General features: G+C 53.2%; 60 protein-coding genes. 9 read left to right on the forward strand and 51 right to left on the reverse strand.

Annotation, left to right across the window (positions count from 1 at the left end; genetic code table 11):
- Positions 1-302 precede the first annotated feature (302 nt).
- The 3 genes from ENGE1_RS21205 to ENGE1_RS21215 form a co-directional block, all read right to left on the reverse strand.
- Complete coding sequence (locus tag ENGE1_RS21205) at positions 303-1,064, reverse strand: BRO-N domain-containing protein (RefSeq protein ID WP_048272946.1); 762 nt, start codon at positions 1,062-1,064, stop codon at positions 303-305.
- Between the two features lie 197 nt (positions 1,065-1,261).
- Complete coding sequence (locus ENGE1_RS21210; protein ID WP_048272945.1) at positions 1,262-2,527, reverse strand: Y-family DNA polymerase; 1,266 nt, start codon at positions 2,525-2,527, stop codon at positions 1,262-1,264.
- 1 nt (position 2,528) lies between these two features.
- Positions 2,529-2,948, reverse strand: a complete 420-nt coding sequence (locus ENGE1_RS21215) for a translesion error-prone DNA polymerase V autoproteolytic subunit (protein WP_048272990.1) — start codon at positions 2,946-2,948, stop codon at positions 2,529-2,531.
- A gap of 239 nt (positions 2,949-3,187) precedes the next feature.
- On the opposite strand from ENGE1_RS21215, the gene ENGE1_RS28595 reads away from it, so the two are divergent.
- Together ENGE1_RS28595 and ENGE1_RS21220 are read left to right on the forward strand one after the other, a co-directional pair.
- Positions 3,188-3,361: a hypothetical protein gene (locus ENGE1_RS28595; RefSeq protein ID WP_155409054.1), complete on the forward strand. Its 174-nt coding sequence runs from the start codon at positions 3,188-3,190 to the stop codon at positions 3,359-3,361.
- A 37-nt stretch (positions 3,362-3,398) separates the two neighbouring features.
- The gene (locus ENGE1_RS21220) at positions 3,399-3,659 is read left to right on the forward strand and encodes a hypothetical protein (RefSeq protein WP_048272944.1); all 261 of its coding nucleotides are present in this window, start codon (positions 3,399-3,401) and stop codon (positions 3,657-3,659) included.
- Here ENGE1_RS21220 and ENGE1_RS27235 read toward each other — a convergent pair.
- Together ENGE1_RS27235 and gpJ are read right to left on the reverse strand one after the other, a co-directional pair.
- On the reverse strand, positions 3,654-4,739 hold the full coding sequence (locus tag ENGE1_RS27235) for a tail fiber domain-containing protein (RefSeq protein ID WP_048272943.1): 1,086 nt from the start codon (positions 4,737-4,739) through the stop codon (positions 3,654-3,656). The two genes, ENGE1_RS21220 and ENGE1_RS27235, sit on opposite strands and share 6 nt — an antisense overlap.
- A gap of 57 nt (positions 4,740-4,796) precedes the next feature.
- A complete protein-coding gene (gene gpJ / locus ENGE1_RS21230) occupies positions 4,797-13,442 on the reverse strand; it encodes a TipJ family phage tail tip protein (RefSeq protein WP_064360683.1) in 8,646 nt (2,881 codons plus the stop codon).
- 119 nt (positions 13,443-13,561) lie between these two features.
- On the opposite strand from gpJ, the gene ENGE1_RS28600 reads away from it, so the two are divergent.
- Complete coding sequence (locus ENGE1_RS28600) at positions 13,562-14,038, forward strand: pepsin/retropepsin-like aspartic protease family protein (RefSeq protein ID WP_151206567.1); 477 nt, start codon at positions 13,562-13,564, stop codon at positions 14,036-14,038.
- Here ENGE1_RS28600 and ENGE1_RS28605 read toward each other — a convergent pair.
- The 45 genes from ENGE1_RS28605 to ENGE1_RS27250 form a co-directional block, all read right to left on the reverse strand.
- The gene (locus tag ENGE1_RS28605; protein ID WP_155409053.1) at positions 14,021-14,245 is read right to left on the reverse strand and encodes a hypothetical protein; all 225 of its coding nucleotides are present in this window, start codon (positions 14,243-14,245) and stop codon (positions 14,021-14,023) included. The genes ENGE1_RS28600 and ENGE1_RS28605 overlap by 18 nt on opposite strands.
- A gap of 20 nt (positions 14,246-14,265) precedes the next feature.
- Entirely contained in the window at positions 14,266-14,883 is a 618-nt protein-coding gene (locus ENGE1_RS21235) for a tail assembly protein (protein ID WP_048272942.1), read from the reverse strand.
- A complete protein-coding gene (locus ENGE1_RS21240; protein WP_064360684.1) occupies positions 14,880-15,605 on the reverse strand; it encodes a C40 family peptidase in 726 nt (241 codons plus the stop codon). The genes ENGE1_RS21235 and ENGE1_RS21240 overlap by 4 nt, the downstream gene beginning before the upstream one ends.
- Before the next feature lies 1 nt (position 15,606).
- A complete protein-coding gene (locus ENGE1_RS21245) occupies positions 15,607-16,362 on the reverse strand; it encodes a phage minor tail protein L (RefSeq protein ID WP_048272940.1) in 756 nt (251 codons plus the stop codon).
- The gene (locus ENGE1_RS21250; protein WP_048272939.1) at positions 16,359-16,706 is read right to left on the reverse strand and encodes a phage tail protein; all 348 of its coding nucleotides are present in this window, start codon (positions 16,704-16,706) and stop codon (positions 16,359-16,361) included. The genes ENGE1_RS21245 and ENGE1_RS21250 overlap by 4 nt, the downstream gene beginning before the upstream one ends.
- Before the next feature lie 18 nt (positions 16,707-16,724).
- Entirely contained in the window at positions 16,725-19,790 is a 3,066-nt protein-coding gene (locus ENGE1_RS21255; RefSeq protein ID WP_048272938.1) for a phage tail tape measure protein, read from the reverse strand.
- The gene (locus ENGE1_RS21260; protein ID WP_048272937.1) at positions 19,774-20,043 is read right to left on the reverse strand and encodes a phage tail assembly protein T; all 270 of its coding nucleotides are present in this window, start codon (positions 20,041-20,043) and stop codon (positions 19,774-19,776) included. The genes ENGE1_RS21255 and ENGE1_RS21260 overlap by 17 nt, the downstream gene beginning before the upstream one ends.
- A gap of 62 nt (positions 20,044-20,105) precedes the next feature.
- Positions 20,106-20,528 (reverse strand): phage tail assembly chaperone G, encoded by a 423-nt coding sequence (gene gpG / locus ENGE1_RS21265; RefSeq protein WP_048272936.1) that lies wholly within the window; start codon positions 20,526-20,528, stop codon positions 20,106-20,108.
- A gap of 10 nt (positions 20,529-20,538) precedes the next feature.
- A complete protein-coding gene (locus ENGE1_RS21270) occupies positions 20,539-21,282 on the reverse strand; it encodes a phage tail protein (RefSeq protein WP_048272935.1) in 744 nt (247 codons plus the stop codon).
- Positions 21,283-21,289: 7 nt separating this feature from the next.
- Complete coding sequence (locus ENGE1_RS21275; protein ID WP_048272934.1) at positions 21,290-21,688, reverse strand: phage minor tail U family protein; 399 nt, start codon at positions 21,686-21,688, stop codon at positions 21,290-21,292.
- A complete protein-coding gene (locus tag ENGE1_RS21280; protein ID WP_048272988.1) occupies positions 21,685-22,260 on the reverse strand; it encodes a phage tail protein in 576 nt (191 codons plus the stop codon). Before ENGE1_RS21280 ends, ENGE1_RS21275 begins: the two co-directional genes overlap by 4 nt.
- Positions 22,261-22,274: 14 nt before the next feature.
- A complete protein-coding gene (locus tag ENGE1_RS21285) occupies positions 22,275-22,628 on the reverse strand; it encodes a head-tail joining protein (protein ID WP_048272933.1) in 354 nt (117 codons plus the stop codon).
- Between the two features lie 11 nt (positions 22,629-22,639).
- On the reverse strand, positions 22,640-22,996 hold the full coding sequence (gene gpFI / locus ENGE1_RS21290) for a DNA-packaging protein FI (RefSeq protein WP_048272932.1): 357 nt from the start codon (positions 22,994-22,996) through the stop codon (positions 22,640-22,642).
- 50 nt (positions 22,997-23,046) lie between these two features.
- On the reverse strand, positions 23,047-24,072 hold the full coding sequence (locus tag ENGE1_RS21295) for a major capsid protein (RefSeq protein WP_048272931.1): 1,026 nt from the start codon (positions 24,070-24,072) through the stop codon (positions 23,047-23,049).
- Between the two features lie 76 nt (positions 24,073-24,148).
- The gene (locus ENGE1_RS21300; RefSeq protein ID WP_048272930.1) at positions 24,149-24,481 is read right to left on the reverse strand and encodes a head decoration protein; all 333 of its coding nucleotides are present in this window, start codon (positions 24,479-24,481) and stop codon (positions 24,149-24,151) included.
- 9 nt (positions 24,482-24,490) lie between these two features.
- Positions 24,491-25,831, reverse strand: a complete 1,341-nt coding sequence (locus ENGE1_RS21305; protein WP_048272928.1) for a S49 family peptidase — start codon at positions 25,829-25,831, stop codon at positions 24,491-24,493.
- Positions 25,812-27,404, reverse strand: a complete 1,593-nt coding sequence (locus tag ENGE1_RS21310) for a phage portal protein (protein ID WP_048272926.1) — start codon at positions 27,402-27,404, stop codon at positions 25,812-25,814. The genes ENGE1_RS21305 and ENGE1_RS21310 overlap by 20 nt, the downstream gene beginning before the upstream one ends.
- A complete protein-coding gene (locus tag ENGE1_RS21315) occupies positions 27,401-27,607 on the reverse strand; it encodes a phage head-tail joining protein (protein WP_048272924.1) in 207 nt (68 codons plus the stop codon). Before ENGE1_RS21315 ends, ENGE1_RS21310 begins: the two co-directional genes overlap by 4 nt.
- Positions 27,607-29,529: a phage terminase large subunit family protein gene (locus ENGE1_RS21320; RefSeq protein WP_048272922.1), complete on the reverse strand. Its 1,923-nt coding sequence runs from the start codon at positions 29,527-29,529 to the stop codon at positions 27,607-27,609. The genes ENGE1_RS21315 and ENGE1_RS21320 overlap by 1 nt, the downstream gene beginning before the upstream one ends.
- Positions 29,501-30,007 (reverse strand): terminase small subunit, encoded by a 507-nt coding sequence (locus ENGE1_RS21325; protein WP_048272920.1) that lies wholly within the window; start codon positions 30,005-30,007, stop codon positions 29,501-29,503. The genes ENGE1_RS21320 and ENGE1_RS21325 overlap by 29 nt, the downstream gene beginning before the upstream one ends.
- 252 nt (positions 30,008-30,259) lie before the next feature.
- A complete protein-coding gene (locus tag ENGE1_RS21330) occupies positions 30,260-30,679 on the reverse strand; it encodes a hypothetical protein (protein ID WP_064360685.1) in 420 nt (139 codons plus the stop codon).
- Complete coding sequence (locus ENGE1_RS21335) at positions 30,672-31,004, reverse strand: hypothetical protein (protein ID WP_064360686.1); 333 nt, start codon at positions 31,002-31,004, stop codon at positions 30,672-30,674. Before ENGE1_RS21335 ends, ENGE1_RS21330 begins: the two co-directional genes overlap by 8 nt.
- Before the next feature lie 63 nt (positions 31,005-31,067).
- Complete coding sequence (locus tag ENGE1_RS28610; protein WP_151206569.1) at positions 31,068-31,298, reverse strand: hypothetical protein; 231 nt, start codon at positions 31,296-31,298, stop codon at positions 31,068-31,070.
- 86 nt (positions 31,299-31,384) lie between these two features.
- On the reverse strand, positions 31,385-31,615 hold the full coding sequence (locus ENGE1_RS21340) for a hypothetical protein (protein WP_073971325.1): 231 nt from the start codon (positions 31,613-31,615) through the stop codon (positions 31,385-31,387).
- Entirely contained in the window at positions 31,566-31,841 is a 276-nt protein-coding gene (locus ENGE1_RS21345; protein WP_064360688.1) for a hypothetical protein, read from the reverse strand. The genes ENGE1_RS21340 and ENGE1_RS21345 overlap by 50 nt, the downstream gene beginning before the upstream one ends.
- Positions 31,842-31,848: 7 nt before the next feature.
- The gene (locus ENGE1_RS21350; RefSeq protein WP_064360689.1) at positions 31,849-32,463 is read right to left on the reverse strand and encodes a glycoside hydrolase family 19 protein; all 615 of its coding nucleotides are present in this window, start codon (positions 32,461-32,463) and stop codon (positions 31,849-31,851) included.
- On the reverse strand, positions 32,463-32,744 hold the full coding sequence (locus tag ENGE1_RS21355; protein ID WP_064360690.1) for a phage holin family protein: 282 nt from the start codon (positions 32,742-32,744) through the stop codon (positions 32,463-32,465). The genes ENGE1_RS21350 and ENGE1_RS21355 overlap by 1 nt, the downstream gene beginning before the upstream one ends.
- A complete protein-coding gene (locus ENGE1_RS21360) occupies positions 32,731-33,117 on the reverse strand; it encodes a phage holin family protein (protein ID WP_064360691.1) in 387 nt (128 codons plus the stop codon). The genes ENGE1_RS21355 and ENGE1_RS21360 overlap by 14 nt, the downstream gene beginning before the upstream one ends.
- A gap of 313 nt (positions 33,118-33,430) precedes the next feature.
- On the reverse strand, positions 33,431-34,030 hold the full coding sequence (locus ENGE1_RS21365; protein WP_064360692.1) for a hypothetical protein: 600 nt from the start codon (positions 34,028-34,030) through the stop codon (positions 33,431-33,433).
- Positions 34,031-34,042: 12 nt separating this feature from the next.
- Positions 34,043-35,080 carry a DUF968 domain-containing protein gene (locus tag ENGE1_RS21370; protein ID WP_064360698.1) on the reverse strand — a complete coding sequence of 346 codons (1,038 nt, stop codon included), beginning with the start codon at positions 35,078-35,080 and terminating at the stop codon, positions 34,043-34,045.
- A complete protein-coding gene (locus ENGE1_RS21375) occupies positions 35,080-35,466 on the reverse strand; it encodes a RusA family crossover junction endodeoxyribonuclease (protein ID WP_064360697.1) in 387 nt (128 codons plus the stop codon). The genes ENGE1_RS21370 and ENGE1_RS21375 overlap by 1 nt, the downstream gene beginning before the upstream one ends.
- A 333-nt stretch (positions 35,467-35,799) precedes the next feature.
- Entirely contained in the window at positions 35,800-36,042 is a 243-nt protein-coding gene (locus ENGE1_RS21380) for a hypothetical protein (protein ID WP_048272908.1), read from the reverse strand.
- A gap of 43 nt (positions 36,043-36,085) precedes the next feature.
- Positions 36,086-36,319, reverse strand: a complete 234-nt coding sequence (locus ENGE1_RS21385) for a DinI-like family protein (protein ID WP_043086671.1) — start codon at positions 36,317-36,319, stop codon at positions 36,086-36,088.
- Between the two features lie 152 nt (positions 36,320-36,471).
- Positions 36,472-38,547 carry a DNA cytosine methyltransferase gene (locus tag ENGE1_RS21390; RefSeq protein ID WP_048272905.1) on the reverse strand — a complete coding sequence of 692 codons (2,076 nt, stop codon included), beginning with the start codon at positions 38,545-38,547 and terminating at the stop codon, positions 36,472-36,474.
- Entirely contained in the window at positions 38,544-38,801 is a 258-nt protein-coding gene (locus ENGE1_RS21395; RefSeq protein WP_048272903.1) for a hypothetical protein, read from the reverse strand. The genes ENGE1_RS21390 and ENGE1_RS21395 overlap by 4 nt, the downstream gene beginning before the upstream one ends.
- Complete coding sequence (locus ENGE1_RS28090; RefSeq protein WP_080964484.1) at positions 38,802-39,404, reverse strand: hypothetical protein; 603 nt, start codon at positions 39,402-39,404, stop codon at positions 38,802-38,804.
- On the reverse strand, positions 39,394-39,723 hold the full coding sequence (locus tag ENGE1_RS21405; protein WP_048272902.1) for a hypothetical protein: 330 nt from the start codon (positions 39,721-39,723) through the stop codon (positions 39,394-39,396). Before ENGE1_RS21405 ends, ENGE1_RS28090 begins: the two co-directional genes overlap by 11 nt.
- On the reverse strand, positions 39,720-39,929 hold the full coding sequence (locus tag ENGE1_RS21410; protein ID WP_048272900.1) for a hypothetical protein: 210 nt from the start codon (positions 39,927-39,929) through the stop codon (positions 39,720-39,722). The genes ENGE1_RS21405 and ENGE1_RS21410 overlap by 4 nt, the downstream gene beginning before the upstream one ends.
- Positions 39,926-40,585 (reverse strand): ASCH domain-containing protein, encoded by a 660-nt coding sequence (locus tag ENGE1_RS21415; protein WP_048272898.1) that lies wholly within the window; start codon positions 40,583-40,585, stop codon positions 39,926-39,928. Before ENGE1_RS21415 ends, ENGE1_RS21410 begins: the two co-directional genes overlap by 4 nt.
- Positions 40,582-40,911 (reverse strand): hypothetical protein, encoded by a 330-nt coding sequence (locus tag ENGE1_RS21420; RefSeq protein ID WP_053075638.1) that lies wholly within the window; start codon positions 40,909-40,911, stop codon positions 40,582-40,584. Before ENGE1_RS21420 ends, ENGE1_RS21415 begins: the two co-directional genes overlap by 4 nt.
- A 2-nt stretch (positions 40,912-40,913) precedes the next feature.
- Positions 40,914-41,345, reverse strand: a complete 432-nt coding sequence (locus ENGE1_RS21425; protein WP_048272897.1) for a winged helix-turn-helix domain-containing protein — start codon at positions 41,343-41,345, stop codon at positions 40,914-40,916.
- A 13-nt stretch (positions 41,346-41,358) separates the two neighbouring features.
- On the reverse strand, positions 41,359-41,904 hold the full coding sequence (locus ENGE1_RS21430) for a replication protein P (RefSeq protein WP_151206597.1): 546 nt from the start codon (positions 41,902-41,904) through the stop codon (positions 41,359-41,361).
- Positions 41,816-42,730 (reverse strand): DnaT-like ssDNA-binding domain-containing protein, encoded by a 915-nt coding sequence (locus ENGE1_RS28615; protein WP_064360699.1) that lies wholly within the window; start codon positions 42,728-42,730, stop codon positions 41,816-41,818. The genes ENGE1_RS21430 and ENGE1_RS28615 overlap by 89 nt, the downstream gene beginning before the upstream one ends.
- A gap of 253 nt (positions 42,731-42,983) precedes the next feature.
- Positions 42,984-43,544: a toxin YdaT family protein gene (locus ENGE1_RS21440; RefSeq protein WP_064360693.1), complete on the reverse strand. Its 561-nt coding sequence runs from the start codon at positions 43,542-43,544 to the stop codon at positions 42,984-42,986.
- Positions 43,532-43,771 carry a transcriptional regulator gene (locus ENGE1_RS27250; RefSeq protein WP_043084718.1) on the reverse strand — a complete coding sequence of 80 codons (240 nt, stop codon included), beginning with the start codon at positions 43,769-43,771 and terminating at the stop codon, positions 43,532-43,534. The genes ENGE1_RS21440 and ENGE1_RS27250 overlap by 13 nt, the downstream gene beginning before the upstream one ends.
- Positions 43,772-43,874: 103 nt before the next feature.
- On the opposite strand from ENGE1_RS27250, the gene ENGE1_RS21445 reads away from it, so the two are divergent.
- Positions 43,875-44,264: a helix-turn-helix domain-containing protein gene (locus ENGE1_RS21445; RefSeq protein ID WP_043084720.1), complete on the forward strand. Its 390-nt coding sequence runs from the start codon at positions 43,875-43,877 to the stop codon at positions 44,262-44,264.
- Positions 44,265-44,594: 330 nt separating this feature from the next.
- On the opposite strand, the gene ENGE1_RS21450 is transcribed toward ENGE1_RS21445, so the two are convergent.
- Entirely contained in the window at positions 44,595-44,909 is a 315-nt protein-coding gene (locus ENGE1_RS21450) for a hypothetical protein (protein WP_064360694.1), read from the reverse strand.
- A gap of 138 nt (positions 44,910-45,047) precedes the next feature.
- On the opposite strand from ENGE1_RS21450, the gene ENGE1_RS28975 reads away from it, so the two are divergent.
- From ENGE1_RS28975 to ENGE1_RS21465, 5 genes are all read left to right on the forward strand, one after another.
- Positions 45,048-45,188: a hypothetical protein gene (locus tag ENGE1_RS28975; protein ID WP_169804723.1), complete on the forward strand. Its 141-nt coding sequence runs from the start codon at positions 45,048-45,050 to the stop codon at positions 45,186-45,188.
- Between the two features lie 164 nt (positions 45,189-45,352).
- Positions 45,353-45,685, forward strand: coding sequence for a hypothetical protein (locus ENGE1_RS21455; RefSeq protein ID WP_064360695.1), 333 nt, complete (start codon positions 45,353-45,355; stop codon positions 45,683-45,685).
- Positions 45,686-45,824: 139 nt separating this feature from the next.
- Positions 45,825-47,888 (forward strand): 3'-5' exonuclease, encoded by a 2,064-nt coding sequence (locus tag ENGE1_RS21460; RefSeq protein WP_064360696.1) that lies wholly within the window; start codon positions 45,825-45,827, stop codon positions 47,886-47,888.
- Positions 47,889-47,957: 69 nt separating this feature from the next.
- On the forward strand, positions 47,958-48,191 hold the full coding sequence (locus tag ENGE1_RS27255; RefSeq protein ID WP_072064808.1) for a DUF4224 domain-containing protein: 234 nt from the start codon (positions 47,958-47,960) through the stop codon (positions 48,189-48,191).
- On the forward strand, positions 48,175-49,203 hold the full coding sequence (locus ENGE1_RS21465) for a tyrosine-type recombinase/integrase (RefSeq protein WP_072065393.1): 1,029 nt from the start codon (positions 48,175-48,177) through the stop codon (positions 49,201-49,203). Before ENGE1_RS27255 ends, ENGE1_RS21465 begins: the two co-directional genes overlap by 17 nt.
- Positions 49,204-49,365: the final 162 nt, after the last annotated feature.

The raw sequence follows: 49,365 nt of genomic DNA on the forward strand, positions 1-49,365 counted from the left end.
AGAAATCATCCGGATTATCAGATAGTTAGATTTCTAATGTGGTATACTCATCAAATTTAACCACTATTAAAATCAATAAGTTAACCACTTCACATCACTTAATATACCAACAATTCTGGCCGCGGCTTCAGCGTCCGCAGACCACTAGCCATGATTAAATAATGCATGAAAATCACAAGTTAATCAGGAGGCTAGTCGTCTGCAAGACGTCCAACAGACGTTAATATCAAGAAAAAAGATACTTGAAAGAGGCGTAGTCCCTATGCGAAAAAAAGCCCGCTTACACGGGCATTTTATATGCTTCAGCCTCTAGATCTTGCTTCAACATTTTTCTGGTAGATTGCAATCGCTTCATCAACCAGCGCTAAGGGATATAAGGTGTTTACAGCGATCCCTGATGGACATTTAATCTTTTCCACCCCTCTTTCACTGCGTAACTTTTCGCACCAATGCCAAAGCTCATCAACTGACATTACTTCAAGACTCAACTCCAGTAATCTCTGTGGAACGCTTCGAAATTGAGACAGATCTCTTAAGCTTTCTAATGCGTTGACTTTAAGCTCGACATCATTGACCCTGCTTTCTAGCTCCTCTCGTTTTGCAATTTCCATTACCAAAGCATTAACTGTCTGCTGAAGACTTGTGGCAAGAGCACCTATTTCAGACTGCTCCCTTTTCGCTGGAGGGGGGAATTGCCCAAATTCACGTATAGAAGGCAACACCTTATGAAACAACCATCGCTGGAATTTCTTGCCGGCAGAGGATGTATCCTGAGCTAAAACTCTGTACAGACCCGGTTCAGTTAAGAAAGCTTCACTCGCGGACTGGCCATTCTCGATCACAGGAATATTCTTGATCTCATCGGGATCTAAGGTTTGGATGACCGCTTTAATTACCGGTAGCATGCTTTTTGGCGACTTACCATCTATCTTTCTGTTTTCAATGGAAAGAGTCTTTAAGACATCGGCCAAAGAAACGTAAAACTGACCTTTCTCATTGATACTTCTTATGTAGCTTTCGCCACCTTCACCTTCATAGCAAAGCTCCAACAGATTCACATTCATCAGGATCCCCCTTTTTTCCCAAGATTATACCGCGGAAGCTAGCGCTGTCATGGGGTGTCGGGGGTCGGAGGTTCAAATCCTCTCGTGCCGACCAACTTATTATGAGAAACCAGCCACTTACGGCTGGTTTTTTTATGGGTAAAATTTGATGGGGTGAAACTGGGGAGAAATCGGGGTAAAACCACCGTCTAACGTGCCTATCTCACGATGGGCAGATCCTGCCATCGCGTGGTATAACGAGGTGAGAGCATCTCCCTTTTCATTTGCCATTGCTGCTGAATACCCTGCCCCGCAAAATAGAGTGTTCCGCGTCCATCCTTCGCGTTTAGTGCGTCCAGTACTTCCATCAGCTTCTCACTACCTGCGCGAGGTGCGTTGTCGTCGAACAGGTTGAGCTGGGCAACGCTTTTACTAAAAAAATCTCCCAGCATCACTCCGGCTTTCTGGTATTTCCGGCCCTCCAACCAAACAGCATCAAGACAGCGCGTAGCCGCACCGATAATGTCACGCGTGTCACAGGTTGGTGTGAGCAATTTTACAGATGCACTATTTCCATAATATGGCGCTCTGGTATCGAATGGGCTGGTTTTTATAAACGCTGAGACAAATCTGCAATGCTGATGCTCACCCCGCAATTTCTCAGCAGCACGGAACGCATGGCTGCAGATTGCCTGGCGCATGTCATCATAGCCGCTGACGCGTTCACCAAACGATCTACTGCTAATGATTTCTTGTTTAGTAGGAGCGAACTCTTCAAGCTCAAGACAGGGTTCTCCATTTAACTCGCGAACAGTTCGCTCTAACACTACGTTGAAATGTTTCCTGATAACCCATGCCGGAGTGTCTGCGAGTTGCAGAACTGTATTGATGCCCATCGCCTGCAGTTTTTTTGTCAGCCGGCGACCAACTCCCCAAACTTCATCGACGGAGTAATACGCCATTAATTTCCGCTGCCGATCGACATTAGACAGATCTACGACCCCACCGGTTTGGCCTTGCCATTTTTTCGCCGCATGGTTCGCTAATTTCGCCAGCGTCTTGGTCTGCGCAATACCAACGCCAACGGTGAGATGCGTCCTCTGCAAAACAGTTGCGCGGATTTCCCGACCAAAATCCGTTAAATCTCGGCAGTTCCGCACGCCTGTAAGATCACAAAACGCTTCATCTATCGAGTAAATTTCTACCCGCGGGCTCATCTCCTCCAGAGTAGTCATGACCCGGTTCGACATGTCGGCATAAAGTTCATAATTGCTGCTGAATGCGATAATTCCGTGCCGTCTAAACTGCTCCCGTTGTTTGAAAAATGGCTCCCCCATCGTCACAAATTTTTTGGCTTCAGCTGATCTGGCGATCACGCAGCCGTCGTTATTACTGAGAACGACGACAGGGCGACCTCTTAGGTCAGGACGAAAGACAGTTTCGCAGGAAGCATAAAACGAGTTGACGTCAACGAGCGCAAACACGTTAGCCTGCCGATTTAACGATGAATGTAACGACGCCGAAAATCTCCAGACTGTCCTCAGATCCAATCTTAATAGGCTGGTATGCTGGATTTTCAGGCACCAGCATGACGACAGGATGTAGCTGTAGCCGTTTGACAGTAAATTCTCCATCTACGGCAGCGATGACTATATCTCCATGCTCAGCTGATTTGGCGCTATCAACCACCAGCAGGTCTCCTTCCCCAATCCCTGCGTCCCGCATCGAATCGCCCGCGGCCTTTACAAAGTAGGTTGCGCTGGGGTGTCTTATCATCAGCTCATTGAGATCAAGGCGTTGCTCGACGTAGTCCTGCGCCGGAGATGGGAATCCACACGGCACAAAATCGGAAAAAAGAGGGAGCGTGACAACTTCACGCAAATCTGCTGGTTTAATGAACTGCATATCAATCACCGCATAAACACTGAATGCATATACAGTAGTTTTATTGTTTTCAAAGATCAATATCCCTTCCCTGGTAAGGCCATTTATCATCCTCAACCTACTACCAGACTTTGATTTTTTTCCTTTGTAAATTTCTAAATTTTGAGGGCGGATCTCTTTGACAAGTAGCACCACGGGGGCTAATATTAATTACATGAGGTAGCGGAAAGGCCGCAGCCCAAGCCCGAAAGGATGAACAAATGAGCAACGAAATGACCCAGGCAGAATTAGCGAAAGTTAACGCAGAAATTGCAAAGCTGATTGCCGAGACCTCAAAACTCAATAGGGAATCAGCCTGGTATCCGATAGTTGTGGCATCCGGCCTTATCGGCGCGGTCGCTACCATCACAACGGTACTGCTCAAATTCATTTAACAGGAAGCCCCGGAAGGGGCTTTTTGACAGGTACTCTATGCGACTCATCAATGATTACACTCCCCCGTCACCGGAAGATTTGGAAAAACTGAAGGAACGGCTGGGCTTTACAGGAAACCAAATGGCGGATTTGGCTGGCGTGGCCAGTAACAGTCAGTGGAGAAAATATACCGGTGGCGCGGAACCACGAGCTATGTCACCGCACATTCTGTTTTTCATGGCTGCGCAGTTGGCACTCGATGACAGCGAATTGACTCGTGTGCTGGCTAAAATGAAAGAATTAGGTGCATCGCTATAAGTTGCGCTTTTCAAGCTCTTCTACTCGCCGGGCCAACACCTGAATAGCGGAGATTGCGTCCATCAGCAGTACGTTGTTGTCAAGCGTCAGGCGCGAAGTAGTTTTCACATTCTCGGCAGGGGTTTCCGGGCCGCTGCCAGTCGTCATAATGACCTCTTTCACATACTGTGGATCAATCTCCTGCACCTGCTGCGCTATGACGCCGCGTCGCAACCGCTCCTGCTCATCGTCGTTATATATGAAAGTAACAAGCTCCATTTGGCATATGTTGTCCAATGATTGTTGGCCATCCGTTGGTTGTATATCGCGCTTATAATTTTTATCAGATGTGCCGGACCACTGTACTTGTCCCCGACTTCCTTGTATCTGTCCATCTCCACCCATGAACTGGAAATATTGGACTTGAGCGCTATAGCCCTGCACAGCTAAAACGGCTTTGTGATTATAGCCGGTATATTCTTCAAACCACAAAGAGCATCCCGCTTGACCATTTCCGTCGGAACCCCTAGATACAAAACGGGAAGACAGGCTCGGAGCTCCTAATATCGAACCGTTACCACCTTGAGGGTCGTTTAAAGGCATTCCAACAAAGGCCGGGGTATTCATCGCTCGGATTGATTTTGATGTGTTGACGTTACCGCTGATCCACAGATCCCTGTCTATTGTAAAGTTGCTAGTGACGGTTAAAGTGTCTGCGTTATACGCAATGATACGGTGAGTGAAATCAGATGTAGAACTACCATAGTGAAAATCTATGAAAGGTGTAGTAAAAGATAATTCTATGGATTGTGCAGAAAGCTGACGGGCATTAATATCTGACTTTGTATTTATGCTCCCAGTTACAGTTAACTGTTTATTAAAAGTAGTGTCCTGGTCTGTACGAGCTGCATTCTGTATAACAGGATCAACCTGTGAAATTAACTTATTCCAGGATCGAATAGTTCCCTTCGTACCATCCGGCTTGGTTAGCGTTACATCTCCACTCCCAAAGAAAATACTTTGCTGATTTGCAAGGTCAGTGTAAGTTTGGTTAAAACATTTCTGAATACTTGTGGCTAACTCATCGCTAATTGTTGCCATAGCCTCTCCTGTTATTAAAAAGGGCCCCGCAGGGCCCTTATCACTCTCAATGCAATATTAAGATGACCATCCCCCGGAGCCTCGCGTCATGGTTGCGCTAGCCGAAATTATCTGGCAGCGTTCATCCACCCTGATCTCACAGGTAACATCTCGTTCATAGACGCCACTGAGCGTTGCCTGAATGGGTATATAGCGAGACGATGAATTCAAAACATTTGTCTCGATCCTCACTGTCATATGAGAAACCTCTATATTGTTTATCCAGATACCTATCTCGACGGTTCCTCCGCCATTCCATCTAAACAACAGGCCGTTTACTGTATATGTCTTTCCCTGCGATGAGTCGCCTGAATCATGATGTACTATGCGGGAGACGCCGTTATCTCTGTTATCAAAGGTAAAATCCGGGAAGCGTCCGGAGTTCGATATATCACCAATAAAGTTCCTGGCCTCAACAGTCCCGGAAAACTTTCCGTCTCTGGCATTTATTGTTCCGTTAAATACTCCATCATTAGCATATACAGTCCCTCTGTAAACACCTCCGCTAAACTCTGACCATCCTCCTTTATTTATACGCCAGCCTTGTTGACCCGATATGTAATTTGTTGATTGAATTGAGTCAGATATTTTCGCAAAGTCAATACTCGCATCTTTAATCATCGCGCTGCGCAAATATGCGTTTGCACCCTCAACGGCAAATGCCATTACGGCATTGCCTCCCGCGCCTGGTGTGTATACCCCAAACATATCAGCGGACACCAGAAACTGACTCTGGCCACTACCGTTAATGCCCAGCTGAATGCCGGCGACCACTGGCGTACCACCGTTCCCCGTTGCTACTTTAACGCCCCACTGCGCCCCAAGCTTGCCGTTGATATCAGCAACCGTTGATGCCGTCTGCTGTACCGTCGCCGACATGTCGCCATATTTCGAGTTCAGCGTATTGACCTGCTCTGCCGTGGATTTCTCCAGATCCGTGACCGTTTTATTGGTCTGCGTGATGGAGGCGCTGTTATCGCCGATCATGCTGCGCATCTGGTTAAACCCGTTGGCCATCGCCAGCCCATTCTGAGCTACGGTTTCATTCAATCCGGTGATTGACGACTCGGCATCGTTGACGCGCGATGTCAGTTTCGTCAGCGCGGTTGAGTTGGCCGTTACCTGGCCATCAATACTTGTGACCTTCGTCGACAGACTGGTCAGCGCCGAAGAAGCTGCGTCAGCAGTTTTCTGCGCGCCGGCGGCATCTGTTACGTCTGTTATTACCAGCTCATCAATGAACAGGTTATAGCCCGCGCCACCGCTGGTTCCGCGCGTAGAGATCCACAGTACACCACGCGTTTTTCCACCGCCCAGCGCTGCGGTCCCAGAGAATTTAACCCATTTATCACGGCCACCGAGTCGGACCTCAGAAACAACTGCTGCCTCAACCCACTGATTTGCCCCGTTTGTATCCTGCACATGAATACCGACCACAGTGACCCATCCCGACGGCGGCGACTCACTCGCAGGCATCATTGCGTAGAACTCGATGCGGAAAACCCCCTGGTCGCGAACGGTAGTGCGGGTTCCAAACGTTTTATCGCTGTTGCCTTTGTCGCCGCCATCACGACGAACTCGCAAGCATTGGCCACCCGAATATCTATACGCCTTGGTCACCATCGCCGTGGCGCCGCTGAACGTTGTTCCCTCAGCGTAAGACTCAAAGGAGCCGTCGACCCACAGATTGCCGTTTGCCTGGTTAACAGTGTTCAGGGAGTTAGACAGACTGGTTACCGCGCTACTTTGCGACGTGATGTCGTTACCCAACTTGGTGACGCTGGATTGCAGAGAGGAAATCGCCCCGGCGTTGGCCTGGATGTTCTTCTCGTCAGTGACATCGAGCACGTAGAAGTCGTCGAAATACATCGCTCCGTCGGACAGGTACGCCGTTATTTGTATATCAACGACATCATCAGCTGGGGATGTCCAGTCAAAGGAGATATTTTGCCATGTCCGCGTAAAGCCGCCGTAATTAAACCCTCCGATTAATCCAGACGCGTTAGCGACCCGGAATTTGGTATTCGACGCATTGGCAATCGTCGTGCCGGCATCCTGTTTCGCATATGCGCCTATCCGGTAAATCCTCCCCTTGCTGACCGGAAACTTCTGGCCGATGCCGGCCGCAGCGCCAGGAGAGAATTTGACGCACTTACTGCCAAAATTCCCGCCTGTCACAATGGATGCCTTTTCGTGCCACGTTGTGTAGCCGCCCTTATCACGCTCAAATGAAGCATTGGCAACCATGTTGCCCGGGATATTCCCGTCAGCATCGACGCTGGCATCGGAGCTGCTCAGGGAGTTTTGCAGACTGGTCAGGCTCTGGCTCTGGGATGAAATCTGCCCTTCTGCTGATGACACGCGCGTCGTCAGGCTGGTGATTGCTGATGCATTAGCCTCGGCCTGGCGAACGGCACCTGTCGAGCCACCCAGCCCCTGCATAATACCGTTCACAAACTCGACTGATGTCGAAATGACTGCGCTGCCATTCCCACCTGCTGGTGCGATTAGCTCGATGGCACTGCCGGCACTACCATTCTTCTGACCCAGCAGGATATACGCGCCGCGGTACGGCAGAGCGTTAATGACGTCCGGCGTACCTCCCAGGAGTCTGATCCCATCAATAATTGACGCTCTGTTACCGCTGGGCTCATCGAACGTAACTACGCATGCATAAACACCATTAGCAAGCGCTGCGATGGCATCGTTCAGCGCTTTACCATTGGCTACACTGCTGAACACATCATACGTTCTGGATGTGTCAATTGACGTGGACCCGTCTCCATTTTTCCTGAACGTAATCAGCGCATAGCTTCTGGTTTGCAAAAATAATCGGGCGCCTGATTCGCTGAAAATCCCCGGAGCGCCGGCCCCACCCATTCCGAGGGAGCAGACGGTAAACACCGTCCGGCGATTCAGTGAGGATGAGAGAGCTGTGACGCTCTGCGACTGGCTCGTTATCGCACCCTCAGCGGCTGTAACGCGCGTGGTAAGGCTATTGATTGCGGCCGCGTTTGCCGTTGTTCCTGCTGTTCTGCGGGTGACCACAGGGTTGTAAAGCGAAACGGTCACCGTTGTGTGCCCGTTCGTTTGCAGGAACGCCGTCGTACACCCCGCCGGGACCACTATTCCGGGTTTCTCAAACCGGTATTTTTCACCGGCAGTGAAGGCGTGGTCGCCGGTATAAGCGGTGACGTTGCTGACGCTGGGACCATCGAAGCGCACCCCTACAGCCAGGCTGACAGCTGCGCTAACCTGGATGCTGACGGCCAGATCGAGAATATCCCCGGCGGTTACCTGGAATTTCCCGGATGACGGTTGCCAGCCTGCAGTAGAATTTAGCGCCGGATAACCATCAATCGTCGATACGCTACCCTGCTTTAACCAGCCCTGCCCGTCATTCAGCATGTTCGGGTTAGGCACCAGGTTCTCGCCGGCGGTGATGCTGTTGCTCAGCGACGTGATGCTCTCACCCTGCGATGCCAGTTTACCTTCAGCGTTCGATACCCGGGTTGTCAGCGAGTTCAGAGCAGAGGCGTCAGCCTTGTTGCCCAGCGTCTTATTGACGTCGCCCAAGCTGTTGTTCAACTGAGTGATTGACTGGCCCTGGGACGTAATGCTGCCTTCCGCGGCCTCAACCCGCGAGTTCAGTACCTGCGAAGCGCTGGCGGCAGCGAGCTGACCAGCGCCGGAGAACATCTGGTCAACGTTGTCAGAGAGCTTCAGGCCCAGCCGGAAATATGCGTTTCCTGACCACTGCTGGGTCACTACCTCGATAGTGTTCCAGCCTTTTTTAAACGACAGCGTGACCGTATCCTGTGTCGAGCTTAGTTTCGCCACGCTGATGCTGTTGATGTAGATCTGACCCGTATCATCCATGACTCGCGAGCCGGGCTTGCAGATCACCTCTTTATCGGCACTGACGTAAACCAGGGCCTTGAAATAGGCGAACACGTTCGAGCCTGCGGACGTAAAATCCAGGCTGGCGGCATCGGCCACCTCGGAAATCGACGCCGGCTGCACGCCGGCCAGATCTGAAAGCGACGGGATATAGGTCGAGCTGGGCGCCCGGATGTAGAACAGCTGCTGTACCCAGTAGTTCTTTTTCCCGTTTGTGGCGCTGTTCTGCAACTCAGTTATGGCGCTGCCCTGAGTTGACAGCGCGTTACCCTGCTGCGTAACTGTGGTCTGAAGCTGCTGCAGGGCGCTTGCATCGGCCTTTTTGGCAAGATCTCCCTGCACAGACGACACGTCGCCGCGCAACTGCGTAATTGCCTGACTGGCCGTTTCGATCTTACCTTCAGCTGCGTCAACCCTGGTAGTCAGTCCTTGCAGCGCCGTTGCGCTGGCGTTATCTGCCGGCGCCTCGCTCCACTCTGTAGGAACCGTGCCTATTTCCATTTTCGGCGATGAGATGAACACCTCACGTGCCACGCTTACTTTGTAGACCCGCCCAAAAATAACCTTAGTGCCGCCAGTCTGCCCGGGTTTACGCTTCCATTTAACCCAGTAACGAACCCAGTCCAGCGACAGCGTAAGGTCGGTCTTACCGTCTGTACCAGACTCACTGACAGTGACTACACCCTGACTGTTTTCACTTCGAATGGTTGCGTTCGGACTGTAAAGAAAGCAGCTGATCGGAGTTTTATCGGTACTTGCCTTCGCATAGAACGATATGACGCAATCCTCTGCATCAAACGGAGCGGGCAGATCGAAGTTGAAATCGGTATAGCTACCGGCCGCGTTACCCGCGATGGCCAGCCGCTTTATCGCGTTCCCCTTATAAAGCTGGCCAGAAACGACATCCCCAAAGCCGGCGAGCGCTCCGGAATTCGGGATGAGGTTGGTCCCACCCACGCGCATGTTATTCAGCGTGCTGGTCAGCCCGGTAATCGCCTGGCTATTCGAGCTGACTCGCCCATCAATCGCTGTAACGCTGGTTTTCAGGTTCTGAATTGCAGAGCTGTTGGCCCCGATCTTACCGTTGGCGTCCTTGAGGCCTGAGTCCAGCTGCGTCAGTGAGTTGGCCTGTGCCTGATTTTCGCTGGTCAACGTATCGAGCCGCTGAGTCACCGATGCTTTGTTCGCATTGTAATCAGTGCGCAGAGTATTCACATCCGACGCTATCGCCTGCTCCGCGGTCACGCGCGCCTTGCGCTCGTTGTACAGCAGGCCACTGACCAGCTTGTTCGGATCGGTGCCGGTTTCATTTCCGCGCAGCTGGACCGCCAGCGTGTTGCGTGCAGCGGCCTCGGCTGCATCGGCTGAAGTCATCGCCGATCGCAAGTCCTGGATCTGCGCCTGACTCGCGCCTGGCGTTGGTCGCCCTATAGCTACCCAGTCAATTTCGACATAGTTGCTGTCGTCGGTGCTGGTCGTCATGTCGAGGCGGATCTGATAGATGGTACCTGCATCTGCCCAGGGGATATCCTGAACCGAAAGCATGGCCACGCCGTTCAAATACTCCGGCTCAGCAAAATAGAAGGCTTTCGTGTTATTAAAAGCCTCACCACTTTTCGATATCCAGCGGACGGTGCCCTCCCAGGCAGGTGTCCCGACTTTGCGGATACGCATTTTGAGATAGCGATAAGAGTCACTGCTTACGCGTAAATCAACAGGGGATCGCAGGTATGAGTCAAACCCATTACCGCTTCTGATCCAGCCATCAGTCAGGACGATACCGTTGTTACCAGTCCACCCCTCGGTGGTCTTGTTATCGAAGTAGAAGATTTTCAAGCTGTCGAACTGCTCGCCGGTGCCTGCGGAAACAGACGCGATCTGCTGCGCCAGGCTGTCAAACCCGTCCTGCATCGTTGTGTTGGTGCTGGAGATCTGCGACTCGACATCATTTTTTGCAGAGAGTAGGTTATCCGCGGCTTCTTTAGCGCGAGCAGCATCATCGGTCTCGGCCTTCCTGACTGCAGCCGCAACATCGTCAGCCGATTTTTTCGCGTTGGCGAGATCGCCGGCGGCGCGGTCGCGCACCTCTTTAGCAAGGTTGTCGGCATTGGCTTTACCTTGCTGGGCCGCCTGGGTGATGTCAGATGCATTTTTGGCTACATCATTAGACATCCCATCAACTGAGCGCTGTGCCGCATCGGCAGCATCCTGTGCATGCTGCGCTGCATCAGTGCTGTCTTTGATACCGTCGTTCAGCTCTCCCCAGGTGTCGGTATCGCGGATCGCATCATCGAGGTTGCGGTAGTAGTCATCCATGTTGTCGCTGGCCATGCCGAAGACCCAGCCTGTCCAGGGTGATTTATTCCCGAGTCGGTCGACCAGGCGGGCGCGATACCAGAACTGCTGGGCGAACTGCAGGCCCATCTGCTGGTAGCGATTCCCCGGGTAGGCAACGTCAGTCAGCGGCAGCGCGCCGGCGCCGTTCTGATCCTTGCTGTACTGTACTTCGGTACGCTGAGTGTCTCCAGAGTTAGCCGGGAACCCCCAAGAGATTTCAATGCCGGCCGTGAGCGAGGAGGTGGCCAGCCCCACCGGTGCCAGCGGTTCGCCGATTTTTCCTGTCAGCGTCTTCTCTTCAGAGTACGCCCATCCGCTGGACACTTCTGCAGCGTTGATTGCCCGGACGCGCACCAGATAGCGACCGGCATAAATACCGCTGACATCAAAGGAGGTGGTAGAACTGCGCGGAACGTTGACCCAGTTACCGTCGTTACGGCGCCACTGAGCCTCATACGAGATGGCATTTTTAACGGCAGCCCAACTGGCTTGCATGGTTTCAACGCTGATGCCCTGGTTCACTACTGAATATGACGTGATGGACACGCCCTCCGGCGCAGCCTGATGTCCCGGTGGAACTACGCTCACTGGACGCTCGTCAATGATGGCGCCGGTGTCGATACGGGAGAACTTATCCGGATCGTGGGCAGCTCCAGATACAGTAAATGTGCCATCGCTGTTATCGGACACGCTTACCACACGATACTGCTGCAGATACAGCTCATCCCACTCAATAGCCCACACGGACTCCGTCTGAGGGGCTTCGCTGAATGGGGTGGTGATGGTGACCTGGCGGGCGCCGTTAACGGACTGAATAGTCCTGCTCTGGGAGGTTCCTGACGGCAGGTTAACCTGCAGGCGCGCACCGGGTTTGGCATCAACGCTGCGGTCAAAGGTAATGACTCGTCCGCTGACAGCGCTAATGCGACCGCCGTTGGAACGACCTGCCAACATTTCATCTGCTACGGCGATAATGTAACCCGGCTGCGGGATATTACCATCGAGGCCAACGCCAAACGTAACGACACGGTCTTTATTATTGGTAAGGATACCCCAGCGGCCCTTCCTGTTCGCCTCCGACTGACGGGTACATCCGATGGCCGTCATTTCCAGCTGATTGAAGCCATAGCGCGCTACCAGTGGCTGCTCGAAAACAGGCTCCATGGCGTCAGAATAGGCGTTGGCCGGGTCTGACCATGACACCAGTGCAGTGGTGTAACGCGTTTTTGCGGAACTGCTGGAGTAAGTAAACTTACCGTCAATCACATTTGCCCGGGTATACGTGTAATCCACATCGCGAGGCATATCAGCCAGGGCAACAATCTGGTCACCTCCCCAGTAGACCATACCCCGAAAAATGGCCGCGAAGTCACGCAGGACGGTATAGGCGTCATTGCGATCCTGCACGTAAACGTTACAGGTATAACGAGGCTCTACACCATCGCCTCCCTTTCCATCCGGGACCAGTTGGTCGCAATACTGAGCCACCTCGTAGAGCGTCCACTTGCTGATGTTTTCAGCGGTCAGGCGGTTACCCAGGCCAAATCGACCGCTCACCACCAGGTCATAAAAAATCCAGGCTGGGTTATCGGTCCACGCCCACTTGAATGCACCGGTCCAGACGCCAGAATATTCCCGGGTCTCAGGGTTATAGGTATCCGGCACCCGGATTACGCGCATTCTAGGCTCACAGGCAATCTGCGGAATAGAGCCATTAAACTGACTGGAATCAAATTCGATATACAGCAATGCGGTGTTCGGGTAGCGTAATTTTGCGTCGATGACCTCTGTGTAGCTTTCCAGAGTCATTTTATCGCCGATTTTAGCGCTATTAGCATCAGCAGTAATTTTGCGCAGACGTACAGTCCAGGTACTTCCCGCCTGAGGGAGTTCAATACGATGGCTACGCTCATAGCCCGACGTCGTTTTCCCGGTTGCGGCCGTATCAACCACCGTCTGCCAACTGCCACCATCAGTTTGCAGATCGATGGCATATTTCACCGTATTACCGACCAGATCCCCATCGTCTTCCTGAGTGAACAGTGACGGCCATTTCAGGCGCAGACGGATCGCAGACATCTGAGCATTCGTGAAGGTGTGAGTCCAAGCCGTAGCGCTCTTTATCTCAGTGCCCACACTAATCTCATTCTCAGAACCCGGAATACCCTGGATATAATTCTGCGCCTGAGTGCCTGGACGGAATTCCCATGCCACGCCGCTGAAATTCTGGGAGCCGTCGACATTCTCCAGCGGAGTGCCATCCAGATAAATATCCTTTGCCGTCAGGCCACCAGCGAACTCCCCTTCACCCAGCGCCAACAGAATTTTAGCCTTTGCGACAGACTGAAGATCATCAGGCTGCTCAGTGGGTGTGCGAGCCTTTGAACTGCCGCCTTTGCGGCCTTTAATTTCGGTTGCAGTTGACATATTACGCCCATAAAAAAACCGCACATGGCGGCCACTGGTTAAATATCAGGATGTTGTTACTTGATAATCGGGGTTATTTTATGTGTTGCTTTTTACAAGAATGAGGCAACAACCATCCAATGGAAGAAAGAAAACCAATAACCATAAAAATATTGTTTATGTCGCAGGAGGGTGAAACTTCATCAGAGATGACAGAACAACATACTATCCCTGTGATACCGATAAAAGTCTGGCCTAGCTATCCGCATAATCTTTTAGAATATAATCCATCCCAGCCGGGAGTGGAGGCATACGCCTTGCTGGATACTGGTGCCGATATATGCTATGTAGATTCAACTTTCGCAGTAGACGTAGGTCTTCCTGCCGTTAGAAATACGGAAGTTTCCGGTGCCACTTCGACAATTAAAACAACTGTAATGAACTCTACCATTGAATTTAGCAGAGTTGATGAAAGATTTGGGGTTGAGCTATCATCTATCCCTCTTAGGGATAACGGGCGTGTTTATCACATAGTGTTTGGCATGAGTCTCATAAAAATGGGAATTCTAACGCTCGACTTTAAAAATAAGATCTACACACTAACTTTTAGAAACTAACCCACCAGCCATATCATGATAAGACGAGGTATTTCCAGATAAGGACGAAAGCGGACTGGAAAAGGACGCATTAGCTGTGTTATCGGAACCACCTACTAGCTGCCGCGTATCCTCCACCAGGGGGTGCCCGCCTTCAAGATAATCCAACCTAGCAATCAGATTGAGAATAGTACACTCAAGGATTTTAACTTTATTTTCAATATTCATACCATCCTCCCATTTTTATCCTACTGTTTATCTTCAACATAGATGCCTGCTGATATAATTGCACCACCTATGCGCCGCCGCCCATATCCCAGCGGTACAGGATTACCCTGGGCAGTGGTGTTAGTCACACTACCAAAAGCATAGGATGCTTTGTTTTCACTATCCTGTTTACTGGCAAGCCCTTTGGGCTGGGGAGAAAGCATCTGGACTATACCGCCAAGTGCCATTGACGCTCCAACTGCTGCAGCCATCCCCCAGCCACCTGCAAAAGCAGTTCCCCCAGCAAAGCCGAGAGCCATTCCTCCGGAAGCAAAGGCAGCTACACTTATCAAAGCGGCACCAAGAATAGTCTGAAAAAGCCCTGCCTTTTTACTGCCTATAATCACAGGTACTATGCGAATCACTTCCCCCGTAATTGGCAATCCAAGCTCATCTTCACCGATATTTTGCCGCCCCTGAAACACGGCGTAGGTCAGGCCACGCGCCTGACTGGAGATCATAAACCTTTCAAAACCGGGGAGCGTTTTTGCCAGTGCCTGCGCGGCCTCTCCCGTCTTGCCAATCAGACGCCGGTGCGTTTTGCCAAACTTCTTTCCCAGCGTGCTGCCCAGCTCAATGCTGACCATAATTTCCTTCATCGTTCAGTCTCCTTTAACAGTTTGATATGCCGGACGATTTTCATCGTCCGCTCCTGCCAGTAGCCGCCATAAGGCACTCTCTGGCTGAGGTGGCCGTACAGGTGGTGGAGCAGCATGTTGCCCTCCAGCAGGATCCCGGCATGGTTCCACTTATTAGCCTGCACCTGCATGATGGCCATATCGCCTGGTTGCAGAGGGCCAGATAACTCCCGGAATCCGCACTCGTACCAGTGGTCCCGGTATAAATTCTCAGGGTAGCCATCTTCCCACCAGGGATAGTCCAGGCGCAGATCGGGGATCTCAATGCTGTGCGTCTGACGGAAATAACTCATGATGAGCCCGTAGCAGTCTGTATGGCCCAGCACAAACGGGCGCTCCAGCAGCGGCAGCTCTCCCCGGGGTTGAATGGTCCGGAGATCTCCCTCCGGCCAGCTGACAATATGCCACGGCAGCAGAGTCGCATCGCACTGCGCCTTATCCAGCTCGCTCGGTTGCGTTGTTGCGTCCGGGTGACTGTGGACAATGGCAATAACCGTGCCCCAGTCCTCGGCGGCGGCGTAATCCTCCGGCGACAGGTGGAAATGCTCCTCCGGAGCCACAGCCAGATTCCGGCACGGGAAATAACGCTCAACCCGGCTTTTCTGACAGACTATCCCGCAGCACTCCCGCGGGTACTCTACCGCCGCATGCGACATAATGGCATCAATCGTTTTCTGTCGCATGTCAGCTCCTGATTAGCGAGGTTCCAGGGAAACCACCAAACGGCAGCTCGTTATTTTCCCCGAACCGCAACTTGCAGGCCCGTAGCGTGCCATTGCAGACGTCCAGTGACGGATCATCGACCGGGTTGTTATTTTTGTCGAAATAGCGGCTACCAGCGTAATCGCAGCCATCACCGGAGCGATACTGGTTGCGGATGCACCAGGTGCAGAGCGAGTGAAGCTGGCGCGTCGGGATCATCAGCCCCTGCAGATCCATAGGACTTGAGAGAGTGAACTCCACGACTTCATTTGTTTCACTGTCTTTCGCGTCAATATAAAAGACCTTCAGCTTCTCCTGCGTAGGATCTGCTGTTGGGTTTCCTGCCGGGAAATTGCTGGCGTCCAGATACTGCGCCAGCGTGTCGTGGATGCTAACCTTCGCCTGCAGTAAATCGTCATAGGCCAGGCACAGCGCAGTAATAGAGCTATCGAGGTTAGCGACCGATAGCTTTGGCTGCGCGCTGCTGCCGCTGGTTGATGCCTCTATGCCCTCTGTCTGACACGGCCACGCGGAATACTCCTGCCCCTGCCACCAGATCGACTTAGCCGGGAGCTTAGCCTCATCGCCACCCGCAGCGCTGATTTCCTCCGGCGTATGGGCGATATTATGCGAATGAAAACGCAGAACATCGTCAACGCCAAACGCTGTGCCGTCGACCTCATACAGCCGGATTTCATTTCCCGGTTCCAGTTTTTGATAGTCACTATTCAAGCTCATGGTGCAAACGCCTGTTCAAAAGTTGCGGAAATATTGATGATTTTTTTATTCAATGGAGTTTTCTGTAATGTATTGGCACCCACGCGCCATAACGCCAGTTCGCCAAAGGGGGGCTGAAACGAAAATGACTTTGTTTTGTGCCTCCGCAGGAAAGCATAAATATCTAACGCTGTTTGCGGATCGCCAGAAAATGAAAATTCGTAGCTCAGAGCCTCTTCATTTATTCCATTACCGGAAACCTGAGAATAACCATCGCCAAACTGAACTTTTCGGATGTTATCAGTGCTTTTAGTTGCCGACTGGCTGGCGGCCTGAATACGCCACGCGAACGTCTCTATTGCCATAAATAACCTCTGGCGCCTCTATCTTGAGCCTTTGATTGCATTCCACAGAGGAGTACCGGGTCTTGATGCCTGCTCACTCACCACGCTGACGATTGCAGGTTTCAACTGCCTGATAATCGCCCCCTCGTCCACCCGCAAACCCTGTTCGCCATGGGTGTTGTTGCTTTGCGTGATAGAAATCCCGCCCATATTTACCGTCACTCCAGCAGCGGATGTGCTCGCAGGCACACCTCCGCCGACATATCCACCGGTAGCGTAACCCCTCATCATCCGGTAGAGGTTGCCGATCCCGATTCGACTGGTCGCCTCTTTGGTAAAAACAAATTCACCGCGGTGAACAACACCGGCAGGTTCATACTTACCACCGTGGCCGGTGAATCCGCCGCCGTCAAACCCCGACACATACCCGCCTTTCCAGTGCAGGGGTAATGCCCCGGCTGCAGAGTTATATGCGCCGGAGGGCGTACTTCCTCCACCCGACGCGCCCCCGGATACCCATCCCATGGCAGCCTGAACGGTGTAGGCGACAATCAACTGATTAATGACCTGCGCGATCATCTTCAGAATGGAGGACGTGAACTCTTTAAAACTGGCTTTTCCGGTTGTATTCAGCGCTGTCAGCTGGTTTGCCAGCCCGCCAAACGCTGCCTGAGAGACCTGTTGAACGGATGAGAATACGTTGGTGGCAGACTCCTGATATTCGGCCCACCCTTGCTTTGCGCCAGCGAGCCAGTTCGAGCGGAGGGCATCCTCGGCCTCATAGGTAGCCTGCTGTTCGGCAAGCACCTTCTGCTGAGCCTGAGGATTAAATGAATAGGTTTCTCTCAGGCGTTGCAGCGTTGCTTCCCGGGTGGCATCACGCCCTGATACACCATTAGCCTGAGCCTGTAACCCAGCACGCACGGCGCTCTGCTGCTGCGAAAACTTATTGGCCTGGTCGGTGAGGTCATTCAGCTTTTGCTGGCGAGCGATTTTATCTCCGAGATCCGCCAGCTGACGCTTATACTCCAGCGTCTCTACCTTGTGGGCGAGAAGCGATTTTTCCTGCGTAGAAAGCTTCCGGCGCCCTGCTGCCTCCTGTAGAACTGCATACTGATTTTCCGTCTGCCACAGTTCACGTCGCTGCTTGCTGATGACATCATTAACGCTGGTATGCTGCTGCAGGGTTTTAAGCTGTGCTTGCAGGGAAAGAAGCTCAGACTGCGCCCCCTCAGAAGCCTTGTCACCTGCAGAGGTGCGGACAACAGGCTTCTTATTCTTGTTTTCAAGGGCCTTTTTGTAACGTTCGTTCTCCCGTCCTACCGCAGCCTCACGGACATCCGCATCGGCATACTCCATTGCATTAATGCGCGCCAGTTCACGCTTGTGCCTGGAGGCTTCAGTCTCATTCAGTCGATTAAGTTCAGCGTTCTGCCGATTGCGCCGCTTCAGCCTTTCCTGTTCGTTCTGGTCGGCCTTATCCCGGGCATTCTTTAAATCATTCTGGAACTTCTCCTCTTCCAGTTCCGCGAGTTGGTCCCGATCCTCCTGGCTAACCGGAATATAAATCCGGCCAATCTGCTGCCCGGCATTCGCAATTTTCTGGCGCAGGGCGGCAATTTTTTCCTCAATGGTATCTTCGCGACCGATATCCAGCATCCGATCCCAGGACCATGCGGCAGCATTACCCAAAGCCCGCCATGCCGTTTCCAGCCAGCCCAGGTTGTTATGCACGTCTGTCAGACGCTCATTCATCGCATCCGCATAGGCTGACATCGCGATTTTTGCTGCATCCGCGCTGCGGCCCTGTTCACCGAGGACGCGTATTTGTTCCAGCTGCGCTGCCGTAAGGAAGTGGATAGCCTGATCCAGCTCCTGTGCGGCACTGACAGGGTCTTCCTGCAGTCGCTTAAACTGTCGGACAGTCTCATCCACCGCCTGGCCGACGGTCTCCTTCATGCGGGCGGCGGTTTTTGCCACCATATCGACAGCGCCACCGGAGAATGAACCGGATCCGACAACCTGAGCCAGTGCATCAGCCGCAGCATGCTGCGTTACGCCACTCCCGGAGATCGCCCGGGATAACTGCTGAAGTTGCGCCGCATTTTTACCTGCATAATTCCCGGTAAGAATGAGCTGCTTGTTGAACTCCTCGGCCTCCTTGCCGCCGTCATACCAGGCCTTTCCCAGCAAAATGACGGATGCAGCGATACCCCCGACCACTCCGGCAATGCCCAGTCCGCGCAGAGTCATCAGTTGGTCAATCCACCCCGCCCGGTTAGCCAGCGTGATTCCTGATCCGCGCAGCGCGCCAAAGTTACCGCGTAATAGTTCTCCGGCCAATATGCCAAGCTCGCGACGGGCACCGGCACTATCAATCCCCAGGCCGTGCGTGGCTTCTTTCGCCGCTTCCAGTTTGCGGATATAGACCTCAGCGGCATCGCCAGCACCTAACTGCGCCGCTTTCATCCTCAGAAGCTCTGCGTCAGACAGCTTTTGCTCAACAACCTGAGCCTTCAGCTGGCGCAGGAATTTTTCACGCGCCTGGCTCGCCTTCTCTTCAACCTGCTGCAGCTCTTTTTGCCGTGCCGTGGTGCGGGAAAGCAGAGAGAGATAATCGCCCTGGGTAATATTTCCCTGCGCGCGCGCCTGGCGGAGTCGCTCCTGAACGCTGGCAAGCGATCGGGTTTCACCGGAGAGCGAGCGAACACCATCAATCTGGCGAAAAAAAGACTCAGCCAGCGCATCCTGCCTGCGCGCCAGTGCCTCAGCCTGAGCCCCGTTCTCCTGATATTGCTGTCGTAATCCGGCAACGCGCTGATGCGTCTCCTCCACTGACCTAGCAACCTGCTGCAGTTCGGTGTTCAGCTGCGCTGAGGCAGTAGCCTGACGTTTTTGCATGTCAGATACAGCACTTGCGCCGGCATCACCCACGACCTTAAGTGCGTTTACCTGGGCGGCCTGCGCGTTCCGCATGCGCGCCTGCACCTTTTCTGTCTCACTCGCCAGACCGGTGAACTGGTTCCTGATCCTGGCAACCTGCTCACTGAATGAGGCGTTGTCGATATCAAGGTTAATAACCAGATCGCTAATCTGCTGGGCCATATCGTGTGCCTCCTGTAATGCCCTCTGCGGCCAGCATCATGGCGTCATCGTCCTGCACCTGCCCGACTGCCTCAGCAGTTGGCGACAGCAGACTGAAGTGTGCAGGGGTTATGTCCGGATCCCGGTAAAGAAAAGTGGAAATGGTGTAAAGCAGCCCGGAGAAATGTGCGTCGAGCTGCGCGTCCTGGAAATAACGCTCCCGATAAAAATGATGCCAGTCGCCCAGCTCGGAGGACGTCATGCCAGCCAGCATGGCGCGCCAGTCGGGTCGACCAAACTCGCGCGCCAGTTTCAGGACAAACTCACGCTCACTGGCTAAGGCTTTTCCGCGGTCACGGGCTCATCAACCGGTACAGTGTTATCAATACTCTCCGTCTCTATCACTTCATCTAAGACCGGTGGCAACATGCCGGACAGTAGCTGGATTTGCATTTGCGCCTTGCCAATGGCTTCCGGTGGCCACGAGCGGAGTACCTGTTGCTGCAGCTCTTCTTCTGAAGGCCCTGACGGATCGTTATGCCAAAGCGACAGCGCAATGAGCAGCGCGCCGGTGCGAATATCCATATTGATGAGTCGGGCATTGACCTCCTGCTCACTCAGCTCATCCACGTCAACGTTAAGGTCCTTCTCTTCACGAGCCAGGTATTCGAGATAGCTGATGCGCTGTAACGCAGACAGCTCGCTAATCTGCGTCCTGACGCCGTTGTGCTCAAACTCTTCTTTTTTGAGAAAATCCATCTGATTATCCTTACGCCGCCGTTACGGTAACTTTGCAGGTTGCGATAAAGCTGCCGTCATTGCTCATGACAACGACATCAACCGTACCTGCTGCCACGCCGGTGACAATGAGCGATTTTCCACTCACCACCACCGTCGCTTTCGAGCTATCAGAGGCCGCGGCCCGGAACGACTGGTCCGAGGCGCTTGCTGGCGTGACGCTGATATTGAGAGTCGTGGTGGCGCCGACGGCCACGCTTGCGGTAGCCTTATCCAGCTTGATACCGGTGACGGCGATAGCCGGGGAGTCGCTCTCTTCCGCCAACTCAGGCTTACCGGTGTTGGTAATTTTGGCTGTGCGGGTGATAACTTCCTTCGCAGGAACGGCTTTACCCAGACTGCTGCACCATCCTTTAAAAACGTCCACGGTGCCGTTGGGGTACTTGATTTTGTAAGCCTTCACGGTGCCATCAACAAACCAGGCTACCAGCGATTTTTGCCCGTCCTCACCGGGCTTCCATGCCAGCGTCAGCGACGTATCGCCTGCTGATTTTGCCCCCTGGGCCGTCGCCGTCCAGTCAGCATCATCGTCGTCCAGGTAGGTGTCGTCATACGACTCGGCCGTCATTTCGCCCGGTGTCAGCTCCTTAATCTTCGCCAGGCGCTGCCAGTCGGCATCGGACAACGGATTTGCATACGGGTTGCCCGTGCCGGTATACAGCCAGAGCGTTGTGCCGGCGCCCTTTACGGGAGCCATAGGATTCGGTGTAGGCATTTTGTCCTCACATTTCGTAATTAATTGAGTACTTCAGATCGGCTGAGCTCCACAGCGCCAGGCTGTCGTCCCGTTGATATTCATAGCCCTGCGGGACCATTACAGTAATAAGGTTGCTTAGTGCCGGAATATCCGATATTGCGGGGTAGATGCGTGTTTCCACCCACTTATCAAGTTCAGAGTCAGGAACCTGAGCAGGCAGAAATATTTCTATATGAAGCGTCGCCTGCCAGGTATCGCCGTCCAACTCCTCTCCGGTATATTCCGCATCAGATAAGTAAACTGCGATGGCCGGGAAATCCTCCTCCTCAATAACAGCAGGACGGCCATCGAAATAAATGACGCTATTCCCTACAGCGCCCTCCAGCGCATCGATAACAGCAGAGCGTATTTCGGTATGTTTCATCGCTTTAAATACAGCCTCAGTTGCTGCCGCAGCGCGGCAGTGAGTTGTTTCGGCATGTCTTCTTTCAGCATGCGCTGCTTCTCCTGTTCAAAAGCCGCTGTTAACGGTTCGACCAGGGGGACCTTCACAACATCGATGGGGTAACGACTTTTGCCATTGACTCGCCGCATTATTTGCCAGCGGCCGTTGGCTAATTGCTGCAGGAAGGCGTCTCTGAAAAGATATTTCCCGACCTTCAGGACGCTGCCCTTCTTCAAGAGCCTCCCTTTCTTCCTTGTTAGCCTGACCTGTACCGCCCCCAGTTTCTTGGCGGGCAGATTTCCGCGATTAACCCGGATCCTGCATTTTTTCCCGGAGGTCGACGCTTTGCTGAGCCTGACGCGCTGTCTGATGATCCGGACAGGTAATCCCTTGGCCCGGTTATCTCCTGCAACTGCCTCGCGGGCTACCACCCGGACAGCGCGCGATACTGCTGATGCCGCAACCCTGTTAATAGCCCAGACGCTGGCATTGGGAACCATATTGCGATCGAGGGTGTTCAGGTTATCGATCACCCGCTCCAGACCTTTGATACCCATAAAACCTCCTACCGGCGGCGGGCGCTGGCTGGCGGCTCGCCACGCCCGAGCCATACGTAGCAGGAGCCGCAGTCATCCGGGGTTATTCGATCCACCCAGAATGGTTCATTTGCGATCGTTATCGTGTCCATGCGTCGCAGATTTCTGATGCTGGACGTTTCAACGAATAAAGAGGGGCTGGCGCCCTCTATCCGCACGCCGCCGTCGGCATAACCAATATTCTCCGGATCGTCGAAGACACCCGTCACTACCATGCCAGCCAGCAAACCCGATTTAATATGCGCCTCAGCCCCCATCACTCTGCGGATAGTGCTATCTGCGCGGGAAATCGCCGCATCAAAAATATTGTCGAATTCAGCCACGGCACCTCCCGTTACAGGCGAAGGGCAAGCTTACGCGTAAACAGCTCCTGGGCGTCTGCCGGTGAAACCCGAACAACGACGCCAGGTTCAACCAGTGAAATCGGCTCATCTCGAAGTTCGTGCCAGGCTTCAACATGCAGAGAGAAAAGGGTCTTAATCCTGATCAGGCCGCCCTGAGCATCGTCTTTCGGCACTGAGCCGGTGGCCTGCGCGGTAGTTTCGCCACCAGCCTGTTCTTCATCACCAATTTCTTCCTCCAGCTCAGCAACGCGCATCGCCAGATCTTCCTTCGAGCCCGTCAGATTGACCTCACGACCCAGCTTTTCCGCCAGCGCTTTCAGTCTGGCGATCAGTTCGTCTTTGGACATAAAAATTTCCTCACAGAAATAAAAATGGCCCCGGAGGGCCACTGTCGTGATTACGCCAGTTTGACCGTAACGAACTCATCCGGATCGGCGAGCAGCATCAACGGTGCGGACTGGATCATTGTGAACTCGCGTGCCGGGTCACCGGTTTGCACCCAGTTCTTGGGATAGCGGGTGGAGGCGTTAATACCCTCGCGCTGGGCATCCACGTCCTGAATACAGCCATAGGTACGAAGGCCGCGAGCCTGAGTGTTGCCCAGTACCATGGTCAGGTCGGGCATGTAGTTTTTCTTCGCGCCGTCATCAACGTACTGACCCGAATAAACCACGATCGCCACATCGCCATACATCCCTTTATAGGAGACGGCTTTACCCAAATCCTTCAGCGCCGTTTCCAGCTCGGAATTTGAGCCGCGACGGGTGTCCAGCTTTTCTTTTACCGCCTTAAACGAACGGAATAACGCCCAGCCCTTAGCATCGAAAACGATAATGTTGACCACGCCGCTGGCATTGATCGAATAGGCTTCAATGTCATCGGTTGGGTCATACGTTTCCTTGTCACGGCTCGACCAACCGGCAGCCCCCGCCTGAATGATGTTGTTGCCGGCGCTGCGGCCCATATCCACTTCTACAGGCTCGAAGGCTTCGCCGGTCATCGTGTACTTCCCGTTGAGAACCGCCTCCACCGCCTGCATTTCTTCAACCTGGGCGATCGCCAGCTCTTCATCTTTCATGTTCTGAAGGATGATGCGGCGGCGGCGGTAAGCGGGATCGGCAAGGTTCTGCGGGTCCTCATCTGGCAGGCGGCGCAGGGTCATCTGCGGGTTGACCTCGTGTTTCGGTTTGACGTAGCCCGGGGTAAATTCGGAGGTTGCGCCGCCACGGGTGCGGAGGACCTTACCGGAGACAATCGGCGAAACATAAAGCGCCATATTGACCAGGCCGGGGATCTGCGACAGGTAAACCTTCTCGGTGGTGAATGGGTAGCTCTCACGGAAGAAGATCCGCAGGAACAGCGGGTCAAACTTGAATTTCTTCTCATTAACCGCCAGCAGCTGAGCAGTGGTGTAAATTGACATAGATTTTTCCCGTAAAAAAAGCCGCTGCAGCGGCTCGGATGAGTAGTGATGGCTTTACTGTGAAGTCAGGAGTGACTTAAACGATGCTGATGACCGTTCCGGCAAAAGCGTTGCGCTTAATACCCTCATCAGTGACAGCTTCCGGCCAGACAACATCGTCAATACGAAAGGATCCGGACTTGAAGAACGTCAGCTCCTGACTGTTCTGGTCGGCGCTGACGGCCAGAATGCCGCACGCAGCGCCAGCATGCTCGCCATCCCAGACCACCAGCTTGCCTGACGTGGCATCCAGCATTAGCGGCGTCATGACTGGTGTTGCAGCCGCCAGAGCGCCGGCGCCGTATGCGGTATGTGCCGGGTCGCTATTACCCAGCGGTTGATGGTGAGTGAAAGTTTCTACGTTAGCCATGTAAGCCTCTTAAACCGGAGTGTTCAACAGATCGTCGGCTTCATCAGACGACGGAGTATTTGCGGACAGCGCACCAGGCGCAGATTCCATCTGCCTGTCCAGCGCCGTTTCGCTGCGCGCCTGGGCGCTTTGAGGAGCAGCCGCAAGAATGCGCTGAGCAGTTTCAACGGTCATCCCGGGCGTTTCGGCCAGCGCGCGGGCCTGGGCCTCGCGACCCTGGGCCTCCTCGCAATTGAGGATCCCCATAATTCGGCCGTTCTCTGCCGCCACCGCAGCGTTAATCTGCTCAGCAACGTCGGGCGCCTGCTGCGTAAGAGGCGCGGTGGTGTGTGTGGCAACAATCTCGTTGTTAGCCGGAGAGGAATCACTGGTAGCCACAACGGGTTGATTAATTGCCGCAGACGCAGCGTTAGGTTTATTCATGCTTCCTCCATAATGGATAGTATTTTTCATATCCAACGCCTCACGCATTACGTCGATCGCGTCAGTATTGTTTACAAGTTCGTCTGCCAGCCCACTGTCGACAGATTCCTGACCAGAGAAAACGGCCGCTTCGGTATCAAGCACCGCCTGAACGGACATCCCGGTGTAACCCGCGACTTTTTCAGCAAACATCTGCCGGGTAGCGTCGATACGCTCCTGGAATGCCCCGCGTACATCCTTCGGCAATTTCTCGTAAGGGTTGCCATCAACCTTGTGCTCACCGCTATAAATCAGCGTGACTTCCACACCTTGCGATTTCAGTACCTGCCCGTAGTTGCTATGCGCCATCATGACGCCAATTGATCCGGTTCTGGCGGTCTGCGTCACCAGCCTGCGGGATGCGGCACTGGCAATGAGCTGCCCGGCGCTGCAGTTCATGTCATTCGCCAGTGCCCAGACGGGTTTGATGTCGCGAGCCCTGGCGATTATGTCAGCGCAGTCGAATGCCCCCGCCACCATGCCCCCAGGCGTATCCATATCCAGCAGAATGCCGTCAACTTCCGGGTCACTGATGGCCTGCTGCAGGCGGGCAATCACCCCGTTGTATCCGGTCATACCACAATAAGGCTGCAGCGAGCGGGTTTTACTGACCAGCGTGCCGGAGACAGGAAGCACAGCAATGCCTTTTTCCACCTGGTAGCCTCGTACCGGACGCGGCCCCGCCTCATCATTACCGAACAGCATCAGCGGCTCCGCCATTTGCTCAGCATCCAGCATGGTACCCGATACAGTGTCAGTCAGCCGGGTGATGCCAAGCTGCCCGGCCAGCGCGCAAAAGAAAACCCGCGCGTAGGCGGGTTCCAGCAGCAGTGGTTCGTTGAATGCCATACTGGCAATGTGCGGGAGATTACGCAGCTCGGGCGTCATCGTTATCCTCCTGAGTTGATTTATTCAGCCCTGACTCGAAGGCAGCAGCCGCCCATGCAGGTGGTGTGAGTCCGGCTTCACGCCGCTCCATGTTCTCCCGCACCTGCTGCGCGAAGATTTCCTGATAATCATCCCCCCGCTTGGCGCACTCCTTCTCATAGGTGCTGAGTCCGGCTTCGATCAGCATGACCGCTTCCTGCACCTCTTTCAGACCATCTATCGCCATTCGCCCGGCACCGATCCAGTCACAGTTCCCCCAGGCACTTTTGGCCTCCTGAAAAGAGAACCGCGCCTTAGAGGGGAGCGTAACAACCCGCCGGACTATCGCCTCCTCCAGCCAACAGAGAAACATCTGGCAGGCCTGGCGGGAAGCCACCAGCTTCCGGCGGCCCATGAAGTACGCCCAGGATTCATTGGCGCTGGCGCGCGCCGTGGAATAGCTCATCTGGGAGTAGTTTCGCGACAACTGCTCGTAGGAAACCCCGAGCCCTGCAGCGATGTAGCGCAGGAGGGATTGCTCGAAGGTCGAATACCCGTTGTCCGTATCCTGCGCAGACTGAAGATTGAGGGAGTCACCCGGCATAAGGTGAGGAACTTTGGCCCCACCCAGGCGCACCGGCGCCGCCGAGTAGTAAGAGGCTATTTCCCCTATCCATCCGGTCAGCTTGCCTGTCTGCTCCTTATTATCGGACCCGAGAATGAAATCCATCGCCGTCTGGGTATCCATCTCACTTTCGATGGTGGCTGCGTACATCGCTTTAACGATCGCACTCTGTAGCTGCGTATTTTGCAGGGTATCGAGCATTTTCATCTGCTCCATCACGCTGTAAAACACGTTGGCGCCCCGGGTCTGCCCGTCCTCCAGCGGCTCGAAGACGTGGATAAACGATGGCCGCCCTCCGGGAAGTTCGCGCGGTATGTAAGTCCAGGACTGCGGCATCCAGCCGGGGTACCCATCCTCACTGACGTAATACCCCAGGGCAGCACCGGCATCATTCACCTTCACGCCAGCCCGGCAGTTGCGGGAGTCACCGATGTTACCGGGGTTGCTGACCCGTTTAGGGCTGACCATCTTGAACTGGGTCCGAAACAGCCGGGAGGGGCTGGTGTCCCACGTTGCCTGAACGCAAAGCTCGCCGTTAAAGGCGTGCATCGCCACGCCTTCCCGGACCATCATTGTAAAAGTGCGCTTTCGCTCAACGTCTATACAGCAGCAGTCATCTTCAGCAAACTCTTTCCAGGCTGCTTCTACCTCACGTGAGAATGCGCGGGCCTCCTCTTCAGTAATGCCAAGAAAGCGCCAGCTCGGCCGGTGGCTCAACCGAAAGAATGAGCCGACGATATGATCCTGATGGAGCTGAACGGCGTTGGCGGCATAGCCATTGTTTCTCACCAAATCATCAGCGCGGGCATTTCCCCGGGCATAGTTAGGCAACAGCGCAGCATCCGCGCTTTCGCTTGGTGGATTCCACGCCCGCAGCTGGCCGCCGAAGCCACCAGCACCACCGTGATAGCCGGCATACTCACGCAGGCCAGTTTTACCGTCGGGCCCCAATAATTCTGGTGTTTTCATGCATAGAACCCCGCCGGTCCCCGGCGCCGCGAAATGGTTCCAACCTGAGATTCCAGGTCGGAGATGTATTTTTTCAGGTCGCTGACGGAAGTGGCGGTAAACTCCACCCGGCGACCATCTTTCTGCACTGTCGCTACGCGCTTACCCGTCATCAACTCATGTAACGCAGCGCGGGCAGCGTCGAGATCGGTCTGAGTCGCCATTATTCATCTCCTGCTAATTCCCTGGCGTAATCCGCCAGCGTCTTGTTATTTTTTCGGGTGACCTCCTCCTCCAGCAGGCTTGCCAGAAGAGACTCAAGATTCAGCTGCCAGCGAGAGATGCTGATCCGCAGCGCCGCCAGGGCATAAACAAAGCAGTCGAGCGCCTCATTGCGCCGCTTTTTACTGTCCCAGACGATTTTCCGCTTACCATCAGTCCACTTTTCCACCTGCTCTTCAGCGGTGAGCTGCTGAGCCTCTGCCAGATCGTAAACCTCAGGGTTGTTGGGAAAATGCACCGCGCCGGGCAAAGGTTCGTCCCCCTCGGCGACCAGTGAAAATCGGTTGTAAATCTGCTCTTTCGCGGTATCAGTACCCACTTCAGTCAGATAAACACCGTTCTTATTACGCTTACGCGGCATGTTTGCCACCGGCTTACCGTAAATGGATGCTCCCTTAATCGGGATCACGCGGAACAGCCCGTGCTTTTTTGAGCGGTTGTAAACGATGGTGGGATCAATACCGCCGATATCCCAGCAAATGCGGGAAACGGACATTTCAGCGCCATTACGGCGGGCGTAAACCTTATTTATAGCCTCATCAACCCTGAGCAGAGTCTCTTCGTCGTCATGGCGGCCCATAATGATCTGCCTGTCTATCAGCCAGCTTTCCTCACCGGGTCCCCAGCCCCAAACGCGCATTTCATAGCGGTCAAGCTGGGAGTCAATTCCGGCAGTGAGGTAGGCGACACGCTCAGGGACCGCAGCGGAGAAATGCTCTTTACGCTCCGCCATCACTTCAGCGTCGGGCCGTTCACCCAGCTTAGGCTCCCAGGTTTCTCCGAGCGTAGTATTAACGAAGGTCTTACGCTTCCCGGTGTCCCCTTTGGTTTTGAGCCAGTCTTTTACGATCTGCACCCAGGTGGTGAAGGGGCTATACGCAGTCCAGACATGGAACGTGACGCTTTCAGGCGGGTCTATTTCCGCCCCGGTCGATGAATACCAGTCCAGACCATCGCAGGTCCATATCCCGGTTTTCTCGCAGATGTACCTTGCTTCGCTGAAATCAAGTTCCTGCTGCCTGATAACACAACCGTTATGCTCACAGAGATAAAAAACACTGCCCGGGTCGTCAGGCTGCCACTTAAGGCCAAACGGCGTTTCTTTATCTCCAAACTTCAGATACTGCTCTTCACCGCAGTGCGGGCAACGAACGTGAAAACGCATGAAGTGAGGGGACTCACTCGCTGCCCGCTCAATCTGGCAGGTTCCTTTTACCTTCGGCGTTGATCCGCGAATCGACTTGGGCCAGACAGAGCCTTCAATACGTTTATCACCGAGAAAGGTTGGAGACCCTTCCTTTTCGATGTCCGCATCAAACGCGGCCAGCTCATCATAACCGGCGACATCTACTGACTTTTCACGGTAGTTTTTTGCCGCCTTACCGCCCAGACACCAGAATCCGCGACCGTTAGAAAAGCGCTTCATGCTGAGGGTATTATCTCGATGCTTTTTGCCGTACCAGGGAGCCAGCGAAAGCAGTGAGGGAACATCCCTTATTGTCGGTTCGACGTGCGACTTCATGAAGTTTTCCGCATCGCCATCTGTTGGCAGCCAGATCAGGGAGTTTCTCTGCTTGTGCTCAATGAAATAGGCATATACGCCGAGCAGCATTTTGGAGTAGCCAACGCGGGCCGACTTAACGACATTCACCTCGCGAATATAGTCGCTTCCCATGGCATTCATGATCGCGCGCTGAAAAGGTAGCGTTTCCCACCGCCCCTCCTGGTAGGCAGACTCTTTTGGGAGGTAATAAAATTTATCGGCCCACTCTACTGGTGTCATGGGCAAGGGCCGCCGCAGAACTAAGAGTCCTTCAGACACCGCCCTGATCAGGTTACTCATCTGCGCTTCGGTAATATTCATCAGCAAACTCCGGCATTTTTTCTGCCGACTCAACGCATTTATTGGCACCCTTCGCCACCAGCTCTTTGAGGTACATGAGCTGTCTGTCATTAAAATCGGGAAACCGCCGCTGCATTGACAGTGGGATGCTATCGAGAACCGACGCCAGCTCACCGGCGAGGCGGGATAGCGCAAAAATGCAGAATTCAGTGTTTATTACCCGATGATCGGCAATCTGGTTTTTAAATCGCTGTGCAATTGCCTGCTCCTCGGTTAATTCAATCCGCGCCTGCAACAGCTTTGTTTCGAGATCATCACCGTCATCAGTTGATTTATGACTTTGCAGCTGCCGCTCACGATCTATCTTCAGGACAGATTTAACATCATAAAAAACCTCCCTGCCTCTGCGCTCAACCGGAGGTACGCCCCATTTGTCAAAAGCCTGGACGGAGATACCAATAGAGGAGGCCATATCACCTTTATTGAGTAAGTGGGCCACCCTGCTTCCCTCCTCAGCAAAAGTCAGCGGCTACGCAAGTCTTATGTAAATTTGTGTAAGCAAGCACCCAATCTGGAGCCCTCGGACGGCAGGTTGTTATATCAAATCACAAAAAACCTTTAAAAACAGTAGGTTGCAAACAACAAAACAACAACTACCCCCCTGAAAAATCTCGTAAATAGCGGAATCCTGCGCGGACGTCGCCCCGTAACGAGTCAGATCCCCGGAAAGGACCCGAGACGATAATAATTATCATTCGCTTTTTACTCCGCCGTCAGCATTCAAAACGCTTTCGGGAATTCGGTTCTCAAGCGGTTCATTTTCAAACACCTTCAGTCCGTTGAACCCCAGCCAGGTGGTGCCCTGACTGACGTTGCCTGCGATAAACTCCAGCACGTCATTCATCAGTTGCCCAACGACCGCCTGGGTGTTCAGACGCCAGTAGTTTTCTATGGCTACCAGCAGCGGGTCCGAGCCGTCTTTGATGCTCTGCTCGCCAACGACATAGGTCTTCACCTTTGCCTTATCAGTGACGCAGAGCAGCTGCGAGGTCTGCACAGCGGTGGCAGCAGGGCCATTAACCTGCACCGTGATAGCTGCAGTTTTGCTGCCGTCATCATTGGTACTGGAGGCATAGAACATCGAGATGGTCAGGTCATTACGATTAAACATTGCTGTTACTCCGGTTGCGGTTGTGGCGATGACGGCGCGGCTTGCGAGGCGGCTGAACGGCGGGAGGCATTAACTCCCCCTCTTTCACCGCCGCCTCCTCTGTCACTGGCGGCATTTGTTCCGGTGCCGAGGGAAGCTCGGGGGATACTTCTTTCAGGCGCTCATGCTTTTCACCGCCTTCCTCAACCTCAATCTTGAAAAATGGGTTGTGGTTCTTTTCGTGACGAAAGTGAACGGCTGAAAGAGGAAGGTCCATATATGACCTGCCATTATGTTCAACAGACACCAGCACTCCATTAACATACTCAATCTTTAAACTGTTCATTATTCATTCCCAGTAAAAAAACCACCCTCAGGTGGTTTCTTTTTAAATTAGAAATATTGATGGTTACATATTAATATCAATCCATCCATCAAAACCATTTGGCTGATGCTCAGATATTAACTGTTCGTTATCAACATCATATAAAAGTATTTTATCGTAAGGCATAAAATCATTGTCTTTCAGCTTTAATATTATTGCATTAGCTTCATCAATGCTTTTTGCCACTCCTTTTATTTCTTGCTCGATGCTTACTCGTTTACCTTCATGATATCCGAAAACTATAAAGCGATTCATTATCACTCCGAAGCCACTTATTAAATAAGCCTCACATTATCACAGGCACTCAGTGAATGCCTGTTGTAATGCATGGCAATGCTATCTCAGCGCAGCCCCTTACCGCGTGCCGGTACGCTTTTACCACGATCCGGCGATGAGATTTGATTTTCGCAGTTATCTTGCCATGCAATGTTGTGCGCCAGAATGTCGCGCTTCGTCTGACGGTCGAGAACGTCAATATCGTGGTCAGTCAGATAGATGATCCGCACCCAACTACATGCGGTATCAACCACCACTGGAGCGGGTGAAGTGCTCGCGCAACTCACGATTAACATCGTCATCAGGCATATGGCTAACAGTCTGCTGTACATCACTGGTACTCCTCGTTACCTCTACCCGGCGCTCTGCCGCCGCCACGCTTGCCGCGGCGTTCTCTTCAATACGACGCTTATCCGCCTTGTCCTCTGCTTTACTGCTACCGCGCACATGCCCAAGACCAAACGCGCCCACAATCATTGCCAAAAGAGCGACAACAGCTCCGGCTATAGTCTCAATACTCATAAGCACCTCACGCTAAAGCGGCGCGGGCAGCGGCATAACGACTTCGCCTGTCCTCCAGCCCATTAAGTCCGCCATTGATTATTTTGGTCACCCGGGCAATATCACCGGAATACAGCATGCAACCGCGGGTGGTGTAGAACCATGCAGCCGACCTGGCGGCATAACGCTCCTGTTCCAGCAACTCAGGGGCGTCGAGCAATTCGATACCCATCGCCCCACCGCATTTTGCGTAATTTTCGCGCCCAGTAATTTGCAGCAGACCGCGGCCACGATATCGCCAACCATCCCCCGGGGCTTTATTGCCATTGCGGCCACCGTAAACGATGTTCGCAATCTGCGGCTGATGCGCTACCTGCTTGCCCGGCACGCGGCCCAGCATTTCACACTGGTAGTCAGTCAGCCGGTGACCGAACGTCTTTTTCAAGCCGTCTACACTGTAGTTGAAGCTCTCCACCAGCAACGTAAAACCACTGGATTCATGCCCTGCCTGAGCAATAAACATCGCGGTATCTTCAACAGCACTGATACCAAACTGGCTCATCGCGGCATCAATATGCGGAAACCAGCGCGCAGCCAAGCCGGCGCTAATGCCTGCCGCCTTCTGAAATTGTTGTTGATTCATTAGTGCCTCAGAACGTCTACGATCCGTGCCACGTTGCCCCGGACAACCATCAGCACAGACAGAAAAATGATATTGGCCCCGATAGTGGCCCATGATGAGTGGGGATAAATGCCGCATAAATACGCCAGCGGCACCGCGCTATAGATGACCGTTAACAACCATGCCAAGCGGGATACCCAAGGCCTGTGCCGGGCATCCCCTCGGCGATAGAACATCAGTGAAACAACAACGCCAGCGCAGAGCAGCGCGTTTATTGTCGCAGTAGGGTCATTTAGGACCATCAGAACCTCCTCGACGCGTGACGATCGCCACCAGCGATGAAATGTCCTGGTTGTTGAGGAATGTCAGCACCTTTACAGCAAGTGCGGAAACAAACACGGCGCCCAGCGCGTCGAGAGGTTTATCGTTATAACCAGTCCAGTCAGCCAGCTTTGCTCCCACGAGCCCTGCGCAGAGTACTCCGGCGATAAACGAGACGACAAAGTAGCCTAGCCGTCTTAACGCGCTCAAATCTGCCGCTGTGGCTATGTAGAAAACGGCACCGGCGAAAGCTCCGAACACCACGCCATAATCCGTGCCAGTCAGCAGACCGTAGACACTTGCGCCAGTTAGCGCGCCACCAGCAACACCCGTGCTGGATAAAGGATCGGACATCAGTCCCCCTCAGTTGCTGTGAATCCTCTCAGAATGAGGGGAAATAAAAAGGCCCGCCTAAGCGAGCCTCAATGATTAATTTTTGGTTTATCTGACGACGATATGACAGGGGTACTGATGCAATGCACCTCGCGAATACCCCTGTCGTATCGCCGGAAAGCAAAAACCCCGCGGTAGCGGGGTTCTCGTTATGTTCAAATTGTCGCTTTTGGTCGCTGCCGAGTGGCGCAGCTCTGCTAAGCATGCCTTAATTATCAGAAGTTTTAGCGCGAATTCAATATCAACAATTCAAAATAGCACTTTTTGTTCACTTTCATTTTCTCAGCTCATGTCTTGCTACTAAAAAAACTTTTGCCTGAAATATCTCAAGACACCATTTAACGCGTCTCCTTGCCTCATCAGAGGACAGCCATGGCGCCATTTGCTGCAGCTCTCGGCTAATGTCAGAGATTTTCTTACGCGTCGTGTAAAACCCAACTCCCACGACATAAACCGGGTCCGTCGTTTCGAATGACTCCAGCACGCACTGCTCGACGAAATCAGCATCATCATCATTGAGCGCACTGTCGATCAGATTAGTGGCTGGCTTCGGCCATAAAATAGAGTGCGCCCGACTCAGCGCCTGCTGCCCTCGATACCCTTCCTCCCGTGCCTGAGAAAGTGCAGCGGTAAAACGCTCCAGAGCCTTATCTGACCATGAGGCCCCTTTAATGCCTCGCCAGCAAGCATGACCTTTTGGTATTCGCGGTGCCGTCCCGCCCCTGACATTATCGCCCCAGATCGTCAGCAAAGATTTAATCCATCCTGACTGAATACCTGTCAGTAACACGGATTTCCCCAGATAGCGCTTATGAGTTGCCTTCGCTACTTCATTAAGAGCTGCTACATGTTTGCGGCGTTGCTGCGGTGTCATTTTTTCTCCTTATTACGCGAGAACGCCAAGCGCAAAGGCTCGGTCCAGTACGTTCTTTAACATTTCGAGTTGCGAGCCGTATTTACGCTCAAATTTAACTGGGTCGTTGTGCAGTTCGTTGTGGTGACGGCGGCAGAGTGGGATAGCAAACGCATCGTGTGCCTTCGTCCCCATGCCACCCTGCCCGTGACCTATCAGATGATGAGGATCATCAGCTGGCTGCCGGCAGCATTCGCATGGCTGCGATTTAACCCACGCCAAATAACTTTGGTTTTCCCAGCGGATACGCTTGGGTTTTCTGAAAAATGATGCTGGCGGCTCTGAATCGACAGTAAGTGGTGTTATGGGCGCATCCAGCACAGGCTCCTGAAGAGCGGGATGAGGGGAATAGCTGTCGGTGTTCCGCTTCAGAATGCTGGTGGCCAGTTCTGTTGGAAGAATGTCACTTTCACGCCAGACTGAAGGGATTGGCTCATTGGCTAAGCGTAGCGCCTTCCGTGCCAGAGACTCGGTAATAGCCTCTGATGCTCCGTGAGTTAACGCCCACCAGCACAGCTCCGCGACAGATAGCACACGCTCCCGGCTATATCCCAGATCGCGCAGAACTATTTCAATAATCCACTCGATTAAGTTTTCCCTGGCAATTCTGGCGAGAAGCTCAGTCGCCTGGTCGCGCAGCTTGTTGTCGCAGTGCCAGCAAACACATATCGCGCCAGGCGGGTACCGCATCGTGGCCAGCTCATCGTGATGGTACTCAGAGTGTGGGTACTGACATTCGCGATGCCGATTTTCCAGCCAGTATTCAAGACCGGAAATACCACCAGCGGCAAGAATGACTCGCTCGTCAATAAAGAAACCAGCAATTTCAGGATCGTTTGCCAGCGGTTGGCGGGCGTCCGGAATTCGGCCCGGCGCCAGGGAAGCCATGTTCTGGGGAACTGACTCAACCAGAATGCGTCCATGGGAAAACAGAGGCATCAGTTCACGCCCCGGCTTCAGAAGCACAATCCCCAGGGTGCGGACGACCTCTGCCGTCAGTATTGCGCGCATCATGACCCCGCTCCAAAGGTTGAGATGGCGACGACTACCTGCCCTTTTGGAATGATCGGGCCCCATTCGAGTAGCAGCCGTTTTATCTGGCTGTCATCCTGCCAGATTCCGGCCCGTGTCAGGGCGTCAAACAGCGCCTTGTTGAAGTTATCCAGGTCACGACGTCGGCGGTCAGGAGGGTATAGAGTGACGATTACTGAAACCGGCCCCACCAGAGTATGTGGCCGCTGACGTAACTGCTCAAAGACGGCTGCACAGGTCTCCGCCTGATAAGCGCGCCCTTTGGCACTAACCATATGCCGGCCTTTCAACGGGCCGCGGCTTGGCGCGCGCCAGTAAGCGTTTACGCTTGGCGGAAATGGCAGTGAAAGCATTAACGTTTCCATCATCACCCCCAGAACCGCTGCTCAAAACGGCGATCCGGGCGGGGAGCTTTTTCTGACTCAGGCAGATATGCGCTCAGCGTCCAGTGAATGAAGTCGTTACTAAGCGATCGCTCTGTCTTGACGTTATTGTTGCGGTACCGTCTCTCGAGATCATCAATCTGCTCGGATGTAAGGTCGGTATGCTGAAACCAGGTTCGCCTCATGCATCACCCCGCGGGGATTTCAGCATGAAGAAACCGCTGGCGCCGGACGGCGTCAGGGGTGGGGTGTTTTGAATGTGGTTTTGCGCCATGGTGTCTCTCCAGTGGCGCAGCAGGTATAGGGTGTTCAGGCCTATGACGGGATAATACCAGAGTTCTCAGCAACGCGGTAACCAGCCCGCTCCAGCATCTGTGTGAACAAGGTGGGCGTGCCAATAATTTCATCCTCGGCCAACGGCATAAACGACACCATACCGCCACGGCGATACATCAGCGCACGCTGGCATTCCGGAAATGAATGCAGTTTGGCAACGATAACCCCATCGTGGCATCTGATAACTGCGTAACCCTTTTTTGGTAAATCTTTTACTTCCACCCCGAGTCCCCTCTTATAAACCTGAAATTAAATCCACAGTTGATTAATAAAACCACTCATCTGCGCTTTCCCAGGTCTCCTGCAGGATCTCCTCGATGCGTTTTTTGTCCGCCTTTTCTCCTCCAACGATACTCAGGCCGTCAGAGCCGGCACGCCGGACCGTAAGCTTGCAATCAGCATAGCTTTTATCGATACGCTTCTTAAGCTCCAGCTCAAGCGCAGGAACCGCCCCATCCGGCAATTTTTTGGTGCGATCAATTGTGACCTCAACTTTCATAAATCCTCCCTCAAACATTCACTGTACAAATATACAGTATACCTACAACCAGTAAGATTCAAGTTTTTTGAGGGCACGTTTTGTGAATACCATACTGCTGTTTATAAAGATGTTTTCGCTGTGAAACTAAAAACCCGCCGAGGCGGGCTTAGTTATGCTGCCAGTTCTTTTGCCCTACACATTTCTGGTAAATTCGCACGCACCAGCGCTTCGGCGAACGGCGGCGGCACCGCGTTGCCGCAGCGCGCGACCTGCTTGTCCTTCGCATACTTCACGCCGCGATAGTCCTGGTCGATGATGTACCAATCCGGGAACCCCTGCGCGCGGTACAACTCATGCGGCTGAAGCATGCGCATACCAATATCAACGATGCGATACGTCACCCCACCGATTTCCACCAATCCTGTCGAATCCGCGCCGCAGTATTCCTGCATGAACGCCAGCACCTGCTGCGCGCGTTGCTCGTCGCACTCCTCGACCGCCAGCGTGGTTTTTACCTCCCCGACATGCTTGCCGCCGGCGGTTACTGTTGGCATTGGCTCATCAGTACGCTGCCCGTCACGGCAGGTGCCGCGTAGCTTAATCAGATGCGACGTGACGGCAGCGTGATGATTTCCTGTTGTCACCGTATGCAGCGGCTCTTCTGCACGACCGCCCGGGTGCCCGGTGTTGTTCACCAACAGACTGGCTGCGACCACTGCATGATGATCAACCGTCGTCACCGAGTGCGTTGGCTCGTCCAGGCTGACGCCCGCCCCCTGGTAGTTCCTGCCATAGTGTTTTGCCAGGAAAGCGCTGGTAACGGCAAATTTATTACCGCCGGCAGTGACTGTGCCGATCGGTTTCTGCATGTCGAGCACTCGCGGGGCCTGCCCTGGACGCTCGCCATACCCCATCTGAATCAGTGTCGGGCAAACCAGCTGCGATTTACCGCCGCCGCCAGCTGTAATTGTCGCGCTCGGTTCATCAGCGCGATGACCGATACTGGCGCCGAACTGCCGCGCTATCACCGGCGCGATGACGCACGCGTGGTTCGTGTTGCAGAGTGTGTGCATCGGCTGTTCAGCACTGCGTGGCTTCGCAGAATATTTCGGCCCACCAGCGCCAGCGATAAACGGGGTCAGAACGGCCTCGGCCAGTCCCAGCGCGTGACCGTTCCCACCGGGCCGCGATGATGTTCCAGCCGTCACTGTCGGTACAGGTTCGGTGACCGGCTGCCCGGTGGCGCCCGTACGGAATTTTGTCAGGTGTGGGACGGCTATTGAAAACCCGTGTTTTTTGGTGATGGTCTGCAGCGGATCCGCCAGCGCTTGCCCCCGGAAACAGTCGTACGCTCCGCGCGTCGTCGTGTGGTTGCATTTCACGATAAACGGCTGAGCGCTGTCGATAACGAACCGCTGAATGCCGCGTGCGATACGTTTAAGCGTATTTTCCGCCAGCGGGCGTATGCGGTCGAATATTGACGGAGCAGGAATGGACCAGTCGATGCACTCTGCCGCTGTGCGCCACGGCGCCAGCCGCCCTGCCTGCACCGCAGGTGATTTCGGATCGCCGTGGGTAACCTCCGGCCAGACTATCGGCTGCCCATCCCGGCGCATTACCATAAAAAAACGTTTCCGGATCGTCGGCGCACCGTAATCACATGCGCGCAGCTCACGAAAATCGACATCGTAGCCCAGCCCTGCGACCAGCCGCTGCGCCTGCTCACTTCCCGGTGAAAGATCCAGGAACTCGCAACACTCCGCCAGCGCCGGGTGATCCTCCGGCACGCCGGTGGTCAGCATGCCAACGAATGCCAGGAACGTCTCTCCCGTGCGCGCCGGGTCAGGGCGCATTTCTGGCGCCAGCAGCGGACCCCATGTTTTGAACTCCTCGACATTTTCCAGCATCATCACACGCGGCCCCACGTCCAGCGCCCACCGGATTACGATCCACGCCAGGCCCCTGATGGATTTCTCTACCGGCTTGGCCCCTTTCGCTTTTGAAAAATGGCGGCAGTCCGGCGAGAACCACGCCAGCCCCACAGGACGGCCGGCGGTAGCCGCGCGCGGATGAATATCGAATACCGATTCGCAGTAATGCAGCGTATCAGGGTGGTTCGTCGTATGCATCGCCACGGCATTAGGGTCATGGTTAATCGCTATATCGACACTGCGGCCGATCGCCATTTCAATACCGGTGCTGGCCCCGCCGCCTCCGGCAAAATTATCAACGATGATTTCTCTCACGCGTATTTCTCCATAGCAGCAGCCAGCGAACGGGCCGCGGCGATAATTGACGGTACCGGCATTTTTTCCAGCCACATGCGGTTAATGTGATGCTGTAGTCGGCGCTGATGGTGCGCCGGTAGATCGCCGGCGTTCTCCACCTGAGCGAATACCATCTCCACCTCAGCAGGCCAGACAGTTTCCGGAACATTGGGCAGTAGCAGGCGCTCCAGTTCGGTAATGCGCTTGCAAGCGTACTCCATCGATGGCTCCATCTATTCTGCCTCCCTGGTCTGGGTGCCTGCGGTGGTTAGAGAGTTTTGTTCGAGTAGGTCGTCAGCCGCCTGGATTTCGGGATGCTCGTCGTAGTCAGGAAGATATCTGCGAGATACAGCAGCCAAGTTTGAAAGGCATTTTTCAGCGGCCTCTGCGCGGGATTGCAACTCAACGGCCCGGCGGTCTGCCATTTCAGCCCTCTCAATGGCTGCAAGAGCTGTGCTCTCATGGATTTCAATATAGGTCTCCAGCTCAGCTATGCGCGCGTCTTTGGCCTCCAGCTCCCTGGAAAACTCCCGAGCGTCGATTTTCATTAGTGTTACCAATGCTGTGGCACCACGCAGCTCGTCAGACAGTCGATGACATTCGGCGTCTTTGGCCTCCAGCGCCTCTATCAACGCACCAATAACTCTTGCAGCCTGCCCGCACTCATCAACGATAGAAACATTTGTTCCGGTATTTCTGCCATCAACCTCAAACCGCAAATCAACGTCATCGGCGTCAATATCCGCCGGTTCGAATTGCGAGATATATTCCAGAGTGAATAGAGATGCCTTGGCTTTACTAACCAGTAGCGGAAGCTCTTTGATATCAGTTGTCATGCTGCACGCTCCTCAGCTCGTCATGTGCCTCGGACATCAGACGCATGGCCTTCAGTTTCATTTCCTCAAGCTCACCGGCGATTCGATTGGATTCCGCTGCAATATACTCAAGCGCAGAGCCATAGCTCTCAAAAAATGAATAATGCTCGTCGAGATACATAACCCCTTTTTCTTTGCAGTAACTGAGTTTGAGTCGATAGCCCTTATTTGTTCTTTTAATAACCTCCCTCTTATTTATAAGAGGCGCGGCACTATTAAGCTCAGGAATATAGGATTTACTAACAGGCTCTTTGCTGACGACATAAATTAAGGTGCTCACTTGGATTCCTCCTCGGTAGCGTGAATGCGAATCTGCTCAATCAGTTCTGCCGCATTGACTTCAAACACTTTAAGCGGCTCACATCCGCCAACTTTTGCCCCTGAGACACGGTAGCCGCTACTGTCATTGCTGACGCAAAGGGATAGGCCACCTGCTTGGTTATGTGAAACCTCGATGTAGACGTTCCCTGGTTGTAACTGGCTCATTTGGATGCCTCCCCCTCAACGCGACGAAACTCAATAACCCAAACCCAGGGATTGGCCCGCCAACTTTCTTCGCCGTAGATTGACGCCCACAGGCGCGCGAACACATCAGCTACACAGTCGCCACTCTTCGTGTCGGTGGTACTGCACCCTTCGCGTATCGCATCGCCGTCACTGATACTCTTCAGTCGTTCAACCCGCACGCCGGTAATTTCAAGCGTGATGCGGCTGGCCCAACGCGGCATGTGGATTGATGGTCGCCACCCATGACGCAAATTGTCGTCGGCGTCTTGATATTCAGGTCTATGTCCGCCGTCAGCGGCATACTGGCAGAATTCTGGCTTTTCGAATTTCGAGCTATCTTCGAGGTATTCATCCATCTGTTCGTAATTGAATAACGGCCCCTGAAATGTTTCCCGCACCCATATGCGGTCACCAGGCCGGCCGAAAGGACAGGAAATAGCAGTTAGCACCGGATTAATTCCGGAATGGTCTTTTTCTCCCAGTGCGACAAATATCTGCTGCCCGTTAATATCCCACCCCGGGATAAACTTAACTGCTTTCTGAAGGGCTTTTAATGGTCTGCGCGTCTGCGTCTTACGGCCGTCGAGAATAGCCCTCACCATCTCAGCGTTAAAAATCATGCCGCGCTCTTTCATTTAGATACCCCCGCACTACCGAATATTTTATGGATCTCATACCCCTGCCAGCTCTGGCGGCACTGCTCTGTGATACTCATGCGCTGACGCTTTGGCTTTTCTGCTGCTGGCTTAATCGGCTTGAGATTGATATCGCCGTGGCGCAGCCGGTAAACAGGGTGATAGAACCGACCAACATTGGACACGACCCCGGCATGCACAAGGTGCTCCAGCAGGCGGTTGGCTTTTTTGCAGTCGCAGTCCACCAGCGCTTTAACTTCCCGTGGAGTTATCTCTCCTCGCTCCCGCATCGCGTTCACGATTTTCCAGAGGTTATTACTGGCCATGTTCACGCCCTCCTAGCCGCGCGCCGGTAACAGGCATCCCGCCGCTGGCACAGGCGAGACATCTCATTGGAGTTGCAGGCCATATTCATAGCACTGGTGTACTGTGTGGCCGCCCGACGCCAGAAACCTTTCAACTCAAGCTCCTGCGCCAGCGCCTCCACTGCCTGCAGCTTCTCAGGATCTTTTGGCTTTTCCAGCATGAAGGGCAGCACCACGTCCGGTATGTTGGCGCCTTCTGCTGCGGTGTAGACATACTGCGTGCCGTTGTGCTTGCGGGTAATAATGCCCTTGCGTGTCAGCGACCTGAGAAAGTTACTGGCCGTGCTGGCGGAAACATCCAAGGCTTCACAGATGTCGCGAATGACGCAGCCAGGCATATGGCGTACGGCGATCGCCACCCGGTCTATTTGATTGATTTTTACTGTATTGGTCATTGGTCAAAACTCGTTAGTTGCTTAATCCAGCCGCTTTACGACGCTTGTACTCTTCCATCAAAATCTGCGCAGGCGTTGGCCCGGCAGGATGGTGTGGTGCAGCAAGCTGGCGGCGTATAGGCGGCACGGTGAAACCATTGCCTACGTGCTTGGTCCACTTCGTCAGTAATTTTTCTGCCAGTTTTTTTAGCTCCCCTTCAGTCATCTGGCGCTCGACGCCAGTTCTGCGCATCTCGATGCAGATGTGGTACAGCACCGGCTGCGGCCACGGATATTTATCACTCCCGGAGTAGCGGTATGACTCATTGCGCCACTTCCGGTACGCGTCCATCACTCCTTCAGACGTCAGTCCGAACGGGTTAGCCCCGCTTTCGGATACCAGAGAGACAAACTCTGCCAGGTCTGGCGGCCAGGTATTTCCCATAGCGCAGCGCTCCATGCACTGCTGGCAAACCAGCTTGATCTCGCTATCAGTCATCGAACCGATCTGGGCTATCCACAGGGCCGAGGGCTCTGCGCCATTCTTCTGGGTCCAGCGGTTCGAGAACACCTCGCCCATCACCCTCCACAGCTGCCATGCCGTTTTCACCGCCATCAATCCCGTTTCTGCGACACCAACTCTCGTAGGCTGCGTCGATCTGCTGAACAGCTCGGGATGCTGTTGGCTCTGGTCGAACTCCTGCATGCGTCACTCCTCCGGTTTCAGGTTTCTTCTTCGCTCTTACGTGCACGATGTGCCGTGCAAATTTCTGCTCCCACTGGATTTGGGTAAAAACTTTCTGCTCGGCATTCCAGTAGGCGATGAACTCTGCCAGCTCAGTTGGCAGATAATCCGGCTCTGGCAAGTTAATCCCCCACTGCGCCGCCCGCTGCCGGAAATCCCCGGATGGCAGCCAGCCGTCAGCCATGCTGAATTTTCCGATCGGTTCGTCCAGCCCATCCAGGTACCGCGGAGCAACAGGCTCTGCTGGCGGAAATATTTGGCCAGCGTTTTCATTCGCGCCCGCGCTAAGAGAGGGGTTTAAGATCTGTTTACTGTTTACTGCTTTCTGGATACCTCTTGGCAAAGGATTAGGCTTATCCTTAGACAAAGGGCGAGACAAAGCGAAAGCCTTATCGAAAGCCAAACCCATAGCGGGTGAAACCCCATGCGACGCGGCTTTCAAGGATTCCAACGCCTCATATTTGAGGTCACATTCGGGCAGCAATTCGAACGCCCGCACCCACGATTTGATGACGTTTACTGACGTTGGCGGGTTATGTTTGGCAGCGTTGGGCAGCCAAAAAACTCGGGCTTGGATGTCGGCTTTGACCATCCCAAGTGATTTGGCTTCTCCTAAGGCTAAGTCGAAGGCTTCGACTTCCCAGCCCAGCTCTTCGGCCAAAGCCGCGCGACCGGCCTTGAATAGCCCAGGAATAATCCCCGTGAACGGCCCTGTCAGCAGGTAAATAAATAAGCTCTGCCCGCCAGGCTGCAAAGGCGACAGAGCGCGAAATTTGGGGTCATCCCACATCGTGATCTTCACCTTACGGTAAGGCTCATTGCTTGCCTTACTCTTTGGATTCGCCTTAGGCAAAGGAGTTGTCATGATTCACCCCTTGGCGCTGTTGTTCTATTGGTCATTGGTCAAAACTCGATTAAAAAATTTGTGGGGCAATCGCGCTAAGCGTCGCGAGCAGCGGCCCGGCAATATCTGATGGAAGCATTGCTGTTTTGGCTGAAATGGACTCCAGCAGCTCCTTAACCTGAACAGCTATTGGCAAACCCAGCAGAACGGCCTGATGTGCTTCAACGTCCTCTTTCATTGAGGAGGCCACCAGCTCAGGGCTGGTCTTTTCGTCCCGGCGCCAGCCGTAGCGCTTGGCGATCGCCAGGGGCATCGCGGTGATAATCGCTTCAGACAACTGCATCACGTAGCCGGTGTACTTCTCTGAGCCGCCCTCATTTCGAAGGTAGCGGAAGAGATTCTGTTTATTGACGGTTATGCCGCGGCCGCCAACGGCAAGCCAGCTCTCAGCCACCAGCCGGGCGATGTCATCTTGCTGCGTTTTTCCTGGCAGAGTGCCCTCCCAGTCACGAACCGCGTCGAGCAGACGGCGGCATTTCATGCTATTCCGGCGCCGAGGTTGAAACTGATTTTGCGGTTTCAGTGCAACCCCGCTGCGCTGGTTATTATGTTCACATGTCAGCGATTGCATGGCTTGGTCTCCACAGGAAGTCCGTCAGTTGGGTTCGGGTATAGATCGGGGCGGAGTTCATGAGGTGTCACACCAGTTGCTTTAAAAACTGGCAATACCCGTGAAGCAGGGACCATCCCGTTGCACTTCTTTTTCCACTGGCTGATTGCCATGCCACTGACGCCAATTGCAGTTGCTAGTTTGTTGGCGGAGCCAGCTGCTTTAATCGCGCTATCAAGAGCTGTCATGCGTTGTTCTCCTCGTTTTGATGATGTAAATAAAGCATAACTTTACATTGAATGCAAATTTTTAATTTATTGGAAGAGTAAACCAAACGTTTACAATGTGCCCATGAAACAAAAAAATGAACGTAGCGAACAGCTGGTATCTCGTCTTGAGGAACTGACAAAACGCGGCATCAGCAAAGCAGATATGGCTAGGTTTGCAGGGGTTACCCCGCAAGCGGTCAACGGCTGGTTCAAAAACGGTGCGATCAGCAAAAAATCAGCAATATCGATTGCTGAGGCTGCTGGGGTGTCGGTTACCTGGTTGCTAGGTGAAGAGGTTTCTGAAAGCGCAGGGCTCAAGCCCAATGAAGCAAAGATGCTGCAACTCTTCAGGCAGCTGCCCGAGTCTGAACAAGAGAAAATGGTCGATCTGTTCCAGATGAGACTAAAAGAACTTGATGATTATGTTGAAAAATATCTGCGTGGTAGATTCAAAAGTGCTGAAGACGTTTAACAGCTTTTGAGCTATCTGCAATCAACCGGCGAAAGCCGGTTTTTTTATGTCCAAAATTCCCCTTCAGTAAATACCCACCCCATAAAGTAAAAATTTATCTCATATTAAATTTATAATTGACAAAAATTATAAAGTGATGCTTTAATCAGTTCACACCAAGTCATCAAGGCAGGAAGCCCACGCAGTAGCTGCCGGCGGCATACGAAGCACCGGATGAGATGGCAATGACAATGCGCAGCAGGTTTCAACGTTCCGCTGGCCGGCGACAAGGCTCAAACACAGGAAATCGCTATGAGAATAGAAGTGTCCAGAATTGGGAAAATTTACTTTTTACTCGTCTCCCCAATCAAACTCTCTGTCGCGCAGGATTTGGAGGCCCGATTCGGCGACCGCGTAGTCATTGCAGCTTTTGGTACTGACATCTCGTGCCTCGATTTCGCACCAGGAGATGAACTCGTAAGTGCTGGCTATCACCTTCACAACCTGGATACCGCTGTTTTCGTAGCGCTCCACCATGCTATCGGCGCGGATACGCCAGTCGTGATATTCAAAGGGTAAGACATAAGCATCCGAAAGGATTTTTTGGAATTCGTCATAGTGTTCGGGATTTTTATACCAGAAAACAGGCAACGAGTTAGTCCGCATTTTACCCTCCATGGGGGTTATTCAAATGGAGTTCCCTACGGCTAGGTGGGGTTCGTGCGCCGGACACGGGTAAGAATCCGGCAACGCAATGTTATCACAGATTTATTTTTATCCATTAACGTGGAAACGGGAGTTCTTATGCCAGATTTTGCACGCAAACCTGCGAGACTTCAGGCGGTGCGTCTGCCCTTATTTTGGGCCGTCATTCGCTGCATCTGCTACTTCCTCGCCCAGAAAGGCGATCCGGCTGCCGACCAACAGCCAGCAGTTCATCAGTAATCGAGTTTTGAATAATGGCTGTTGCCAGCCCCATGCCCGGTGCACAGAGCATGATGATGGTAATACCGCCATCGTAACCAAACAGGAGACGAAGACCTGTTCTGGTTAAATTGGAAAAATGTTCTTTTGCCCGTCAAGCGGCGGGCCTTTTTCCGGAGGTTTATATGTCAGCAAATGAACTGGCATTGCGATTCAGTAGCGCGCCAGCAGAGCAACTGATTGGCGTTCTCCCGGTGCTGGAGGTCAAAGAGGCACTGCGTGAAGAAGTCGAGGACGATGTGCTGAATGAAGTGTGGCAGGAGCATCAGTTCGAGATGGATGCTGTTGAAGAGCAGGCGGACGAAGCGAACCGACTTGCCAGCAAATTTGAACTTGCTGCAGAAGCATTTGGGACTGCTATCAAGCAGGCGGTACAGCTACTTCCTAACTGCGAAGTTAAAACCATCTTAACCGACACATTAGAGGATCATCCAGGCTACGGGCGCGACCCTCAATAACGCAAAAACCCGCCGAAGCGGGTTTGTACGCCGGTCAGCCGACCAAAGCTTTCCGGAATCGAGTTTTGAACAATGACCACTACCCAAGGGGAGCTATCAAAGTCCCGGGTATCTTACAACCTAAAGGAACCCGAACGCAATGAACACGTATGCGTATCTCATTAAAGCCAAAGCAAAAGCCGCCAATGCTAAAAGCTTCTTTTGCTGGTTCTCTGCAAAATCAGACTCCCGCGCTGACCGTCAGATCCTCGATATTCTGGAGGACGCTGAAATTGAAACCGGCCGCGGCGCCGACCACCAGCTGCCGATCCGCACTAACTGGTTTGTGGTAGACGACCTGCCAGAGGAAGGCGCTCTTGACGACACCTGGTGCGATCGCTACACCCTGGCTGACGACGGTGCCAGCTGGCAGAAGATTGCTGATAAACCCGCGCCTACGCCGGCACCAGAGCAGGAGCAGGAGCAGGAGCAGGAGCAGGAGCAGGAGCAGGAGCAGGAGCAGCCTATCCCCTCCACACCATTGTCAACATCTGATGAAAACTTAACTTATAACCTGGCACTTCTGCCTTTCAGGGTGCAGTTATTGGCGCAGTATCTCACAGAAGAGAAACATGCCTCCCATATCAGCTGGCCAACAAAATGCCAGATCGCCGATCTGGAGATGGATACCTATAACAACTATATCCAGAATCTGTTACTGGCGGCCGAGAACAATCCGAAGCTCAAAGACTATGACCTTCACGGTCTCTGGAAGGTTACCACGGCTGTGAAAAAGGTTTTCCCTGTCGATAAACGGCATGAGCTGGGAACACTGATCACGTTTATTAAGCTCTGGCTTGAGCATGACCATATCGACCGCGGCATTTTAGTTCGTGAATGGACCAACGGGAATCGGATTTCTGCTGTGCAGCGTACCAACTCGGGCGCAAACGCTGGCGGCGGCAACCAGACAGATCGTAACCCGGACCTGGTGCATACCTTCGACGTCCTCGACAAGGAAATTGCGTTGGCAACCCTGCCAATGGATTTCAATATCTATGACCTGCCGGGCAGTATTTATCGGCGCGCAAAAGAGATTGTGCAGAAAAAAGAGAGTCCATTTAAGGAATGGTCTGTCGCACTGCGAGCGACTCCGGGGATCCTGGATTACTCGCGCGCGGCGATTTTTGCTCTAATCCGTAGTGCAGAGGAGCACTTAACACCTTTCCCAGATAGATTGCGTGGGTATATCTGCGCAAACCTGACCGAAACAGATCACGCAAACCCCACTCCAGAAACGCTGGCGGCCGCACGGCACGTCCCGGAACTCGACGCAGCGGAAGAGGTAAATCGCCTGCAGCTGGATGAACCAGCAGAAAATAACCAGCCCAAGTTAGCCAACGCGGGCGGCGGTATTTTCACAATTGAAGGGCTTGCAGCACCAGCACCAGCACCAGCACCAGCACCAGCAGAAGTTACCACCGAAACTGAGGACGCGGACAATGTGCCGATGGAAGAAGCTGTCAGCAATGAAGAACAAACTAGAGCTGTCCCGGCGCCGGGCGAAGCGGGAATGGTCGCGAGTGAGAGCAGTGCTGTGGATTGTGAAAAGGCAGACCCCGTAAATAATGATACCCGGATTCAAAACTCAGATGCGCTTTATACTCACCTCATGGTCGATCTGGAGACAATGGCATCAGGACCTGACGCCCCAATTGTATCGATTGGCGCGGTATTTTTTGATCCAGCCACTGGCCAGCTGGGACCGGACTTCTATAAGGCCGTGAGTCTTGAATCTGCAATGGCATGGGGCGGTGTGCCAGAGGCCAGTACGATTATCTGGTGGCTCAAAAAATCAGCGGAGGCTCGCTCAGCCATTATTATGGATACCATCCGACTTGATGACGCACTGCTGCAGCTCAATGATTTTATCAGCGAAAATGCAGCCAATGGCCCTGCGAGCATTCAGGTTTGGGGAAATGGTGCCACTTTCGATAACGTTATCTTGCGCAGCTCTTACGACCGAACAGGTATCGACTGCCCGTGGAGGTTCGTTAACGATCGCGATGTGCGTACCATCGTCGAGCTCGGTAAATCCGTCGGATGTGAGCCGCGCTACCAAATCCAATTTGTTGGCGATCAGCATAATGCACTGGCCGATGCCCGGCACCAAGCCAAATACGTTTCGGTTATCTGGCAGCAACTAACCGATACTTCAAACTGATTTTCCAATTTCAGCATTCTACCCACCAGCCAGTTATCTTTAACTGGCTGGCTATCGGAGGTGATAGCCATGTACGAACTCACACTGTCACCTGCGGAAATTGCAGAAGTAACAGGTTATCGACGCTATACCGAGCAGCAGCGCCAACTGCGCTGCCATGGCATCCCGTTTACTACTGACGGTAGAAACAGGCCAATAGTGTTACGAAAAAACCTGGCACCGAATATCTCTGAATTACCAAAGGTTGATGAATATGTTGCAACAGAACCTGACTTCGACGCCATTTATGGGACGACCACGTAAAAATCCGAAGGATGCTCAACTGCCGCCTCGGGTAACAAAAAACAAATACAGCTATGTTTGGAAGCCAAAGGGAACTAAAAAAAGCATTACACTGGGAAAAATACGTGAAACCAGCATGTCGAAACTTTGGGCTAATTATGAGAAAGAAAAATCAAAACATCATGACGTAATGACTTTCTCAAAATTGTGGGGAATGTTTCTCGACAGCCCAACGTTTACCGAACTGGCTGCTCGAACTCAAAAAGATTACGGCCAGCATCAGAAAAAACTACTCGCAGTATTTGGAAAAATGAGGGCTGATGAAATTAAGATTGAGCAGGTCAGAATTTTTATGGACAAGCGGGGGTTAGCCAGTAAGAACCAGGCCAATCAAGAAGTCTCAAGTATGTCGCGTGTTTTTGGTTGGGGATTTGAAAGAGGCTATGTGAAGGGGAATCCATGCCGGGGAATCAGGAAATTTACGCTTGTGGATAGAGACGTGTATATACCGGATGAAGACTACCTGGCTATTTATGAAAACGCCAGGCCGGAAGTACAGGTAGCTATGGAGATATCGTATCTGTGCGCAGCGCGAGAGGGGGATGTATTTGACCTAAAAGTTACCGACTTGCGCCACGACGGTATTTTCATTGAACAAAATAAAACTGGTAAAAAGCAAATAAAGAAATGGACACCGCGTCTACAGGCTGCTATCGCGCTGGCCAGTAAACATTTTGCCAATAAATCTGCCAAGGGTTTTATTGTACCCTCCCCCAGCGGCGGGAAGATGAACAGGAAAACGTTTAACACTTGGTGGAATAATGCAAAAAAAGAGGCAGGAGTAAAACTGGGAAGAAAAATACCGGGAACTTTTCACGACATCAAGGCGAAAGCGATTTCGGATTACGCAGGGAGCAGCAAAGAGAAACAGATGTTCAGTGGACACAAAACAGAAAGCCAGGTTGCTACATACGATCGCAAGGTCAAAATTTCACCAACGCTGGATAAGCCGATCATGGGGAAAGACGACTGAACCACCGGTCAGAACGCAAAATATACCAAGCGAATATACCAACACTATACCAACAGCTCAAAGCAAAAAGGGGCTACCTTTCGGTAACCCCTTATTTTATATGGCGGAAGCGCAGAGATTCGAACTCTGGGAGGGTTTCCCCTCGCCGGTTTTCAAGACCGG

Origin of the sequence: Pluralibacter gergoviae ATCC 33028 = NBRC 105706 (assembly GCF_001598855.1) — a bacterium.
In the GTDB taxonomy this organism is placed as follows: Bacteria; Pseudomonadota; Gammaproteobacteria; order Enterobacterales; family Enterobacteriaceae; genus Pluralibacter; species Pluralibacter gergoviae.

What these genes read in the sequence shown, in the direction of transcription:
- ENGE1_RS21205 (WP_048272946.1), bottom strand. Translation starts at nt 1,064, where the DNA reads ATGAATGTGAATCTGTTGGAGCTTTGCTATGAAGGTGAAGGTGGCGAA.
- ENGE1_RS21215 (WP_048272990.1), bottom strand. Translation starts at nt 2,948, where the DNA reads ATGCAGTTCATTAAACCAGCAGATTTGCGTGAAGTTGTCACGCTCCCT.
- ENGE1_RS28595 (WP_155409054.1), top strand. Translation starts at nt 3,188, where the DNA reads ATGAGCAACGAAATGACCCAGGCAGAATTAGCGAAAGTTAACGCAGAA.
- ENGE1_RS21220 (WP_048272944.1), top strand. Translation starts at nt 3,399, where the DNA reads ATGCGACTCATCAATGATTACACTCCCCCGTCACCGGAAGATTTGGAA.
- ENGE1_RS27235 (WP_048272943.1), bottom strand. Translation starts at nt 4,739, where the DNA reads ATGGCAACAATTAGCGATGAGTTAGCCACAAGTATTCAGAAATGTTTT.
- gpJ (WP_064360683.1), bottom strand. Translation starts at nt 13,442, where the DNA reads ATGTCAACTGCAACCGAAATTAAAGGCCGCAAAGGCGGCAGTTCAAAG.
- ENGE1_RS28600 (WP_151206567.1), top strand. Translation starts at nt 13,562, where the DNA reads ATGGAAGAAAGAAAACCAATAACCATAAAAATATTGTTTATGTCGCAG.
- ENGE1_RS28605 (WP_155409053.1), bottom strand. Translation starts at nt 14,245, where the DNA reads ATGAATATTGAAAATAAAGTTAAAATCCTTGAGTGTACTATTCTCAAT.
- ENGE1_RS21235 (WP_048272942.1), bottom strand. Translation starts at nt 14,883, where the DNA reads ATGAAGGAAATTATGGTCAGCATTGAGCTGGGCAGCACGCTGGGAAAG.
- ENGE1_RS21240 (WP_064360684.1), bottom strand. Translation starts at nt 15,605, where the DNA reads ATGCGACAGAAAACGATTGATGCCATTATGTCGCATGCGGCGGTAGAG.
- ENGE1_RS21245 (WP_048272940.1), bottom strand. Translation starts at nt 16,362, where the DNA reads ATGAGCTTGAATAGTGACTATCAAAAACTGGAACCGGGAAATGAAATC.
- ENGE1_RS21250 (WP_048272939.1), bottom strand. Translation starts at nt 16,706, where the DNA reads ATGGCAATAGAGACGTTCGCGTGGCGTATTCAGGCCGCCAGCCAGTCG.
- ENGE1_RS21255 (WP_048272938.1), bottom strand. Translation starts at nt 19,790, where the DNA reads ATGGCCCAGCAGATTAGCGATCTGGTTATTAACCTTGATATCGACAAC.
- ENGE1_RS21260 (WP_048272937.1), bottom strand. Translation starts at nt 20,043, where the DNA reads ATGCTGGCTGGCATGACGTCCTCCGAGCTGGGCGACTGGCATCATTTT.
- gpG (WP_048272936.1), bottom strand. Translation starts at nt 20,528, where the DNA reads ATGGATTTTCTCAAAAAAGAAGAGTTTGAGCACAACGGCGTCAGGACG.
- ENGE1_RS21270 (WP_048272935.1), bottom strand. Translation starts at nt 21,282, where the DNA reads ATGCCTACACCGAATCCTATGGCTCCCGTAAAGGGCGCCGGCACAACG.
- ENGE1_RS21275 (WP_048272934.1), bottom strand. Translation starts at nt 21,688, where the DNA reads ATGAAACATACCGAAATACGCTCTGCTGTTATCGATGCGCTGGAGGGC.
- gpFI (WP_048272932.1), bottom strand. Translation starts at nt 22,996, where the DNA reads ATGTCCAAAGACGAACTGATCGCCAGACTGAAAGCGCTGGCGGAAAAG.
- ENGE1_RS21295 (WP_048272931.1), bottom strand. Translation starts at nt 24,072, where the DNA reads ATGTCAATTTACACCACTGCTCAGCTGCTGGCGGTTAATGAGAAGAAA.
- ENGE1_RS21300 (WP_048272930.1), bottom strand. Translation starts at nt 24,481, where the DNA reads ATGGCTAACGTAGAAACTTTCACTCACCATCAACCGCTGGGTAATAGC.
- ENGE1_RS21305 (WP_048272928.1), bottom strand. Translation starts at nt 25,831, where the DNA reads ATGACGCCCGAGCTGCGTAATCTCCCGCACATTGCCAGTATGGCATTC.
- ENGE1_RS21310 (WP_048272926.1), bottom strand. Translation starts at nt 27,404, where the DNA reads ATGAAAACACCAGAATTATTGGGGCCCGACGGTAAAACTGGCCTGCGT.
- ENGE1_RS21315 (WP_048272924.1), bottom strand. Translation starts at nt 27,607, where the DNA reads ATGGCGACTCAGACCGATCTCGACGCTGCCCGCGCTGCGTTACATGAG.
- ENGE1_RS21320 (WP_048272922.1), bottom strand. Translation starts at nt 29,529, where the DNA reads ATGAATATTACCGAAGCGCAGATGAGTAACCTGATCAGGGCGGTGTCT.
- ENGE1_RS21330 (WP_064360685.1), bottom strand. Translation starts at nt 30,679, where the DNA reads ATGTTTAATCGTAATGACCTGACCATCTCGATGTTCTATGCCTCCAGT.
- ENGE1_RS21335 (WP_064360686.1), bottom strand. Translation starts at nt 31,004, where the DNA reads ATGAACAGTTTAAAGATTGAGTATGTTAATGGAGTGCTGGTGTCTGTT.
- ENGE1_RS28610 (WP_151206569.1), bottom strand. Translation starts at nt 31,298, where the DNA reads ATGAATCGCTTTATAGTTTTCGGATATCATGAAGGTAAACGAGTAAGC.
- ENGE1_RS21340 (WP_073971325.1), bottom strand. Translation starts at nt 31,615, where the DNA reads ATGTTAATCGTGAGTTGCGCGAGCACTTCACCCGCTCCAGTGGTGGTT.
- ENGE1_RS21345 (WP_064360688.1), bottom strand. Translation starts at nt 31,841, where the DNA reads ATGAGTATTGAGACTATAGCCGGAGCTGTTGTCGCTCTTTTGGCAATG.
- ENGE1_RS21350 (WP_064360689.1), bottom strand. Translation starts at nt 32,463, where the DNA reads ATGAATCAACAACAATTTCAGAAGGCGGCAGGCATTAGCGCCGGCTTG.
- ENGE1_RS21355 (WP_064360690.1), bottom strand. Translation starts at nt 32,744, where the DNA reads ATGGTCCTAAATGACCCTACTGCGACAATAAACGCGCTGCTCTGCGCT.
- ENGE1_RS21360 (WP_064360691.1), bottom strand. Translation starts at nt 33,117, where the DNA reads ATGTCCGATCCTTTATCCAGCACGGGTGTTGCTGGTGGCGCGCTAACT.
- ENGE1_RS21365 (WP_064360692.1), bottom strand. Translation starts at nt 34,030, where the DNA reads ATGACACCGCAGCAACGCCGCAAACATGTAGCAGCTCTTAATGAAGTA.
- ENGE1_RS21370 (WP_064360698.1), bottom strand. Translation starts at nt 35,080, where the DNA reads ATGCGCGCAATACTGACGGCAGAGGTCGTCCGCACCCTGGGGATTGTG.
- ENGE1_RS21375 (WP_064360697.1), bottom strand. Translation starts at nt 35,466, where the DNA reads ATGGAAACGTTAATGCTTTCACTGCCATTTCCGCCAAGCGTAAACGCT.
- ENGE1_RS21385 (WP_043086671.1), bottom strand. Translation starts at nt 36,319, where the DNA reads ATGAAAGTTGAGGTCACAATTGATCGCACCAAAAAATTGCCGGATGGG.
- ENGE1_RS21395 (WP_048272903.1), bottom strand. Translation starts at nt 38,801, where the DNA reads ATGGAGCCATCGATGGAGTACGCTTGCAAGCGCATTACCGAACTGGAG.
- ENGE1_RS28090 (WP_080964484.1), bottom strand. Translation starts at nt 39,404, where the DNA reads ATGACAACTGATATCAAAGAGCTTCCGCTACTGGTTAGTAAAGCCAAG.
- ENGE1_RS21410 (WP_048272900.1), bottom strand. Translation starts at nt 39,929, where the DNA reads ATGAGCCAGTTACAACCAGGGAACGTCTACATCGAGGTTTCACATAAC.
- ENGE1_RS21415 (WP_048272898.1), bottom strand. Translation starts at nt 40,585, where the DNA reads ATGAAAGAGCGCGGCATGATTTTTAACGCTGAGATGGTGAGGGCTATT.
- ENGE1_RS21420 (WP_053075638.1), bottom strand. Translation starts at nt 40,911, where the DNA reads ATGGCCAGTAATAACCTCTGGAAAATCGTGAACGCGATGCGGGAGCGA.
- ENGE1_RS21425 (WP_048272897.1), bottom strand. Translation starts at nt 41,345, where the DNA reads ATGACCAATACAGTAAAAATCAATCAAATAGACCGGGTGGCGATCGCC.
- ENGE1_RS21430 (WP_151206597.1), bottom strand. Translation starts at nt 41,904, where the DNA reads ATGGGCGAGGTGTTCTCGAACCGCTGGACCCAGAAGAATGGCGCAGAG.
- ENGE1_RS21440 (WP_064360693.1), bottom strand. Translation starts at nt 43,544, where the DNA reads ATGCAATCGCTGACATGTGAACATAATAACCAGCGCAGCGGGGTTGCA.
- ENGE1_RS27250 (WP_043084718.1), bottom strand. Translation starts at nt 43,771, where the DNA reads ATGACAGCTCTTGATAGCGCGATTAAAGCAGCTGGCTCCGCCAACAAA.
- ENGE1_RS21445 (WP_043084720.1), top strand. Translation starts at nt 43,875, where the DNA reads ATGAAACAAAAAAATGAACGTAGCGAACAGCTGGTATCTCGTCTTGAG.
- ENGE1_RS21450 (WP_064360694.1), bottom strand. Translation starts at nt 44,909, where the DNA reads ATGCGGACTAACTCGTTGCCTGTTTTCTGGTATAAAAATCCCGAACAC.
- ENGE1_RS28975 (WP_169804723.1), top strand. Translation starts at nt 45,048, where the DNA reads ATGCCAGATTTTGCACGCAAACCTGCGAGACTTCAGGCGGTGCGTCTG.
- ENGE1_RS21455 (WP_064360695.1), top strand. Translation starts at nt 45,353, where the DNA reads ATGTCAGCAAATGAACTGGCATTGCGATTCAGTAGCGCGCCAGCAGAG.
- ENGE1_RS21460 (WP_064360696.1), top strand. Translation starts at nt 45,825, where the DNA reads ATGAACACGTATGCGTATCTCATTAAAGCCAAAGCAAAAGCCGCCAAT.
- ENGE1_RS27255 (WP_072064808.1), top strand. Translation starts at nt 47,958, where the DNA reads ATGTACGAACTCACACTGTCACCTGCGGAAATTGCAGAAGTAACAGGT.
- ENGE1_RS21465 (WP_072065393.1), top strand. Translation starts at nt 48,175, where the DNA reads ATGGGACGACCACGTAAAAATCCGAAGGATGCTCAACTGCCGCCTCGG.